Consider the following 57,671-nt stretch of genomic DNA (forward strand, 5'->3'; position numbering starts at 1 on the left):
GTTCGTCGTGAATCTTGGTCCGCAAGTGCCATCGGCCGCTGAAGAAAGTCGCCTCCACGGCGAACTATCGGATCCCCCAGGATCTCGCGGCCCTCTCCTGCAGGTTTCAGCACTGCGAATGAAGGCCCGCAGATCGCAAACAAAAGTCTTCCCTGAGATGAACTAATCAAGGCGTTGAACCCCATAATGTCGCGAAAATCAGGGTTTATTACATTTTTAGAGTGGTACGGCGTTCGCCTAGAGCCGGGTCGTCAGACTTCCGCGCAACCCAGGCGAGGAACAGGGAGACGGGCATGGGATTTGTGGCGCAGGCCCATCCACGCGCAGAGCAGCTTGTTAGTGGGGCGCGCGCCTCACAAACGTCTGCGCCAGCCGTCGGTTTGGTCCCGGCAACTCGGGTACGTTTTCGGGACAGGAGAAAGAAACCAGTGGCCGTCCTTAAAATCGCCCGGTTATGGCCCTCGTCGAAGCGCCGCCCTGTTCCGCAGGCGGCTGACACCGTCGGGCTCGATGCTTTCTCGCCGGAGGCCGGAAACGCCGTTGCCTCGCCGGTGGCGGCGTTCCCCGTCTCCCAGAAGCCAGCGCCGCCTGCTCCGCGTCCCCGGTCGGGGCGCGGCATCTGGCTGTCGGTCGCGGCCTTCGGTCTGGTGGCTGCAGCGGGCGTCGGCGGCTACTACCTGAAAAAGCACCCCGTCGCGTGGCCGGCCTCTCCCGGTTCGATCACGTTCGAAACCGCTCCGGCGGGCATCGACGTGTCCGTGGCCGGGCGTAACGTCGGCCGCACCCCCGTGACCGTTTCACTGGCGCCTGGATCCTACGACGTCAAGCTGGGTACGGGCGCCAGCGCCCGCGCTTTCGCGCTGACCGTTGCCTCTGGCACCTCGGTGGTGCAGCACTACGAAATGGCGCCGGCGCCGGTGCCGGCTGCGCCCGTCAACGGGTCCCTGCGCGTGCAGACCGAACCGGCGCATCAGGCGATCCTGGTGGATGGCGTCGAGCGCGGCGCGTCTCCGCTCGCGCTCGAAGACGTCGCCGCGGGCGACCATGAGATCGCGATCCGCGCCGAACACGGGGCGATCAAGCGCAGCGTGCATGTCACGGCCGGCCAGACCACCTCGGTGATTCTGACCGCCGCAGCGTCGCCGTCGAATGAAGGGCCAGTCGTCACCGCGGGATGGCTCAGCGTCGCGGCCCCGATCGCGCTCCAGGTTCGGGAGGGCGGCCGGCTGGTCGGATCGACCGACGTCGAGAAGCTCATGATGTCCTCGGGCGATCACACCGTGGAGCTCGCGAACGAGACCTTTGGCTTTCGCGCGCAGCGAACGGTCAAGATCGCCGCCGGCAAGACCGCCGCGTTGAAGATCGACCTGCCCAACGGGACGGTGAGCCTCAATGCCGTTCCCTGGGCCGATGTCTACGTGGACGGCGAGCGCGTGGGGCAGACCCCCATCGGAAATCTGTCGCGGCCGATCGGCCGCCACGAAGTCATCTTCCGTCATCCGACGCTCGGTGAACGCCGGGAGTTCGTCAACATCACCACGCAGCAGCCGGCCAGGCTCGGGGTCGACTTCCGAAAGTAACGGGGTATTCATGCGGCACGCAATTTCGACGACAGCACTCTTGGTGCTCATCGGGACGCTCCCGGCCCGCGCGCAGGAGCCGGAACCGCTGGGCCATATCCGCGACCTCTACTCCAATGCGGCTTACGAGGACGTCCTGTCGGCGCTGTCCGTCGACACGGCGCCGCCGCCTCCCGAACTCGGGCAGTACCGGGTATTTTCCCTGATTGCGCTGGGACGTGCCCCCGAGGCGGAGAAGGCCGCCGAGACGGTCATCATCGCCAATCCGCGCTTCCAGGCCGATCCCGACGCGTCGCCCCGCGTGCTGGACCTGTTCGCCAAGGTGCGCCGGCGGATCGCGCCGGAGCTGCTGAAGTCGATGTACGTGAATGCGAAGAGCGCGCTCGACCGCAAGGATCGCGACGTCGCCATCCACGGCTTCGCCGAGATCGTGGCGGTCGCCGACGACCCCGATCTGAAGGACGACGCCGTGGTCGGTGAGCTTCGCCTGCTGGCGTCGGGCTTTCTCGAATTGAGCCGGGCGATGCCGGCCCCTGTCGCCGCGCCGGCTGGCGAGAAGCCGTCATCGCCGGCGGCGCCGGCTCCTGCATCGACGTCCCCTGCGTCGACGTCCCCCGCGTCGCTTCCGGCATCCGTGCAGAAGGTCACCATGCCGATTCCGATCACGGAGGTGATGCCGCGCTGGGTGCCGCCCGAGGCGTATGCACGTCTCGAATTCCGCGGGCGCATCATCCTCCGGATCGACGCCGACGGACGGGTCGTGTCGTCGGAGATGCTGGCGCCGACGACCCCGATGTACGACGCACAGCTGGTGGTGGCGAGCAAGCAGTGGCGCTACAAGCCCGCCTTGAGCAATGGCGCACCCGTCGCCTCCGAACGCGTCGTCGAAATCGTGCTGAAACCGCGTTGAGCCTGGTTGTTGACGAACCTCCGCTGACAGACCCGCCGGCAGCCCGTTCCGCCCGTTCCAGCGAACGGGTGGGCGGGCGGCGTTTTAATCTTCGGACCATGAAGAAGTTCTTTCGGTCAATCGCCATATTCGCCTACGAACTCCTGACTGGCCCATTCTGAGCAGTTCAGTCGCCGACAAAAGTTTGGCGTATAGGCGACTTTAGTCTTCCCAACCACGTTACGCCTGCGCCAGCGCCGTCCGGCGGAAGCCTTCTCAGTCAGTTGACGATCGCGTAAATATAGCTAGAAAAGGCACTTGCGAGGGAGACTAAGGGCTCCGAAAGCCGTGGCGATGCCTTTGCACAATGGCTGATGTTTCCAAGACTGCGATGTTGCCCAAAGTGCTCACACACGTGTTCGAGCGGGCCCGGACGAGGCTCGGGCTAGAGGTCTACGTTCTGGACTCCGCCCTGAACCCGATCTATCCGGCCACCGACGGCGATGTGCTCGCCGAGGTCGCGGAGGACAGCAGGCTCCGGGACGCTTTGCTGGGGGCCTTCGGGACCGGCGCTCCCATCCGCGTCAGGATGTCGGGGTCGGAGTTCGAGGCGGTTCCCATGCGGCTCGGCGCAGGGCAGCGCAGTCTGGCGCTGGTCGGTTTGGTCGGTGAACGTGCGCAGCGGCGCCCCTTCCTTGAGTTCTGGGTCGAACTGGTCAAGAGCGTCTGGGAATCGAGCTCCACCGCCGCCGAATCGCTGGATCAGGAACGGGCACGGTCGCGGCGGCTCGTCGCCATGCTCCGGTTTCTGCGCCACATCGTCGAAACCGGATCCGAGACGGAACTGGCGCACGCCATCGTGCAGGCCGCGGCCGTGTGGTTCGATGTCGACGCCCGCATTTATCAGCGCGACCTGCTCGGCGATTTTGTGTTGTTCGCCTCGCTGCCGGGTGCGGCGGTGGACGATGCGACGCGCCGCCTCAGTTCGTTGTGGGTGCCGTCGGCGCCCGAGCTGCGGCGCGTGTCGTCTCCCACGCCGTGGACGCTGCCGACGGGAGCGGACTTGATGCTCCTGCCGCTTGGCAGCGGCGAGACCTCGGATTGGGTGCTGGCCCTCATCGGTTCGGCGCCCGAAGATGAAATCGGTCATCTGCCGGCCGTCGGCTGCATCGCCGGCGCGCACCTCGAGTCGCTGCGCGCCTTGCGCCGCGACCGCGCCAGGGCGCGGCTGGGCGAGGTGATGCAGGCGCCCGGCTCTTCATCCGACGCCGCGCTGACCGCTGCGGTGCGCGAGATCGCCGCGCTGACGCATGCGGCCGCTGGCGCGCTGACGGTCAACCGGCGCGGCCGGCTGCGCCGGCTCGTCACGATTGGGTCGATGCCCGTCGAGGGGATCGCCGCCAGCAGCCGGGAATGGTTGTTCTCCGCGGATCAGGTCGTGTGCGTGTGGCCGCTGGCCGACGGCATCACCGGCACGCTGGAGCTTCGTCCGGCCGCCGACCAGCCGTTCACCTCCGACGCGGCGATGCTGACGCGGGTGGGCGTCGAAGTGCTCCAGAGCTGGATGCGCGGCGCCGAGGCCTCGCACACCGAAGCGGCGGGCGACGCCCCCGGCTGCGAGGCCGCTTCCTCGGCGTTTCTCAAGCGGATCGACGAAGAGCTCGAACGTGCACGGCGCTTCGACCTGCGCTTTTCGCTGGTGCTGGTGGACCTGCCGCGGCAGGGCATGCGCGGCGACACGCCGCAGCGCGTGCAGGACGCGTTGCGCCTGGAGTTGCGCGGCTCGGATGTGCTCGGGCGGGTCGAAGGTTACCGCGTCATCGCGCTGCTGACGCACACCGACGCCACCGGCTCGACGCGGGTCGTCGAGCGGCTGCGGCGCCGGCTGGCCGAGAGCGCGACGCGCGCCGATCTGGCGGGTTTGACGGTCGGACATGCGGTGTTTTCGCCGGAGTGCCGCACTGCGGAGGCGCTGGTGTCCCGCGCCGTCCGCGATGCGGAGCCGGTCGCGGTGTAAGGCCACGCGTGCGGCGGGCGCGCGTGTGGACTCTGATGCAGGAGATGGGTGTGAGACGCAGACTTGGCGACCGGCGGGGACGACCGCGATTCGACATCGTCGGCGATCTATGGGGCAACCTCGAGGTGTTTCTGCGCCTGCCGCTGAGGAACGTCGGTCCCGGCGGCGCGCTACTGCACTCGCATGCCTCGCTGCCGCCTGACTCCGTACACCGGCTGACGCTCAGTTTCGACGGGCGTGATTTCACCGCCGACGCCAAGGTGCGGCACGTGAGCGGAATCACCGGGGCCGACGGTGAGCGGGGGTTTCTCATCGGTGTCGAGTTCGTGACGATGCACCCGGTCCTCGCGGCGCAGCTCGCCCAACTGGCGGGCTCCGCCGACGGCCAGGCGATGGAGGCGTGACGCGATGAGCGGCGATCAGCAGCAGGATATCGAGCGGCGGCGACAGCCGCGCTGGGACTTGAACGAGCAGATCGGCTGTCGTCTCGAGATTCGCACCCGCGTGCGGCTCGTCGACATCAGCGCGACGGGCGCCCTGTTGTCCGCCGACGTGACGCTTCCGGTGGGCGCGTCGGGGCATTTGCGCGCCGCGATCGGGCCGGCGTTCACGCCGGCGGTCGAGGTGAAACGGCTGGCGGCGACCGCGCAGCGGCCGGCGCTGGCCATGGGCACCATTTTCACGAACATGGACGAGCGGAGTCGTCGGAGTCTCGAGGAATTCCTGAAGAAAGCCAACACATGAGCACCACAGCAGTCGCCGCGGAACCGGGTAGAGGGGCCAGCATGAGACGCGACGGAACCGAGCAGTTGATCGGCAGCAGCGCCATCATTGCCGAACTGTCGCAGGAGATCTCGCGCATCGCCCGCTCCAACGCCAAGGTCCTCGTCACGGGCGAGAGCGGCGTTGGCAAGGAGCTCGTCGCCAACGCCATCCACGAGCGCAGTCCGCGCGCCAACCGTGCGATGGTGGCGGTCAACTGCGCCGGGCTGCCGGAGACGCTCCTCGAGTCGGAGCTTTTCGGTCACGTCAAGGGCAGCTTCACCGGCGCCTACCGCGACAAACAGGGCAAGCTCGAAATCGCCGACGGCGGGACGATCTTCCTCGACGAAATCGGCGAGATGACCCTGCGCATGCAAGGACTGCTGCTCCGATTCATGGAGACCGGCGAGCTGCAGAAGGTCGGCGCCGATCGCGTGCAGGGGCGCGTCAACGTCCGGGTCATCGCAGCGACCAACCGCAACCTGCGCGACATGATCACCGAGGGCACGTTCCGGGAGGATCTGTTCTATCGCCTCAACGTCATTCACCTGACCGTGCCGGCGCTGCGCGAGCGCCGCGAAGACATCCCGGCGCTCATCGACTACTTCATGGGCCGCTTCACGCGCGGGCAGGGGCACACCGTGCGGGCGATCTCGCCGGAGGCCAACAAGCTGCTGTGCGACTATTCGTGGCCCGGCAACGTGCGCGAGCTCGAGAACGTGATCGAGCGGCTGGTGGTGACGGGGCGGACGGAAACCGCGCGTGAAGACGATCTGCCGATGGAGATCCGCAGCCAGCATGCCATCGGGCTGCGTCCAAAGCGCGAGCGCCGCCGCACCGTCGCCGACGATCTCTACAAGAAGCTGGTCGAGGAGCGCGAATCGTTCTGGACCGCCGTCTACCCGCTCTACATGCAGCGCGAGATCACGCGCGGCAACGTCCGCGATCTGGTGCGCAAGGGGCTGGAGGACGCGCGCGGCAACTACAAGATCGTCGCCAAGCTGTTCAACATGGAGCCGCGCGACTACAAGCGGTTCCTGAATTTTCTCCGCAAGCACGACTGTCAGCTGCCGTTCAAGGAGTACCGGCAATAGCCATGACGGCCGTCCGGGGACAGCGATAGGCGCGCGTCCCCGATCCGGGCACAGAAGGGATACCAGGCAACACCATGCAATTCCATCGAACAACCGCCGCCGTCGTCGGCCTCACGGCGTTGATGGGTTTACCGGCAGGCGCGCAACAGGCCGCCTCGAAACCCTCGTCGACATCCGAAACGGCGGCCTCCGCGGCAGCGTCCGCGCCGCTGCCCGAGGGCTACCTGATCGGCGCGGAGGATGTGCTCTCGATTGTGTTCTGGCAGGAGAAGAGCATGTCGGCGGACGTCATCGTCCGCCCCGACGGCAAGATTTCGCTGCCCCTGCTGAACGACGTGCAGGCGGTTGGCCTGACGCCCGATCAGCTGCGATCCGAGCTGGTGAAGGCGGCGGCCAAATTCATCGCGGATCCCAATGCGACGGTCGTCGTCAAGGAGATTCACAGCCGCAAGGTGTTCATCACCGGCAATGTGACGAAGCCAGGCACCTTCCCGTTGACTGGCGAGATGAACGTGCTCCAGTTGATCGCCCTGGCGGGCGGCCTTCAGGAGTACGGGGACTCGAAGAACATCGTCATCATGCGGAACGAGGGCGGCCGTCAGCAGTCGTTCAAATTCAACTACAAGGACGTTATCAAACAGAAGCACGTCGAACAGAACATCTCGTTGAAGCCGGGCGACACCGTCATCGTCCCATAGCCGCCATAGGTTGATCGTGAATCATAGCCTCGCTCCGACTGTTGTGCTGCTGCTGGTGTGCGGCGCGGCTGTCGCGGATGCGCAAAGCCAGTCGGGACGCCCGTACAAGGCGCTGTTCGGGGGAGCGACCAACGATCCCACCGTCCAGCAGAGCCTCGACGTGACCGCCTCCGTCTCGGAGGGCTACGACGACAACGTGCTGGCGGACCTCGGCGCCAGCAGCGCCGCCGGGCCGGCCTTCAGCGGCGTTTACACCGCTCTCGTGCCGGCGATGAACTATGACTGGGTCGGGCACGCGGTGCAGATCAGCGCGACCGCGAGTTCCAGCTTCAAGTACTTCCAGCCGGAACACCAGTTCATCGGCACGTCGCATTTCGGGGCGGTCGGCCTGTCCGCGGGGTCACAGGCGACGCGTTTCTCGTTCAACCAGAGCTTCAGCTATTCGCCGGCCTACTACTACGGCTTGTTTCCGACACTGACGACCGCCTCGGACGTCGGCTACGTCGTGGGGGCAGACAGCGACTACGCGGTTGGCGCGAAGCCGATACTCGCTTACGACACGTCCGCCAACTTCAGCCAGCGCTTGAGCGCCCGCTCGACCGTCACCGCCGTCGGCACCTTCCTCTACTCGGATCTGTCGCGGGTGCCCAACAGCCGGAATCTGTCGTCCTACAGCGCCGGCGGGCGATATGCGTACGGGCTGAGCCGCTACGCAAACGTCCACTTCGGTTACGTCTATCGAGAGGGACAGTACTACTACGCCGCCGGCTCGCAGCCGGCTGTCTCACACGACATCGACATCGGCGTCGACTATCACAAGCCGTTGTCGTTCTCGCGCCGGACGCATTTCGACTTCAGCGTAGGGTCATCGCTGCTCAATACGCCGAGCTTCGACCTCGTGCAGACGCATGGTTTTCAATACGTCGTTCTCGGGAACGCGAGTCTGACGCATGACATCGCCCGCACGTGGCGCGCCCGTCTGGTGTACGACCGGGGGATCGGATTCGTTCAGGGGCTTGCCGGCCCCGTCGTGTCCGACGCCGTCAAGACTTCTGTCGATGGGTTTCTCAGCCGGCGCATGGATATGCACGTCACCGCGGGGTTTCAGGACGGCAACGTCGGCAATGCGCACCAGCCGCGTTCCTCGGTCAGGAGCTACAGCGGCTCGGCGCGGCTGCAGTTCGCGCTCGACCGGACTTGGGCGCTCTTCAGCGAATACACCTACTACAGCTACACCCTGGGGGCCGCCGTCATTGGCACGGGAGGCATTCCCCAGGCACTCGATCGCAACAATGTCCGCGTCGGCCTGACCGTGTGGGCGCCGCTGGTAAGAAAATAAGATGCTACCTGGAAAACAGTACAAGCCGGAAGACATCCTCGGACTGCTCCGTCAGCGACTGTGGCTGATCGCGCTGCCCCTGGTCGTGTGTGCGATCGCGACCTTCGCGGTCGCGCGCAAGATCCCCAAGAAATACCAGTCTCAGACCTTGATTCTCGTCATTCCGCAGCGCGTTCCAGAGAGCTACGTGCGGTCGACTGTGACGGCGCGGATCGAGGATCGGCTGTCGTCGCTCCGCGAGCAGATTCTGAGCCGCACCCGCCTGGAACACGTCGTCCAGGACTTCAACCTCTATCCCGAGAAGCGCCGCCGCTCGACGATGGAAGACGTCATCGAGGGGATGCGGGGCGACATCGACGTGAAGGTCGAGCGCAGCGACGCCTTCCGGGTGAGCTACATCAGCGACGATCCGCGCACCGCCCAGAAGGTCACCGAGCGGCTGGCGTCGCTGTTCATCGAGGAAAACCTGCGCGACCGCGAAGTGCAGGCCGAAGGCACGAGTCAGTTCCTCGATTCTGCGCTCGAGGAGGCGCGGCGGCAGTTGATCGACCACGAGCACAAACTCGAAGACTACAAGCGCCAGCATGCCGGTGAACTGCCGACGCAGGTCCAGTCGAACATGCAAGCCATCCAGAGTGCCCAGCTGCAGCTGCAGGCGCTCACCGAGTCGATCAACCGCGACCGCGATCGCCGGCTCGTGCTCGAACGCCAGGTTGCCGACCTGCAGGTCGCCCAGGATCCGATGCCGCTGGTCGCGATCGGTGCCGCCCCGGCGGCGGTCGCGCCGAGCACGGCGCAACAGTTGGATGCGGCGCAGGCGCGGTTGCAGGCGCTCGAGCTGCACTACACCGCCGAACATCCGGACGTGAAGGCGATGAAGGTGGTCGTCGCCGATCTCGAGGCCAAGCTTCGCGCCGAGTCGCCGGCTCCGTCGCCGTCACCGGCCGGCCAACCGGCTCCGGTGAGACCGGCCACCGCGGCGGAGACGCTGCGTCAGAACCGCGTGCGGGACCTGACATCGGAGATGAGGAATCTGGACGGCCAGGTCGACCGCAAGCAGGCCGACGCGAAGCAGGTCGAGGCGGTCATCGCGGGCTACCAGGCGAAAGTGGACGCGGTGCCGACCCGGGAATCGCAGCTGACCGAGCTGACGCGCGACTACGCGACGCTGCAGAACACCTACACCACCCTGCTGGCGAAGCGCGAGGACTCCAAGCTTGCCGCGAATCTCGAGAAGAACCAGATCGGCGAGCAGTTCAAGGTACTGGATCCGGCGCGCGCACCGGAGCGGGCGTATAGCCCGAACGTGTTGCTGATCAGCGCGGCGGGATCGGCATTCGGACTCGTGCTGGGAGTAGGCTGCGCGGCATTCCTCGAGTATCGCGATACGACGTTCAAATCGGTCGAGGAGATCCGGCAGTTGATCGATCTGCCGGTGCTGGCGCTCATTCCCGTCATGACGTCGGCGCGCGAGCGTCGGGCCGTCAGGCGGCGCCGCATCTCGATTGGCGTCATTTCGGGGCTGATCGTGGTGGGATCGGCGCTGGCCGTTGTCTTCTGGAAGCTCCAGGTCGGTTGAGGGCGCGCATGTACCTTGAACATTACGGCCTGACCGAGCTGCCCTTCGAGCTGACGCCGAACCCGCAGTTCCTCTTCATGACGGCGCAGCACCGTGAGGCGCTCGCCAACCTGCAATACGGCCTGTCGAAGGCGAAAGCGGTGACGTTGCTGGTCGGCGAGGCCGGCATGGGCAAGACGACGCTGTTGAAGGCGGCGCTCGGATCGGAATTGTGCGCGGGCGTCCGCGCCGTCCACCTGACGAATCCCGGCCTGTCGCGCGAGGAGTTCGTCGAGACGCTCGCGCGCGCCTTCCAGTTGAGCGACGAGGCTCGCTCGTCCAAGGCGACCCTGCTGGCCGAGCTGGAGACCCAGCTGCTCGAACGGCGCGGCCGCGGCGAGATTGCGGCGCTGGTCGTCGACGAGGCGCAGCGCCTGAGTGAAGAGCTGCTCGAGGAAGTCCGGTTGCTCGCGAATATCGAGACGGCTACCGAGAAGCTCCTGCCGCTGGTGCTCTCGGGCCAGCCGGAACTCGCGGAGCGGCTCAACTCGACGCGGCTCCGGCAGCTGAAGCAGCGCGTCGCGTTGCGCTGCGAGCTCCGGCCCCTCGAGCTCGCGGACACGGCGGCCTACATCGCGACCAGGATTCGGCGGGCCGGAGGCGAGGCCTCCCGGCTCTTTACCAGGGAAGCCGTCGTGCTGATCCACGAGATCTCCGGCGGTATCCCGCGCACCATCAGCGTCGTGTGCGACAACGCCCTGCTGGGCGGCTTCGCGGCGGGACGGCATCCGGTCGGCACCGACCTCATCAAGGAAGTGGCGAGGGACTTCGATCTCAAGGTGGCGCGTGAGCCGATCGAGGAGCCCGTGCCCCAGGCGCGGCCGGCCGAACGCCCGGCCGGGACCGAACTTCCGAACGTGACGATTGAGTCCAGTACGCCAACCAGTCTGATTTCCTCGGTCGCGGCGCGTAAGAAGGAAGCGGAGCAGTCGCGGACACCACCTGACGAGCCCGGTCGCCGGCGCTCGTTCTCGATATTCGGCATTCGGTGAGCACTAGGCACATGAGGGTTGCATGAGTCGCGTAGAAGAAGCATTGCGTCGGGCCGGAACGGCCAGCGCGCCGGAGCGTCAAGCGGATCTGTCGGCGGACGTACGCGGATTCGAGCAGTTTCCGCACGAGAGAGCGGACGGTCCGCGGGCACCCCGCCACGAGCCCGCGGTCGCCGTGGCCAGGAACACGCCACCCGCGACGATTCTGTCGCCGCGTTCGCTGGCGCCGGAGGCGTTTGGCGGGATCTCCCAGGACGTCGAGGGCAAGATCGTCATCGACGGCGAGGTCGCGGAGACGTCGATCGAGCAGTACAACCGGCTCGCCACCTCGTTGCATCTGATTCAGACGCACACCGGGCTGCGGACGCTGATGATTTCCAGCGCGCTGCCGCGCGACGGCAAGACCTTGACCGCCGCGAATCTGGCCTTGACGCTGAGCGAGTCCTACAAGCGCCACGTGCTGCTCATCGACGCCGACTTGCGGCGCCCGTCGGTCCACGAAGTGTTCCGCGTTCCCAACGCGTCGGGGCTGGCCGACTGCCTCCGCGGCGACGGCGCGATCTCGGTTCCCTTCATTCAGGTCTCACCGTACCTGACGATCCTGCCGTCCGGCCCGACCGACGAGACGCCGATGGCCGGCCTCGCGTCGGCGCGTCTGCAGGCGCTCTTGAAGAACGTCAAGACCCGGTTTGACTGGGTCATCGTCGACACGCCTCCGGTCGGCATCATCTCCGACGCGAGCATTCTGGCGAGTCAGCTCGACGGCGTCCTGCTGGTCATTGGCGCCGGTGCGACGCCCTACGAGGCGGTCAAACGTGCCGTCACGGAGTTCGGCAAGGATCGGATCGTCGGCGTGGTGCTGAACCGGGTGTCGGCCCAGACGATTCACGACAAGTCCTACGCGCAGCACTACGGGCGGCGGCAGGCGGGCGGAGACGTCCGATGAAAGCGCTGTCCGCCAGCATCAGCCGTCGAGCGATCGCTCTCGTCATGTGCGAGACGCTCCTCATCGTGCTGGCGGTGTCGCTGGGCGCGGCGATTCGCATCCAGTCCGACGCGTGGGATCTGCTCTTTCAACAGGGTGGCATCGGCAAGGCCTTGTTGATCGCGTTCGTCTGTCAGGTGTGCCTGTATTACGCGGACCTCTACGAGCTGAGGGCGGGCAAGGATCGCCGCGAGCTCTTCATCGGTATCGTGCAGGCGCTGAGCGCGACCTCGTTCGTGCTGGCCGCGATTTACTTCTGGTGGCCGCGGCTGGTGATCGGCCGGGGCGTGTTCGCCGTCTCGTCGGCGCTGGTGCTCCTGACCGTCTCGGGCTGGCGGTTCGCCTTCGAGTGGCTCACGCGTCAGGTGGCGCCGCGCGAGCGGCTCCTGGTGGTCGGCACCGGAACCGCGGCCGTCAACCTGGCCCGCGAGCTCTTCGCCCGGCGCCAGGAACTCGGGGTGGAGATCGTCGGGTTCGTCGATCCCGATCCGGCCCGCCTGGGCCAGCCGCTGATCAACCCCGGCGTCATCGGGACGATCGAAGACATCCCGTCGATCGTACGGGCCAGGCAAGTGGACCGGGTCGTGGTGAACCTGGCCGATGCCCGCGGCAAGCTGCCGATGGACAAGCTCCTCGAGATGAAGCTCGATGGCGTGACCTTCGATCACCTGGCGTCGGTGTACGAGGAACTGACCGGCAAGATCGCGGTCGAGAATCTTCGACCGAGCTGGCTGATTTTCTCGTCGGGGTTCCGCAAGAGCCGTCTGCTGGAGAGCGCCAAGCGTTTTCTCGACATCGCGGTGTCACTGACCGGGCTGCTGCTGGCCGCTCCATTGCTCGCGCTCGCGGCGCTGGCGGTTCGTCTGTCGTCGCCAGGTCCCGTCCTCTACCGGCAGGAACGCGTCGGGCGGCACGGCCGGGTCTTCACCGTGGTCAAGTTCCGCTCGATGCGACAGGACGCCGAGGCCGGCACTGGCGCAGTCTGGGCGCGGCAGAACGACGACCGCGTCACGCCGATTGGCCGTTTCATGCGCCGCACGCGCATCGACGAGATCCCGCAGATCTGGAACGTGCTGCGCGGTGACATGAGCTTCGTCGGTCCGCGCCCGGAGCGACCGGAGTTCGTCGAGCAGCTGCGGCAGCAGATCCCCTTCTACGTCCAGCGCCACGTCGTCAGGCCAGGCCTGACCGGCTGGGCACAGGTGCGCTACTCCTACGGCGCCAGCGTCGAGGACGCGCTCGAGAAGCTCCAGTACGATCTCTTCTACATCAAGCACCTGTCGATTGCGCTCGACCTGTTCATCATCTTTTCGACGATCAAGACGGTCATCCTGCGGCGGGGCGCCTGACGTGTCGGATTCGGCCTCCGGCAGGCGCGTGTTGAACGCGATGACCATCGACGTGGAGGATTACTTCCACGTCAGCGTGTTCGACGGGCTCGTGCCTCGACAGGCGTGGGACACGATGGAGAGCCGCGTCGTCGACAATACCGAGCGCATGCTCGATCTGTTCGAGGAGCACGATCTCCGCGCGACCTTTTTCGTGCTGGGATGGGTGGCGGAGCGCCATCGTTCTCTGGTCCGGAGGATTGCCTCGCTCGGGCACGAGATTGCCTCGCACGGCTACGCGCATCGACTCGTCTATGACCAGACGCCGGTCGCGTTCCGTGACGACGTGCGGCGCTCCAAGGCGCTGCTGGAGGACGCCACAGGCCGGGTGGTCGCAGGATACCGCGCCCCGAGCTACTCGATCACGCCTCGATCGTTGTGGGCGCTGGACATCCTCATCGAGGAAGGCTACAGCTACGACTCCAGCATCTTTCCGATCAGGCACGATCGGTACGGCATCCCGCCATCGGCTCGGCACCCATATGTGATCAGGCGGCCGGGCGGCGCACTGATCGAAGCGCCGGGTTCGACGACGCAGATGGGACCGCTCAACCTGCCGATCGGCGGGGGAGGGTACTTCCGCATCCTGCCGTATGCATGGACACGCTGGGGCATCGACCGCGTGAACGCGGTGGAGCAGCGCGCTGCCATTTTCTACCTGCATCCCTGGGAGATCGATCCGGAGCAGCCCCGCCTTCACGCCGGATTGCTCGGATCCTTCCGCCACTACCGAAACCTCGACCAGACGGCATCGCGGCTTCGCCGCCTGCTCGCCGAGTTCCGGTTTGCGCCGCTGGCGACGGTCTTGAACGAGACATCGAGTCTCGGCGATCAGCTGCCGCTCGCGGCGGCACTCCCGTACGTGTGGTGAAGGCACGGGCGTGGCGATTCCAGGGGGCATGAACGCATTCGTGACGGCGCTGGTCGCCTTGGCCGCGGCGCTCTCCGTCGGGGCGGCCGGCGCGTGGATCGTGGTCCGCCGCAAGCACATCGACAGGTGGCTGTTCGCATACCTGCGGCAAGTGGCGTGGCCCGCTGCCGCGCCGAGCGGCACGATCGACATCCTGGTCTGCGTGGCGGATCACTACGAACCGGCGTGGCTCGGCGCCTCGCTGGACGTGCAGCGGCGCCGGGTCGACGAGTGGGTCGAGAAGCTGCCGGCGCTCTGCGACCGCCACCGCGACTCGGACGGTTGCGGCTATCGCCACAGCTTCTTCTTTCCGGCGGAGGAGTACCAGCCCGACCATCTCGACAAGCTGGCGCACCTCTGCCGGCAGGGCTTCGGCGACGTCGAGGTTCATCTCCATCACGATCGGGACACTGCGGAGAACCTTCGTCGCTCGCTGCTCCAGTTCACGTCGACGTTGCACGAACGTCACGGGCTGCTTCGAAAAAGCGACGAGACCGGACAGATCGAGTACGCGTTCATCCACGGCAACTGGGCGCTCGACAACTCGATGCCCGACGGGTCGGGCTGCGGCGTGAACGACGAGATCACCGTGCTTCGCGACACCGGTTGCTATCTCGACATGACCTTCCCGTCGGCCCCGAGTCCGAATCAACCGCCGACGATCAACAGTATCTACTACGCCACCGATGATCCGCGGCGGCCGAACTCACACGCCGTCGGAGTGCCGGTCCGCGCCGGCGCCGCGCCGGTCGGCGATCTCATGCTGATCCAGGGACCGCTGACGCTCAACTGGCGTTCGCGGGTGAAAGGCATCGCGCCGCGGATCGAAAACGGGGAGCTCACCGGAGACAATCCGCCGACACCGGAGCGGGCCGACCTGTGGATTCGCCAGGGGATTCACGTCGCCAACCAGCCGAACTGGGTGTTCGTGAAGCTTCACACCCACGGCGCGCAGGAGTCCAATGCGGGCGTAATGTTCGGAGCCGAGTTCGACCGCACCCTGTCGCATCTGGAGCGCCGCTACAATGACGGTGTCCGCTACCGCCTGCACTATGTGACGGCGCGCGAGATGTACCTGATCGCCAAGGCGGCCGAGGCGGGTTGCACCGGCAATGCCGGCCGTTTTCGGAACGACATCAGCAGTGCCGCCTCGATCGCGTCCGTAACACCGGTGCTCGTGGGATGACGTCGTGGGTATCGCGCTAATACTTATCTATTTCGTCGATCTATACATAAGGCCGCAGGATTGGGTCTCGCTGACCCTCAACTGGCCGATGGACTGGATCGTCTTCTCGATCCTGCTGTTCTTCGTCCCACTCAAGGTCAGTCGACTGCCGACCGTGCTCAAGTCGCACCTGCTGTGGATGCTGGTGCTTTGGCTGGCGGTGGTGGCACTGTCGAATCTCGTCCACTTTGACACCGCGACGGCGAGCGATCGGTTTGTCTACTACGCGAAGCTGGTCGTCGTCTTCTTCAGTCTCCTGCTCTACCTGGAGACCGATTTCGACGTTCGCGGCGTCGTCTGGCTGCAGATCCTCTTGTCGGCCATTCTGGCGATCCAATGCATGGACCAGGTCCGCACCGGCATCGGTTGGGCGGGACAGCCGCTCGGATGGGATGACGGTTTCGGTGGCCGCGCAAAATGGGTCGGCCTCTGGGACGGCATGGGCGTGTTGTCGCTTCTCTTTGTCGTGGCATTCCCTTTCCTGATTCAGTTTTTTCTGGGCGCTTGGGGCATCGGGTACAAGGCCATCTCGCTCGTCCTGATGGGGATCCTGTTCGAGGGAATCGCGCTGACGCAGTCGCGCGGAGGCTACATCGCGCTGGTTATCGTCGTCATCCTCAGCATCATGTTTCGCTTTCGCGCGAAGAAGGCCGTGATACCCCTGGCGATGGCGGTCGTGTGCCTGATGACCTTTGCTCCGGCGCGAGCGGGAGAACTCGACGATTCAAATGGGAGTAAGTCTGCGTCACACCGCATCGAGCTTTGGAGCGCGGGGCTGACGATGGTGAAGGAGAATCCCGTCTTCGGCGTGGGAAAATCGCAGTTTTCCCACTATGCCGGGGAGATCGCAGGCCTTCATTTGATGGCCCACAACACTTTTATCGAAAATGCAGCTGAAACGGGGTTAGTTGGTCTGTGGGTCTATGTGGGACTGGTGTATCTCGTAGCCAAGGGAGCCCACGAGGTCTTGAGAAAGGCGGCCTCCCCGCGCCAGGCGTCGATGGCGAGAGCGATGCTCGTCAGCATTTACGGCTATGTCGCCGCGTCGATGTTCGTCAGCACCGACTTCGACCTGTTTTACGTTCAGTTGGGGGTGGTGGCGGCCTTCTGTCAATCGGCCGGCTGCAGTCCGAAGTTGACGAAGAGAGACGCGGTGCGAATCGCCGCGATCTGCGTCACCTTTATCGTCACCATGTACGTGTACACGGCGCTCCACTTCGGCGGATGATACCCTCGCGCTCCGTCGCCGTGGTCTGCCATTTTCCGCCGCCGCCAGGTGGCATGCCCGCCCAAGCCGTTGCTCTTTGCGAGGGCCTTGCGTCGGAGGGATGGCGCGTCGTTCGCATCCGCACCAACCTCGGCGAGAATCGCGCTGCCCAATGGCTTGACGGCATACGGGGTATTCGCACGATCGTGCGGGCCCCGGTGTTCGTGTGGCGGCTCACTGCGAACATGCTTCGGGTCCGCATCGTGCACATCTTGACGGGGTCGTGGCTGTCGTTTTTCCTCTTTGCGCTGCCGGCAATCTGCCTGGGTCGCGCCGCGCGGCGGAAAGTGGTGCTGCACTACCACGGTGGCGATGCGGAGAGGTTCTTCGAGGCCTGGCCAAACGTCGTGCGCTACGCGCTGCGTCGCTGCGACGATGTCGTGATTCCTTCGGGGCATCTTCAGCCGGCGTTCGCGGCGGCTGGAGCAGGGGCGATCGCCATTCCCAACATCTGTGCGACCAGCCGCTTTGCCTACGATGTGGATCGCCCTCTCTCGCGCACCTGCATCGTCGCGCGCCACCTCGAACCGATATACAACGTCGAGACCGTGATTCGCGCGTTCGCGCTCATCAAGGTCAAACACCCTGACGCGATGCTGGCGATCGCCGGCGGCGGCTCGGAAGAACAACGGCTACGCGAGCTGGCCGTAGCACTTGGTCTCGACGCCGCGGTGCGTTTCTACGGCTATATCCCCAACGAGCGCATGCCTGCACTCTACGGCGAATGCGGTGTGTTCCTCAACGCCTCCCGCGTTGACAACGCCCCCGTCGCCATTCTGGAGGCGTTTGCGGCCGGGAATCCGGTCGTCAGCTCGAATGTGGGAGGAATTCCGCACATGGTGGTCGATGGGGTCACCGGGTTTCTGATGTCGCCGGACGACCATCGCACGATGGCCGACCGCACATGCCAGTTGCTCGAAGACGCAGGCCTTGCGCGTGGCGTCCGTGCCATGGCGCGACAGGCGGCAGCGGCCCATGAGTGGCCGTCCGTTTACCGCCAGCTGATGGACCTGCCCAGCTACGCGTCAGCGCTCGCGCGCCCGCTCAACGGTTGACGACGTTCGATACGAAGAAGCGAAACTTTCCGCTTGGGTCCGGAGGGATGTCGTCGACGACCTTGACGTCGACGCTGCATTCGTCGCCAAACGCCTGCTGAAACACGCCCCGGATCTTGGGGGCGACGTCGGGCTCGAACGCACTGCCAGGGACGATCAGCAGATCGAAAGCATTGGCGGTCTGCTGAATCGCCCTGAACTTCGTGACCGCTGGCCTGGTGATGGTCGCGAAGTCGCGCATGATGTAGTCGAAAACTTCCGAATGCAGCACCCTGCCGGAGGGCGTGGTGATGATGTCCGAAACCCGGCCTTTCACGGACAGAATGACTGGCAATGGCCGCCCGCAGGCGCAAGGCTCGTCGGTGACGTGAATGACGTCCCCGAGGGCGTAGCGCAGGAACGGCATCGAACGTCGATGGAGGTGAGTGACGTACGCCTGTCCGCAGCGCCCTCGATCGACACTGTGGAAGGGCGGCCCCACTTCGACCAGGTACGTATGAGCGCCAATGTGCAGCTTCTGCTCGCGACACTCGAAGGCGAGATCGCCGAGCTCGGCGCAGCCGTACTCGTCGGCGACTGGCGCACCAAGGCCTTCCGCCAGCGTTTGCCGCTGGGATGGGAACAGCATCTCGGTGGTGCAGACGACCACTTTGAGGTTCAGGTCGGCCACCGGCAGGCGTTCCTGAAGCGCAAAGCGAGCGAAGGTGACCAGAGCCGAGGTATAGCCATAGAGATACTCAATCCGTCGCGTCACCAACTGTTGCCAGAACCGCCGCATGGCCGCCGGCGACAGATCCGCCACGTTCAGGAACGTGTTGCAGTTGTTCAGCGCGAAGCCGAGGCGCTTGGTCGCCACTCCGCGGCGACTCGCCAGTGGCGCAAGCCAAACCACCGCGCCGCGACTTCCAGGGGAAATTCCCCACCACTCCATGTAGCGCCATTTGACCGCGCGACGCCAGCCATTCTCCGACTGCTCTTCATAGACGATGAGCGGCGTGCCCGTTGACCCGCTGGTAGGAAACTGTTTCAGGCGGCCGGTGAACTCGCGCGAAATCAGATCGGTACGGTGGCTGCGCACCTGATCCTTGGTGAGCGGTGGCAGTTGGCTCAAATCCGGCGTCGTCAATCGGGTGGCCCGGTCGTAACCCGTGTCGACGAAGAGCCGCTGATAGTACGGAACGTTGTCGGCGCAGTAGCTTAGGAGGGCGTTCAGTTTCTCTGTCTGAAATTGCGCCAAGCCCTGCGCAGACAGCTGTTCCAAGGCACGGACTTGCTCGAGGGCGGCGAAGGTGTCGCGGCCCTGAATGCGGTCGACGAGAGGGTAGACGAGATGCTCAAATACAGCAGCGCGAGAAATCATCGGGTTCGGTGCTCGAGCCAACGGCGCTGGGAGCGTCCGGCCGATGCTCTCGAATGCGGACCGGAGCTCAGGCCCTGGAGCGGCGACGATAGCCGCGCACGAGGAAACTCGCGCCAGTCGCCATCAGCAGAAGAGTTGAAGGCTCTGGTACCGTTGGCAAACTCACCGACTCCTCGAAGAGTGGTGAACCCGTGTAAGGCTGACCCCCGACAGGATCTCCGTAGTAGCCAGCGACGACGGCCCAACTGACCTGCTCCGGCAGCTGCATCGAGGTGAGATGGACGCGAAACCCGTCGAGCAACTGTTGGTCGGGGAGCGCCGTGGCGCCAGGCGGATAGCTCTCCGCACGCCATGCGACATTGTATTGAAGGGAGGAGCCGCCCAGGTCTGCGAAATTGAAATAGTCCAACTCCGGTGACGTGCACCCTGGACCGTGGCACAGCATCCCCGGATCGTTGAACCACGGATTCGGCGTCCCCACCACCGTCTCTGACGAAGGGAGTACCAAGCCAAAGAAATTCAGCCGCATGCCGCCGCCGACGTCGTTGGTCAGCAAGAAGTCCAGAGTCCAGTCTCCTGCCGTTCCGCTCGTGGTGACGGCGACGATGGGTCCCGCCGCTGCCGAACCCGTCATCCAAAGAGAGAGAACCGCGCTGAAGACGCCAATCCGCCATGGGCCCGTGCGCATGCTGAACAACCTCTCTGTCTGCGTTGCGTGCTCGATGTAGCACACTGCAGAATGCAGACCGAGGCAGACCCGCTAAATCCTTGAGTAATTTGGAAAACGGGTAGCATCGACACGCGATTCGAGCGTGTGTTTCGGAGAGAAAAGTCGCCGTATTGGACACCATTTTGGAGCCCTCCGGTGACCTCTTCGTCCGGCCTCTAAGTGGGGACTCTAGGCGTGGAAGCCTGGGGCGAATGTCGTACATGGACGGCATTCGCCCTGGCACGCGCCTCAGGCTCGCGTTCCGTGGTGCTGCGTCGACAGGCGAGTTACGGCTATCGGATGATGCGGATGTTGCTGGGCGCAGCCGGCGCGGTCGATCCTGGGCCGCCACCGAACTGTGTCGGTGTCGGGTTGCCCAGATATGACCACACGTAGTTGGTGAAGCTGCTGTTCGCGCAGAAGCCTCTCGTAATGCTCACGTCGCTGCAGAGCTCTTTCTTGATGCGCGCGTCGTTCGGCCAAGGCCACAACGCCGTGGAGGTCAGCGAATTGTACCCAGCATCGCCGTAAAACGCGCCGTCGTTGCCGTAGCGCGTGACGATGTTGGCGCCATAATCCTCGCCGTTGAGTCCCGTGCCGGACAACGCAGAACCGGATTCAATCCGGGTGATGTACTTTTGCGAGGCTGTCGCGCCATCCGACGTCGGCGTGGAAGTCTTGCATCCCGAACTGCAGGACTTGTCCGAGTAGGACGGAGACCAGGTGCCAGCCAAATCTACATAGGAGGGAGTGTAGACGCTCGACGTCACTCCGATACCGCCAGATCCACTCGAGTGCTGAACGAGTGCGTTGGCGAGCACGCCACCGCTGGCAAGGCCCGAGGCGAGATAGAGACCGGCAGTCGGATTGCTCCGCACGCCACACGTCACGTGCTGGAGGTCGACTTGTCCGGATTTGTAGAGCGCCATGCACCAGCCGCCGACGTCCCAGGCGACGACGTTGCGGAAAGTCGAACCAGGCGTCAGTTCCGTTGTATCCGGATCCATCGTGAATCCGGCATCCTCGGAGTGCAAGGACATGACGCCCAGCCACTCGTTCTGCCCGTGAAGGCCGCCGGCGAAATTGCCATGCTGCGCCTGCGCGAAGTCCGCGTACGACGTGCCGCCGCCCAGGACGCGATCGACGACCATGACATTCTGCATACTGGTGTTGGCGCTGGCGTAGACGGTAATGCCGATGTTCGGATTGCCGCTGCCCGTGCAGCCAGAGGAATTGCAACCATCGCCCCGCACGATGACTCGGCGCCATACGTTGTAGCGTCCGCCGAAGTTCACCGCGATCCCGCGGGACTGTCCAGCAATCCAGGTGTCTTCCACCAGCAGGTGGTCCGTGGAGGGCCAGCTGTCATCACTGATGCCCAGCCCCAGACCCAACGCATCGGCATTGGCAGTCGTGTAGAATCCGCTGTTCTTGATGTAAATGTAGCTGGCGTTCCTCACCAAGCCGGTCAGGTCGCCGCTGCGCCAGGAAATGCCTTGGAGTTTGATGAACTGCTGGCGGCCGCTGCTTCGACCGATGTAGAGGGGCACCGTGATGAGAACGTTCCCCTCGTTCTTGGCTCGAACGACCGTCATCGCGGTCTTCGATGCGCCGCTCGGCGCCTGGCCGGAATTTGGATAGTTAGACGTGTCGTAGTTGTATCCGCCGGTGCCCGCCGCAACTGAGTAGGTGCCGTCTAGAAGTACTAGTTCGTCGCTAGCTTTCATGGCGCCGAACGCCTTCGCAAAGGTCTTCCAGGGTGCAGCCTCCGTCAAACCCGAGGCTGAATTGTTCCCACTCGGGGACAGATAGTAGGTCGTGGCAAAGGCAGGAGCACCGGTCGCGACGAGACTGGCCGTCACAAGCGCCACGCGAAGGCATCCCCACACGAATCTCGACATCAATTCAACCTCGATTTCGAGTCAGCAAGACCCATGCCGCCGAAACTGACGACACCGGCGGCGCGATCTATCAATGCGGACGGGACGAAGCACGGCAAGCGTCGCTACGAAATTGTAAGCCAAAAAACAGTTTTTTGCCGAGCCCTACCCGATCCATCCGATGCTTCCCGCGCCTGCCCGTAGCGGCTCGACCAATGCGTCGAGCCGGGCCGACAGCCGAATTCGCCGACTTTTTACACGGTGCTCTCAGACGACGCGTGACGCCGTCAGCTGCGGCAGCGCTGCCAGCACCTCATCCCAATCACGCGCGGAAAAACCGGCCGGCTCGGGCGTTCGCATGCGAATCGCCAGATGGTGCACCCACATCATCAACGTCAGCGGTGCGATTGCCTCCGCGTCGATTCCCAGCGATGCGCGATAGCGTTCAATAGCCTGACGCTCCAACGGCCGATACGCGCCCTGCAACAGCGTGCGACGGAATATCGAGGCGGATGAGGCGACGGTTGACGAGCCGCTGCGAGTCCTTTCGATAGTCAGAATGTTGTAGAGCAGATCGAGACAGGGTAGACCCGCGATATCCCCCAGGTCCCAGTCGAACACGGCGCAGATGCGCGGGTGAGGCGATGCATCGAAGAACATGTTGTCGAGCGTGAAGTCTCCGTGCGACAAGACCAGCGGGAGCGTTCGCCCATCGAAGAACCGTATCAAAAAGTCGCGAAGTTGCCGCAACGTGCTCGCGTTATCGGCGGTCTGCAGAAACCGAAGTGCCGACTCGAGAGGCGCGATGACCAGCCTTTCCATCCTCGGTGCGTCCATTGGCGCGGCGACGGCGGTCTTCGTGTGCAACGCGGTGATCCACTCGAACGCCTGCGTCTGCAGCGACGCACCCGTCCGCTCCTCCCGCAGCTCGCGCCTGGATACCGCACGCCCGTGGACCGCCCCCTCCACGAAGTAAGGGCACTCACCGGCACGTCCGGCCTCTTCGGCTTGCGGAATGGCCGTCGGGCTCACGAGTTGTCGCTCGTTGAGAAGCCGAAGCATCCGGTGATTCACCAGCATTCTCTCGGTGGCAAGAGGGTGGAATGGCATTTTCACGAACGAGCTGACCGACCGCGTACGATCGCGCACCTGCAGCGTGAGGCCACCCGGGTTCGAAAAGACATAGCGCTCAACCTGGAGCATCGTGCGGGGCACACCACGGCGGGCTGCAAGATCGGCCAGCACCTGCTCGAACTGCGACGCGCCAGGGATTCCGGTGCGACCGACGATGGCCAGCGCGGGCGAGAGCAGCGGCGCGGCAAGGCTGGCGGCGATCTGTCGCGGCCGAGCCGTCCGTATTCGAAGCGGCACGATTTCAGCGGCGCTGACAGGGGCGCCAAGATACCGGAAGTAGGTTCGGCTATTGGACACGGAACGCAGAGCGCGGTGAGACCGCACCAGCGCGAGGATGCCGCCGAGGGTCAATCGCGGCCGCAGCAGCGACGCGAACAGCAGCGCGTCAGGCCTCAGCCACTCACTCAAGGCACGCGCGAGATCCGGTGTGATGTCGTCGCAGGAGACCTGGCACAGGGCCGCCGCGTCGCATGAGGCCGGTGGGAGCGGAGCCGCATGCAAGCCGTCCGTCGTGTAAGACGTGATGTTCGTCAGTCCGAGCCACTCGGCGCGTGCGCGAACGATGTCGGCCAGATCCTGATCGGTGAAGATGGCGTGAACGCGCGCGTACTGGCGGGCCAGGGTCACGACCGACGTTCCCCACCCGCGATCGACAAGAACGATTGAGCCACCGCTGCCGGCCGGCAGCAGGCCTTTCCACGAAACGTGACGCGAACTCAGGCTCCACCGAATCCAGTAGGTCGCAGCCTCATCAAACGGGCGCAAGTACTGCTCGAGCCCTTCCACCCAACCCAGCGCGCGCACGGCGCCGGCGAGTCCGGCCGCGGTGGGTTGGTGGTCCTTCTGCAGATCGCTAGGCAACGAGTTGAGCTTCGAGCCCGGCGTCAGGCCGATTGGCGTCGCGCGCTGCCGCGCACGAGCACGCCATACGCACAGCGCAGGACAAGTTTGCCGGTGTAGCCCGACCAGCCACAGTAGGCGGGAAGCGCGTAGCGAAAGGCCTCCCGGTAATCGCGACGATCGAGATACCCCTCCACGGCTTGCCGCCACGCGAGTTGAGTGACGTGCCGCTTCAGCGTTGGCCAGGCGAGTCTCGCCCCGGCCTCCGTGTCACCGAGCTGGCGGTCCATCTTCTCGACCAACTGCAGCCGGCCCTCGAGCTGGCCGACGACATTCTTGGTCGAGTTCGATAGATGTAAGCGGTAGAGATAGACCGTCTCATCGAGGTGGACGTATTTGTGCCCCGCAATCAGCATGCGCACCAGGAGGTCCTTGTCTTCAACGGTGCGCAGGCGCTCATCGTACAGCCCAACGGATTCCGCCGCCGATCGTCGAAAGAGCGACTCGCCGTGGCCGACGATATTGTTGACGATCGTCCGGGCAATGATCTCGTCCTGCGTCAGCTGGTTGAAGTTCGGCAGCGTTCGTCGGCCCGGGCGTCGGCTCCCGTCGGGATTGAGAACGTCATGATTGGCATGCACCAGTGCCACATCGCGATGATGGTCGAGGTACGGCACCTGGAGCTCGAGCTTCCGGGCGTACCACATGTCGTCCGAGTCAAGAATCGCCAGGTAGTCGGAATCCGACGCCCGAATCGCGGCGTTGCGGGCTGCCGCCGGACCGCCGTTCGGGATGCGCAAGCTGATTACGCGGCCGTCAGCAACCGTCCGAACCAGATCGTTGAGAGCGGCGGCGGCTTCGGCGCTCGAACCATCGTCGACCAGGATCAGTTTCCAATCACCGAAGGTCTGCGCCTGCACGCTTTCGATCGCCTGCCTGACCCACTCGATCGGCGTATTGTGGAACGGCGTGAGGATGTCGACTCTGGCCATGCGCTACTTGACCGCCTCCGCTTCCGAATGCGTCTGACAGTGCGTCCGGCAGTCATCGGCGAATACGCGTAGCGATTCCGAATCGCGCCGCAGGTCCATGGGGCGGAGCCGATTGAAGGCCCGGCCTCGAAAGAAGACGGTCCGCAGCGTCATGAAGTGCACGTAGCCAACTCTGAGATGCGCCGCCACCGAACGGTCGTTTCCGTACTCGATCGCGCTGAGAAGAATAGTACGGCCGCGAGGCCTGAGTATGGCCTCCAGCAAATGGACCTGCAACAGGCGCCACACGCCCAGCCGACGATGCGACTCGCGCACGTAGACGTCGTAGCTGTATGCGCCCGAGTCCGGGATGCCGACCACGAAACGGCACTCGTCCATCTCGAATAGCGGCCGAGTAGCAAACCAGTTGTAACCGACGATCTCGCCGTGGTCTGCGGCGATCAGGCACTCGTCTCCGGCGGCCAGCCGCGCCTGCCAGCGGCCGCGCGTGAGGGGCGTCGATGACGATCCTGCGGAGGCGAAATCGTCTTCCGTGGCCAATCGAATCTCCAACCCAGGTCGGGCGGCGTCGCCGGAAGGGGGCCGACCGAGTGCCATGAAGTAGTGCCGGCCGAGGCGCAGCCGGTCGCGCGTCAAGGCGGACACGCAGCGCTGGGCGATATAGAAGGGGGGCTGGCCCACGACTCGCAGAAACTTGCGCACCGCGGCGCCCAGTTCGAGCCGGCGGATGAGGACTCCGAATTCCTGTTCGATAGCAGGGTCTTCGGAACCGGTCGCGACCTGTGCCACCGCCGACTCAGACGGCGTTTTCATCGTCACGCTCACTCGGTGTCCGGGATTCACCCCTGGTCCACGACGCGCGGACGGTTCTCAGCGTCTCCAGCATCCGCAGTTTTGCGGAGGGGCGCCGCAGCGTGATCCAGTGCAGTTCCCGGCTGACCTCTGAGAACGTCCGCTTGTACTGCACGTCGCCAGCCATCAGGTCGAACTCGCCAAACCCGTGCTCGAGGCAGTACTGGATCGCCCGGTGCACCGTAATCAGCCCCGGGCGAAGATTGTTGTCGGTACCCAATTCGAAACCGCACAAATAGAAGTAGACCTTGCGATCGAGTACGAGATTACAGATGACGCCGATGACGCGATCGCCGACGGACAACCGCATCATCTGAACCCTGCCGTCGCGCAGGTGCCGCTCGACGAGCGTCCGGTTGAACTGGACGAATCGCGCCGAGCTGAAAACGCCGGCCTCTCCCTTCGCCACCCAGCGCGACTGGTGAAGGGCCGCCAGCTGATCGAGCATCCGGAGCGCCGTGTCCGCCTGTTCGGCCACCTCGAAAGTCAAGGCGCCGAGCTGCTGGTACGCGGTGGTCGTCCGCTTGACGTTGCGACGGCTGTTGCGCGACAGCACCGCCTCGACCGAGCGGCCGGCATCGCGAATGGGATCGAGGCTGACGTAAAAGCTGCGATCGATACGACCGGTTCTGGAGAGATCCTGAAAAACGTCGAGAAGGGCGTCGATCGACCCGCTGCGATTGCATCCGTTGAGGATCAGTTCGTCCCAGCCGGCGCTCTGGAGATGACGCCCAAGCGCCTGCGCGACGACCTGTTCACAGGCGTCCAGGCAGAGAAGATCGTTGAACTCGATGTAGGTCTCGTCCCGTTCGTCTTCGCCGGACGTGTTGAGATACACCCGGCGCACGGGCACGAAGGCGACCTTTTCGTCCCGATAGACCAGGAGACATGCTCCGATCACGCGTTCCCCGTCGCTGATCGTGACGATCTCAGGGTTCAATTGCTCGCCGAAAACCGCCAACCACGTGTCGATCCACTCGACGCTCGTGAAGAACGATCGATAAGGCGAGGCGAGGAAGAGCGCGCGCCACGATTCCCGCACGTCTTCCCACTTCGTCCAGGCCGTACTCTGCGTCGATACCATTCGCGGGTCCATAGCTTTAGACACTCGACATCACCGGGCGTACTGCTCGGCGTCCGACGCCGAGGTAACGGTCGCCACCACGAGAACGCGCTCACCCGGCGATCGCCACGGCCGGCGATTTCACGACAGGCGTGGTGTGGCGCAGGCGGTCCTTCAGCCGAAGGAAAGGGCGTTCAATGAAATGAAACGATATCGCGGCAAAGGCCACAGTGACCACCAGGGCGAAGGCGAGTTGCACCACCAGTGGAAACTGGGACGTGACGCGTGCCGACGTGAACAGCGTCAGCTGCTGCCAGAGATAGACAGAATAGGAGATGCGGCCCAGATATCGGACGGGCGACCATTCCGTCCATGACCAGATGCCGGCGCCGCTGAGCATGATCAATTGCAGCAGAAGCACCACGATGAAGCACTCCTGGATCGGGTAGCCGACGGTATAGCGGTACATCAATTGTGGCACCGGCATTGCGACACTGATGTAGAGAAGCACGGCCGTCGCGACGAGGTAGATTGGCCGCCGTGCCAGGCGCATCGCGAATCCCTCGAGCAGGCCTCGCTTGGCGCACACCGCGGTCAAACAGCCAATCAGCAACTGATCGGCGCGGGTATCGAAGGCGTGATAGAGGTAGCTGTCGGAGACACCCGCCAGGCACAGCCCGGCACGGTAGATCCAGATGCAGACAATCGCGACGATCAACGCCTGTGTCATGCGCCGTAGATCACGTCGGAACATCCAGAGACCGATGGGCCACAGCAGGTAGAACTGCTCCTCGATCGCCAGCGACCACGTGTGACCCAGGAAATGATCGCCGTGGTTCGGCACCAGCGCCAGATAGTAGTTGGTGACGTAGGCCAACGAACTCCACGTCAGGCCCCAGTCCATCGGGTGATCGCGAACCACGTAAATGATCGTGCCGACCGCCCAGTAGAAATAGAAGGCCGGAAAGATGCGAAGGCCGCGCCGCAGGTAGAAATCCTTGAACGAGATGGTCCCGGTGCCCTCGTACTCGCGGAGCAGCAGCCACGTAATCAAAAAGCCGCTGAGCACGAAGAAGATGGTGACCCCCGTCGCGCCAGGGACGGCGTCGAGCCCGAAGTGGTAAAGGACGACCAGGGACACCGCGACGGCGCGCGCCGCATCGAGGCCCGGAATCGAGGATCGCGACAGGCGACTCGCCAGTGAGGGGCGCTGCGCCGAAACCGACGAGCCGAGCGTGTCAGGAGCAGGCATGACTTCTCCAGTCTAGGACCACAGCCGCCGATGATAGGGCGCCAGCGCGGTTTGAAGCCGGAAACGCGGCCAGTGCAAATCGAGGTCGACCGAAACGCGCTTGAGATCGTAGCGCGGCGATTGCCCAGGCACGTTGAGGCCGCCGTAATAGGAAAACGCGGCGCGATACCCCGATTGTGCGAGCGCGCGGTGCGTGTCGCGGTTGAAAGCGTCCACGCTGCCGACCGGATATGCCAGGACATCGATCGCCGTCTTCAAGTGATCCGACAGCAACGCCCGCGACAGCGACAGTTCGCGAACCTGCTCTGCAAAACTCAGCTTCGACAGCAGCGGATGGGAGTGCGTATGAGAACCGAAGTCCATGCCACCGGCGAGCATTTCCGCCGCTTCGTCCCAGTCGAGGAACAATCGATCGGTCGACTCGCTCGGGGGACTCACGTTGCAGCGTTCGAACAACTCCAGCAGGAATCGAGAAGAATCCTGCGTCTGCGGCGACTTATAGAGACGGATCGTCGAGCGGATGGCGGCGAGACGATTGCCGGCCAGCGAGAAGTCGACGGCAACCGGATAGCGAAGGGTCAAGTTGGCGGCGGTCGATTGTTTGATGGCCGTCGCGATCTGATCCCACCAGGGCAGCCGCGTTGAGCCGACCATGGAACTGACGAGAAAGAAGGTCGCCGGCGCACCTTCGGCGCGGAGTATCGGGAAGGCGATGGTGTAGCAGTCGCGATAACCGTCATCGAACGTCAGCAGCACCGCCGTGCCGCGGTGCGACAGCGTTCCCTCGGCGATGGCGATCGCTTCGTCGAGCGTGACGACGTCGAAGCGTTTGTTCAGATGCCGCACCTGACGGGAAAAATCGTCGGCAAAGGCCGAGACGACGTCGCCGTCGTGCTCGCATTCGTCGGCGGCGTTTTGCGCCAGGCGATGGTAGTTGAGGACCAGCAGCCGTCTGGGCGTCGGGCAGGACTCCGCGAGCCGGGTCAGGAGCAGCCGTTCGGCGAGCCGTGCGGCGCGATCGCGTTTGGACGACAAGGGCACATCGGGCGACCTCGTCTGGGAGAAGGTGGGCATCACGCCTTATCGCTCCGCCTTCCTCCACAGCGGAGACTGGCCCGACCGGAAATAGCGGACGAATCCGTAGAGGGCCGCGGCGTTCATGACCGAGAAATACAACGGAAAGTACAGCACGCCGCCGATCGACTGCCGGCGGAGAAGGTAGCCGAAGCCGGCCGCCGCATAGAAGGCGGCCTGGGCCACGAAGATGAGCGTATACGGCTGCCTCGCCGCCAACGCGCCGCTCGTCGCGAACGCGCCCAACAGGAAGAACGGCGCCAGCCATCGCAGCAGCTTGTGCGAGGCGAATTCGAGCCCGAACCACGTCGGCCAGGGAACGAAGAACTGCCGGAACCGCGACACGATCTGGTAGCCGGCCGATGCGTAGCGCACCTTCAAATGAAACTCGTCGAAGAGGTTCTTCGACGCGTACTCCGCCGAGGTCGCCTGCGGCTCGTAGACGACGCGGTAGCCCGCGTCGATCATCTGGAGCGTCAGATACATGTCGTCATGGACGATCGACGAAGGCAGCCCGCCGAAGAGGGTGCGCCGCATGGCGAAGATCTCGCCGTCCGCCGTCACGATGGATCCGACGGCGCTCTCCCAGCATTTCAGGGACGATTCGTAGCCCCAATACGCCGTCTCCCCCTGCGTCGCCGCGCGCTGGCGATCTTCGAGCACGATCTTGCGCCCCGACACGCCGCCGACCTTCGGATCGGCGAAGTGCCGGATCATGGTGAGGACGGCGTCGCGCGAGTAGTCGGTGTTGGCGTCCGAGAAGAGCAGGACCTCTCCGGTGCAGGCGCCGACGGCGCGGTCGAGCGCCGCCGACTTGCCGCGCCGCTCGGGTTGGTGCATCAGCGCCACACCGCGGTCCGCGTATTCGGCGACGATGTCCGCCGTGCGATCCGTCGAGCCGTCGGCCGCGACGATGATCTGGAGCAGCTCGCGCGAGTAGTCGAGGGCGAGGGTGTTCTCCAGCTTCTGCCGGATCGCCTTCTCTTCGTTACACGCCGCGATGACCAGACTGACCCGCGGCCGATACGCGGGATCGGCCTTGTCGGGGTTTGGCCGCACCCTGGCGAGCAGGAACATCAACACCGGGTAACCGATGTAGCTGTAGCCGATCAGGACGACCGATACCCAGAAAACCGTGGTCAGCGCCACTACCGTCATGCCGCCCCCAGTGCGATGTCAGCCGGCGACGCCGTGCCCAGATGCGCCGCCGCGAGTGATTCGACCCGTATCGCCACGGCATCCCAGGTGTGATCGGCCAAGGCCTGCCGCCGCGCCGCCAGGCCCATGCGAGTACGCAGGGCCGGATCGGCGACCAGTTCGCCGATCGCCGCGGTCAGGTCGCCGCCGTTGCGCTGATTCACGATCCAGCCGTTTTCGCCAGGCCTGATCACGTCCCGCACCGGCGCGACGTCAGGCCCGATGATCGCCTTTCCGAGCGCCATGAATTCGAAGAGCACGATCGGCGAGCCGAATTCGTTGGAGTCGGGCAGGACGCAGATGTCCATCGCGTCGAGGTAGCTCGGCACCTCGGCCCTCGGCACGGGGCCGGTGAGCGTGGTGAACGGCTCGAGCCCGGCGCGAGCGATCGCCTCGCGGAGCTCGTGCGCCACCGGACCGTCGCCGACGAGCAGCAGCCGGACGTCGCCGTGCGTCTGCCGCAACGTCCCCAGCGCCGCGACGAGCCGATCGAGCCGATCCCACCGATCGAACCAGCCGGCAAACCCGACGACAGTCGCATCGCCGAGGCCGAGCCTGGCGCGCACGGCCCGTCCATCCGCGTGCTGGAAACGCGCCGGGTCGATGGCGTTCGGCACGACGTGCACGTGGCCCGGCCGGCCGCCCCGCTGCAGGACCTCCCGCTGCAGGAAGCTCGACACGGTGATGATTTCGTCGGCCCGCGAGAATGTCTGGCGCTCGAACCAGCGGGAGAGCCGGAGCAGCTTCTGCGCTCTCGCGCGTTGGATGCCGGTGACCTCGTTGACCTCGAGGATGACCGGACGGCCGTACCATTTGGCGACCCAGACGCCGGCCGACATGAAGAACGCGTACCGTTCGTAATACACCCTCGGCTCGCGGCCGCGAAGCCGCCGCGGGAGCGTCACCAGGGCGTAAGCGTTGTACGCGATCTCCGCCAGCTCGAAGACGAACTGCGGGCACGAGCAACTGAGCCACTTCCACAGCCGGCTGATGCCTGATGGCCGCGCGATTCCCTTCATGTCCTTGTCGAGCGGCACGTCGGCGGCGGGCGCCAGCGGATCGACGCCGGGAGGAGAGACCAGCGTGACGGCGTGGCCGCCGCGCAGCAGCGCCCGCACCACGCTGGTGATGTGGACGCCTTCGCCTCCCCGGCCGGCCGTGCGGTGATGGTAGATGAACTGCATCACGCCCAGCACATTCTGGAGACGGGCACGAACGTCAGGCCTTCCCGGCGGGCAGCCTGGAGCACCTCGGGCAGCGCTTCGAGCGCGGCCTGGTTGTGGCCGTGGTACAGGATGATGTCGCCGGCGACCAGCCGTCCGTTCGCGGCCACCCGCGTGATGTCGTCAGCGGTTTCCGCGCGGAAGTCCTTGTAGTCGACGCTCCACAGGACGACGGTGCTGCCGGTCAGCCATGCGAGAACCGTGGAGGCGGTGCACAGCGTGCCGCGCGGCGGACGGAACAACCGGCCCGCCGCCGACGAATGCGCGCGCTCGACGGCGCGACGGCCGCGCTCGATCTCCGATCGGGCTTCGCGCAGGGTCAGCGCCCCGAAGTGGGGATGCGAATACGAGTGGTTGGCGATCTGATGACCATCGTTGACGATCCTCCGGACCAGGCCGTCGTGCCGATCGACCTTCTCGCCGATCAGGAAGAAGGTGGCCCGGACGTCGTGGCGCTTGAGGATCTCGAGCAGCTTCGGCGTGAACTCGGGATCGGGTCCATCGTCGAGCGTGAGCGCCACCTCGTGCCGGCTCACCGGTCCGCGCCAGGTCATCATCGCGCGCGGCGTCACGCGCATCAGCGCCGACCGGACGGCGGCGGCCCAGCCGCGTACGCGATCCTGGTGATACAGGGCTCGGTACCGGGCCGCCATGCTCGCGAGGCTGAACGAGCCGCGAACTTGCTTCGCGCCGGATTCACCGAGTCGCGCACGGAGAGTGGGGTCCGAGAGCACACGAATCAGGGCGGCGGACAACGCCAGGGAATCGTTCGGCGCGACGAGCACGCCGGATTCGCCGTTCACGATCACTTCCGGCACTCCGCCCACCGCTGTCGCGACGACCGGGATGCCAGTCGCCATCGCTTCGAGCATCGCGAGCGGTATGCCTTCGGTTCGGGAAGGCAGCACGAACAGATCGAAGTCTCGAACGAATCGTTCGACCGACTGCTGATGGCCGGCGAACTCGACGCGGGATTCCAGCCGCAGTTCGCGCACCCTCGCGTGCAGGGATTCGCGCTCGGGACCATCGCCGACGATCACGAGGCGGCAGTTGGGAATCGCGCGCTGGACGGTGGAGAAAGCGTCGATCAGCGAATCGATCGCCTTCTCGGGTGCGAGTCTCGCGACGGTGCCGATGACGAGTCCCGCACCCGCGGTTCGGCGTTCGCCATCTTCGGCGCCGGTGCGTACCCGGAACCGCTCGACGTCGATGCCGTTGGCGATGGTGCGCAATCCGCGCCCGCGGTAGTGTCGCGCCACGATCTGCTCGGTCATGCGAGACACCGCGACGACCGAGTGAAAGGCGGGCCCCGCCAGTCTGAATTTCAGACGGTGACGCCAGCCTTTGGTTTCGAGCATCGTGTCATGCTGCGTATGGACTCGTACCGGAGTGCCGGCGAGGCGGGCGGCCCACCCGGCATAGAGCATGGGATCGACGCCGTGCGTGTGCAGGACGTCGATCTTGTCGGCGAGCAAGAGCCGCCGCAGCCGCGGAATCAGCCCGAGACCGAGCCCCGCGCGGCGGCCGACGAGCTTCACCGCGATCCCTTCACTCTCGAGGGCGGGCGCCAGGCGTCCCTTCTCGTCCAGGCAATAGACGAACACACGGGCGCCCATCCGCGCCGTCGCGACTGAGAGGTCGCAGACGAGCCGTTCGAGGCCACCTGGTTGGAGGCTCAGGACCACGTGAGCGACGGTCGCCCCTGATCGCATCTGCGTGGTTCCGGTATCGCTCGTCATTGCCCGCGCGTCTATTTCAATGGGCGGCCGGACATCCGGCGCGTCTAGGATCTTTTGCACCTGCTGCTCGTGAAACCCATGGTTGTGCAAGCCGACCGCCAGAGGATGGCCTCGATCGACGTTTTTCGGCAAGCGACGTGTAATCAGTCAGTTACGTCTGTTATTGGTCAGGACTATAATCTCGAATCGCGACGACGGCGTCGTGGTCAGCGAGGTAGTCTCCACGTCAGGTGTCTTTTATCTGGGTGACCAGAGACAAATGTCCGCAATTCAAGGATTACATATCCGTCGTCCTGCGGACGGAGCGTCGACTCGCGGCGCTCTCGAAGTCACCCGATGACGCGACTTTTAGCGTCGTTCTGCTGGATAAATGCGGGTTGCTGGTCGCAGTTGCCCGCATTTTCGCGGACTTTTCGGCTTGGTCAGGGGGAGCACCGTGGCTAATTCCTTGCTCTCAACGGGTCAATCCAGATGAGTAGCGATCTCAAGAGGTTCGGCCGCAAGACGTCTACGTATACGCTCGGCAATTTCATCTATCGCGGCGCGTCCTTCGTGCTCGTGCCGCTGTATATGCGGACCCTGACGCCGGCGGATTTCGGAATCCTGGAGTTGATCACCACGATCGGCTACCTGGTTCAGACGCTGATCAGCGCCGGCGTGGCCCACGCGGCGCTGCGCTACTACTACGAATACGAAGACGAGCGCGATCGGCATGCGGTCATCAGTTCGGCTCTCATCGGGACGTTCCTCTACGTTTCAGCCGCGGCGCTCATCTTCGCGCTCAACGCGGGAAATCTTTCGCGATGGCTGTTTCATTCGGATGCGTATGCGCTGCCGTTCAGGCTCGTCGCCCTGCTGATGGTGCTCGAGACCACGCGCGAGATCAACATGGCCTTCGTCCGGGCCAAGGAGCGCGCCGGGTTCTTCATCGTGGTGTCGCTGCTGCAGCTCACCGTACAGATCAGCGCCACCGTCTGGACGGTCGTGTACCTGAAGCTGGGCTTCGTCGGCATCCTCTGGGGCACGGTGGCGGCGACAGCGTGCGTCTGGCTGTTGCTGACGCTCTTCACCGCCCGTCACTGCGGCCTGCGGTTCGAGCCTTCCCGGCTTCGGCCCTTGTTCGGCTACGCGGCGCCGTTAATGCTGTCGGCGATGGGATGGTCGACGTTCCAATATCTCGATCGATTCGTGTTGAACGCCTTTGCGAGTTTGACGGCACTCGGCCTGTTCTCGGTGGCGCTGAAGGTCGGGAGCGTCATCCCGATCCTGGTGGTGACGCCATTCACCAACAGCTACGGGCCCTTCCGCTTCTCGATCATGAAGCGTCCGGACGCCGAGCACCTGTACGCGCGGACGATGACCTACTATGTGGCGGGCGCTGGCCTGGTTACCGTTGCGCTGGCGGGATTGAGCCATGAACTGATCCGAATTGCGGCCACACCCGAGTACTGGGGAGCCGCCCAACTGATACCGTTCGCCGTCATCCCGGGATTCTTCGGCGGCATTCAGTACTGTTTGCAGACCGGTCCGCTGGTGCGAAAAGAGACCAAGTGCCTCTTCTACATTGCCATCGCCACCGGCGCCGTCAATATCGTGCTCGTGCTGGCACTGGTGCCGACGCTCGGAGCGATCGGCGCCGCCCTTGCGGCAGTTGGCTCGGGCATCTACGGGATCTCGCACACCTACGTCGTGTCGCAGCGCTTCTATCCGATTGCCTACGAATTCAAGAAGCTCGCGCGCATCGTCGGCCTCGGCGTGGGGCTTGTGGCACTGGCATTCCTGATCCCGCTCAACAATCTCTGGCTCGCCATCGCCGTCAAGAGCGCGATTGTCGCGTGCTACCCGCTCGGTCTCTTCGTGCTCGGCGTGTTCACCGCCGACGAACGGCGGGCCATCGCCGATGCGTGGGAGCAGGTGGTGGCGCGCCTTCGCGGCGAGCGCGTTCCGAGCGCCACGGCGGCGTCCGTATCGCCGGGCAACTGAGATGGAGCAGGTGACGCACGGCGACGGCGCCCGCGTGTCGATCGGTCTCCCCGTGTACAACGGTGAGCGGTTCCTCGATCGGGCGCTGACCTGTCTGCGGTCACAGACGTTTCGCGAGTTCGAGCTGGTGATTTCCGACAACGGATCGACCGACGAAACCGCGGCCATTTGTGCCAGGCACGCCGCCGAGGACGGGCGCATCCGTTACCTGCGGGAAGAGACAAATCGCGGCGCTTCGTGGAATTTCAACAACGTCGTCCGCGGTTCTACCGCCGACTACTTCATGTGGGCCGCGCACGACGATCTCTGGCACGAGACTTACGTCGCGCGATGCGTCGAGCTTCTCGACGCGCGACCGGACATCGTCCACTGCTATGCCGGCGGCGTCTCGATCGACGAACACGATCGCCCGTTGCGCAATCTCAGGTTTGGCCCGGACTTGACCTGCGATTCGCAAAGTGAACGCCTACGGCGCTATTTCAGCAATCCCACCGCGTTTCACTCGCTATTCGGCTTGATCAGACGGTCTGCCCTCGGCTTCACCGACCTGATGCCGAACTGCTTCGCCGGCGACGTCATTTTTCTCGCGCAACTGTCGCTGGTCGGGCGCGCGACCTACGTCGACGACAGGCTCTTCTACAATCGCGATTTCGACGGGCGGGCGACCCGCGTGCTCACCGAGTCGGAAGCCGCCGCCTGGTACGATCCCGCGAATGCCGCCAGGACGCCGTCGTCGCGATTCACCCAGCTTCGCCTGGTCGGCCGAGCCATCCGACGCGTGCCGATGTCCATGGCCGAGCGCGTCCGATGCGCGCTGACGCTCTTGCGGTGGGCGAACTGGAATCGGCGGTTCCTGCTCACGGAAGCCATGGCCACCCTGCGTCCGTCCAGACCGTAATGGGCCGGACGCGTTCCTTCAGAGACATATGCCCTTTGGCGTAACGAAACGGCGGGGTGTGCTGCGCCTCCGCGTTGGGGAAGTCGTCGTGGTCCGATCCGCCGAGGAGATCCTGGCGACGCTCGACGCCGACGGCAGGCTCGACGGCATGCCCTTCATGCCGGAGATGCTGCCCTTCTGCGGCCAGGAATTCACGGTGCTCAAGCGCGCGCACAAGGCGTGCGACACCATCACCCGCGGCATCTGGCGCCTGCGCCGTGTCGACGATGCCGTGCACCTGTCGACGCGGTGCGACGGCGCCGCGCACGGCGGCTGCGAGGCGGCCTGCATGCTCTTTTGGAAGGAAGCGTGGCTGAAACGGGCCGCCTCGAAAGACGACGCGCCGCCGCCAGACCGGACGCCGGCCTGCAGCGCCGCGACGCTGGTCGAGCGCACGCAGGTGGTCGGCACCGACGCGGATGGCAAGGGCCCGACCTATGCCTGCCAGGCAACCGAGCTCCTGAACGCCTCGCATCCGATGTCACTCTGGGATGTCCGCGCCTATGTCGCGGACATCTGGTCCGGCAACGCCACGCTGTGGCAGACGTTGAAGGCGTGCTCGATCTATGCGCTGAACACGCTCCAGCAGAAACGGAAAGGTCGGTCGTTTCCGCACTTTCAGGGCAGTCTCCAGCAGACGCCGCGCGAGCGGCTCGATCTGCAGGCAGGCGAGTTGATCCAGGTCAAGACGTTGCGTGAGATTGAAGCCACGCTCGACGTCAAGGACAAGAATCGCGGCCTGTCGTTCGATGCCGAAATGGTGCCGTATTGCGGCAGCCAGGTTCGCGTCCAGCAGCGCGTGGCGAAGATCATCAACGAGGCCTCGGGGAAAATGATGAGGTTGCCGGGCGATTGCATCATGCTCGAGGGCGCCATCTGCGAGTCGCGCTACCACCTGATGTGTCCGCGCGGCATCTTTCCGTATTGGCGTGAAGTCTGGCTGTCGCGTCCCGCTCCCACCGGTGAAGCCGGGGCGGCGCCGCCAGCCGCCACGCCGTCTCGGCCTATCGAGTCCTAGCGCGACGTTCAGATCGTGATGACGATGCGCTTCCGATACATCCAGTAGCAGGTCAGCCAGAGCAGGGCCGAAACCACCGCGTACTCGCCGAGCCATGGCAACCAGCTGAGATGCCGGCCGACGCCGCGCCACAGGCTCTCGGCGAAGAGATGCAGCATCAGGTACATGGCGAGTGAATTCGTGCCGACGACGACCAGCGGAAACGCCCAGGCTCTCGCGCCCCAGACCTCGATCGTGCTGACGAACGCGGCCAGGATCAGGAAGACGCAGCCGCCGCTCAGCAGAGTGTAGGACGGCGTCCAGATCGACTTCACAATCGGGCAGAGCGTCCATCCCATCAGCAGGCCGGCGCCGATCAGTGCGGCGCCCCATGCGACAAGCCACCGGCAGGCGGCAGCGGCGGACTCGGCGCGGAGCCGCTGGCCCGCCATGACGCCGAATGTCAGCGTGGCGATCGACGGCACGAAGTTCAGCGTCGCCAGGCCGGCCTTGTCATAGTCGAACGGCGAGGACCGCGGAAACAGGTTCCGCAACGATCGCTCGACGTCGGCGCCGAGGTTGCCGAACCGATTCCAGTGCGCGAAGAAGCCCCCGTACTGGTGCCAGCCGGCTGGAACGCCCGACGGCAGCGCGCCGGCTACCGGGTGAAGGGCGAAGGCCGCCCAATCGAGTCCGAGGATCGCCGCGACGAAAAGCACCTGGGTGCCGACCGGCCATCCTTCGGCGAGGCAAGCGAACGGATAGCTCAGCCCGATCTGCGGCAGAACATCGTCGGCGAAATTGAAGTCGGTCGAGGTCAGCCGCCGCGACAGGATGATGACGCCAAGGACGAGGAAGAGCAGCGTACGCCGCAGGATTCTGGTCCAGATCACCAGCGATGTATCTCCGCGGGCGCGCCGCGATGCGAGCGAGAACGGGATCGCCACGCCGACCAGGAGCATGAACGAGGGCTGGATCAGGTCCCAGAATGTGAGGCCCTGCCAGGGCACATGTCGGAACTGCGCGCCCACGGCTTGCCAGAAACGGCTGTGGGGAAAGTAATCGACGCCGAGCGCGTTGAGAAAGCCCTCGCCCATGAGGGCGACCATCACGAATCCGCGGTACGCGTCGAGTGACGCCAGCCGTGGGCTCGCCGGCCGCGGAGAAGCGCTCGCCTCGGTGGCGTACGGGGCCGCGATTGCGGCCGCAGGCGACAGGGCCAGGTTGCCGTACGCAGGCGAGCTGGTCACGCGCCTACGACAATCTTTCTCCCGTAGAACGCCTCGGCATAGGCGTCGGGGGCCCGGCATTCCATCCCGCGCAGCCGCATCAGCCCGAAGAACGTTTCGTCGGCGAACCAGTGCTTGCCGCGCTGGGTGCCAAAGACCTCGTGCAGTCCTCGGACCTTCTGGCGCGCAATCGCCCGCGTCAACGGGACGAAGCAGTTGGGCGTGCCGAGATCGCCGTCGTATTTCGGGATTTCGTACTCGAGGATGCAGTGATCCCGGAAAGTGTTCCAGCAGAGATCGGAGAGCACGCGATGATCCTGATGGCGATCGTCGCGGTAGTGGGTGAAGACGATGTCGGGAGAACATTGCGCCTTCATCTGCTCGAAGATCGCCTTGACGTCGGCGACGGCCGATGGAAGGAAGCCGTCCTGGAAGCGGTGAACCGTCACTTCCGCCGAACGCGCGCGTCGAAGGAATCGCCGCGCGCCGCGGCGGGCCTCGCGCTCGCGCGCGTCGTTGGCCGAGAACACCACCCACCGCACGTCGACTCGCCGCCGGGCCGCGAGCTGAAGAATCGTCCCGCCGCAGCCGATCTCGATGTCATCGGAATGGGCGCCGACGCAGAGGATCGTGAGCGGCGACCGGTCACCGGCCGCCAGACGGAAGTGCTGCATGGGTCCGGCGACTCAGACGATGGCCGCTTCGACCGGACTCGCGGCGGCGTTCTTCCAGACTTCCCACGGGGCGCTGCCCTTGGAGAAAATCTCCTCGAGCTGCGTGCGATCCTTGAAGGTGTCCATCGACTGCCAGAAGCCGTCGTAGGCATAGGCCGCCAGCCGGCCGGCTCGCACGAGCCGGTGGAACGGCTCACGCACGAGTTCCTCTCCGGGGTTGATGTAATCGAAAATCTCGCGCTTCAGGATGAAGAAGCCGCCGTTGATGCGAACCGGCGTCTGGGTGATGTCCTCGATCGACGTGACCATGCCCGAGCTGTTCGACGAGACGAGGTGGTAGCTGAGGTTGGGCTTGACGCTGACGAAGCTGGCGACGGCGTCGGTCGCCTGGAAGTGCTCCATCTGACTCGCGAACGGCAGGTCGGCCAGCCCGTCGCTGTAGTTGGCCAGAAAGAGCCGGTCGCTGCCGACGAGGGGCTCGACCGCCTTGAGCCGCTGGCCGATGTTGGAGGTCAGGCCCGTGTCGACGAACGTGATCTTCCAGTCGCCGATGTCGCTGGCCAGGAGGTCGATCTTCCTGCCGCCTTCGGACAGCACGAAATCGTTCGAGAGCGTCTCCGTGTAGTTCAGGAAATAATTCTTGATGACGTCGCCACGATAGCCCAGGCACAGGATGAACTCCTTGTGGCCATGGTGGGCGTAGTACTTCATCAGATGCCACAGGATCGGCCGATAGCCGATGGTCACCATGGGCTTCGGGAGGTTGTCGCCAGCCTCGCGAATCCGCATGCCCATGCCGCCGCAGAACAATACGACTTTCATACGTCCTCTACCGCGCCTTCGATGCCTAGAGTGCCGCCACCGAACTTTGCCACCGCAGCGAGCCGTCGAGACGGCCGTCGCGCATATGCGCCTCGATGCGCTTCAGACGGACGAAGCCGCCGAAGCTGTCGGCGGTGAGGCCGTTTCGCACGAAGCTCCCGTACATCTCCTCGACGCCCTTTCGGACCGTCCACTCCGTCTTGAACCCGGGAAGACGCCGGTGCAGCTTCTCGCAGCTGACGCGGTAGCAGCGCGGATCCGGACCGCCCCCCTCGAGGTATTCGATCGTGCAATTCGGCACGACCGACTTCACGATGTCGGCGACGTCGCGAATCTGATAGTTCTCCTCGGAGCTGCCGACGTTGAAGGCCTGGTTGTGGACGGCTTCCCGCGGCGACTCGAGCACGGCGAGAAACGCCCGCGAAATGTCGCGGATGTGCACGAGCGGGCGCCAGGGCGTGCCGTCGCTCTGAATGACGACCTTGCCGGTCGTGTAGGCAACGCCGACGAAGTTGTTGACGACGATGTCGGCGCGCAGCCGCGGCGAGGCGCCGTAGGCCGTGGCGTTCCGCAGATAGACCGGGCTGAAGGCCTCGTCCGCCAGCTTCGCCACGTCGGCCTCGACCAGCACCTTGGAACGGCCGTACGCGGTAATCGGGTTGAACGCTGCCGTTTCGTCGAGCAGGTCGTCCCCGGCGGCGCCGTACAGGCTGCACGAGGAGGCGAACAGGTAACGGGAGACGCCGGCCTCTTTCGCGGCGCGGGCCAGGCTGACACTGCCGAGGTGATTGATGTCGTAGGTGCAGGACTCGTCCAGACAGCCGAGCGGATCGTTGGACAGCGCGGCCAGGTGGATGACGGCGTCGAATCCCCGAAGGTCGGACGCCGTGACGTCTCGGATGTCCTTGCGGATGGCTGGAACCGGGCGCGGTCCCGGGCCGAAGTCGGCGCCTTCGTACAAATAGGTGTCGAGGCCGGTGACCTGGTGCCCGGCCTGTGCGAGGACGTCGGTCATGACCGACCCGATGTAGCCGTGATGTCCGGTGACGAGTACCTTCATAGCGGATGCTTCGCCTCTGCCTTGTTCAAGATAAGTGTTGATGGGCGCCTGCGACGGCTGGCGACCTGTCTCGGATTGAGCAAAGAGTCCGCCAGCCAGGCCGACTCGTGCCGGTCGATTTTGGCGGGGTTTTTCGCGATGTTTTCAGCGTTTCGCGGTCTGGCCCGCGCGCAGAATAGAAAAGTCGCCGAAACGAATGACTAAAATCTCCTCAGAGTGCAACTCAAGTCGTCTTTTCAAACCCATGACGAAGCCGCCGGTCGGACCCCGATCCCCTGAACCCGGCTCGCTCGCGGAAAAACCCACCATTCCCACGCCCCTCGGCCAGCCGGCCCCCTGCCAGGCCCTTGGCGAGGGCTTTGCTGTCGTGGCCGGGTCAAACTCCATCCCGCAAATCAGCGGCACATTTTGGCGCCGGTATCAATAGTGACCGGCGCGGACGGCGGACGTTCATGATATTCACCGAAACGAAACTGAAAGGCGCGTTCCTCATCGATCTCAGTCGACGCGAGGATGAGCGCGGATTCTTCGCCCGGGCCTTCTGCCAGAACGAGTTCGCCGAACACGGACTGAAGTCGGTGATCGCCCAGGCCAATATCGGGTTCAATCGCCGCAAGGGCACCCTGCGCGGCATGCACTTCCAGTATCCGCCGGCCGCGGAAACGAAGCTGGTTCGCGCGAGCCGTGGCGCCGTTCTGGACATCATCGTGGATCTCCGGCCGGAATCGCCCACCTACCTGCAGCACGTCTCGGTCGAACTCTCAGCCGACAACCATCGCGGCATCTACATCCCCGAGCGGTTCGGCCACGGCTATCAGGCCCTCGAGGACGACACGGAAACGACGTATCAGGTCGGAGAGTTCTACACGCCTGGATCAGAGGGCGGGCTGCGGTACGACGACCCGGCGCTCGGGCTCGAGTGGCCGCTGCCGATCTCGGTCATGTCGGAGAAGGATCGCCAGTGGAGTCTCATGGCGGAGGCGGCGCAGGACCTCCGGGCGCGCATGACGCTGCCGGTCGAATCGAGGGTGAGATGATCATCGTAGACAAGGCACTGCAGGCGCGGGAAGCGGCGGGCGCTCCGATCCGCGTGGCGATGACCGGCGCCGGCTTCATGGGCCACGGACTCGCCAACCAGATCGTCAAGAGCGTGCCGGGCATGCGGATGGTGGCGATCTACAACCGACGCAGCGCCAGGGCGCTCGATGCCTTCGAGTACGCGGGGCTGAAGGCGATCGAAGCCTCGACCCAGGCAGCCGTCGATCGCGCCATCGAGGAAGGCAAGCCGGTCGTAACCGAAGACGCGATGCTGCTCGCCCGATCGCCGCACGTCGACGTACTGGTCGAAACCACTGGTTCGGTCGAGTTCGGCGCGCGGGTCATCCTCGAGGCGTTCAAGCACGGCAAGCACGTCGTCCTGCTCAACGCGGAAATCGACGCCACGATCGGGCCGATTCTCCAGGTCTACGCCGAGAAGCACGGGGTCGTATTGTCGGCGTGCGAGGGAGACGAACCGGGCGTCCAGATCAATCTGTATCGATGGGTCCGCGGCCTCGGGCTGCTGCCCCGCGTGATCGGCAACGTCAAGGGACTGCAGGATCCGTATCGCACGCCGGAAACCCAGAAGGCGTTCGCCGAGAAGTGGGGCCAGAATCCGGCCATGGTGACCAGCTTCGCCGACGGCTCCAAGATCAGCTTCGAGCAGGCGATCGCGGCGAACGCGACCGGGTTCGTGGTCCAGTCGAGGGGGATGTCGCGAGGTCGTGAGTACCGCGGCGACGTCATGTCGATTGGCAGCTTGTACGACATCGACGAACTGCGCGCGCTCGGCGGCATTGTCGACTACGTCGTCGGCACGCCGCTCACCAAGGTCTACGTCCTCGCGGAGCACACGGATCCCAAACAGCAGCACTACCTGAACTTGTACAAGATGGGGCCGGGCCCCTTGTACTCGTTCTTCATTCCCTATCATCTGGTCCATTTCGAAGTGCCCAACGCGATCGCCAGGGCCGTGCTGTTCAACGACTCCGTAGCCAAGCCGCTTGGCGGACCGGTCGTCGAGGTGTGCGCGGTGGCGAAGCGCGACTTGAAGGCGGGCGAGACGCTCGACGACTACGGCGAGTTCATGACCTACGGCGAGGCGGTCAACTCGGACGAGATGCGGCGCGAGCGTTACCTGCCCGAAGGGCTCGTCGAGGGCTGCCGCCTGCGCCGCGACATCGCGAAGGACGCCGTGATCGGGTATGACGACGTCGAGCTGCCGGCCGGACGACTGGCCGACCAGCTGCGTGCGGAGCAATATGCGCACTTTCCGGCGGCAGCGCCGGTGGCTGCCGTCGGCGTCGGTTCATAGCCCGCAACGGCAGCCGGGCGAGACCCCGAGGGACGGTGAAGTCCAGGGACGCGGTGTGGAGGATGTTCGGACGTGAACTGGAAGGTGCACAAGTTCGGTGGCTCGAGCGTGGCCGACGCCGCCTGCATGGAGCGAGTCGCGAAGATCCTCGAAGAGGATTCCTCTCCGTGCGTCGCGGCCGTCCTCTCGGCATGCCGCGGAATCACCGATGCGTTGCTGGCGCTGATTACGAATGCCGAGAGCCGTCATGATGGCGACGCCGATCGAGTGGACGCCATCAAGCAGCGGCACGTTGGTATCGCCAGGGCGCTGCTCGAGGAGCCCATCCTCGCCGAGTATCTGGCCGAACTCAGCGCCGACTGTCAGGACATCGCGAGTATTCTCCACACCGTCCGGCTGACTCGGGCCGCCGCTCCTCCGGTTCGGGACCTGGTCGCCGGCTTCGGCGAAATCTGGTCGACGCGGCTGTTCACGCGCTACCTGAGAGCGCGCGGCCGTCGCGCCGGCGACGTCCGGTGGATCGATGCGCGCGACGTCATCGAGGTCGATGCGGCGCCACTCGGTCCGAGCGTGCGCTGGCCGGAGTCGCGCGCGAACGCCGATCGGGTGATGTCGAGCCCTGGCCCCGCCACGCTCATCGTGACAGGGTTCATCGCCAGAAACGCAGACGGCGTCCAGACGACACTTGGACGGGATGGCAGCGACTTTTCGGCGTCGATCGTCGGCGCCCTCCTGGACGCCTCGGAAATCGTGATCTGGACGGACGTCGACGGGATTCTGAGCGCGGATCCTCGTCGGGTCGCCGACGCCACGGTCATCGAGTCGCTCTCGTACCAGGAGGCGATGGAGCTCGCGTACTTCGGCGCCAAGGTGCTGCACCCGAAGACCATGGCGCCAGCCGTGAAGCGCGGCATTCCCATCTGGATCCGGAACACCTTCGCGCCTCACAATCCGGGAACCCTGATCTGCGCCAAACCGGCCTCGTCCCGGGCGGTGAAGGGCATTACCACCATCGATCAGGTCGCGCTCATCAACCTGGAAGGCACCGGCATGATCGGTGTCCCAGGAACGGCGCAGCGACTCTTCGGCGCGCTCCGCGAACATGGCATCTCGGTATCGCTCATCTCTCAGGGAAGCTCGGAACACTCGATTTGCTTCGCGCTCGCGCAGGCCGACGCCGACCGCGCGGCGGCGATCGTCCGCGCCGCGTTCGAACGGGAACTGGGACAGGGGCAGATTCAGCAGGTCGAAGTGGCGGAGGAGTGCAGCATCCTGGCCGTGGTCGGCGACGGGATGGCGGGAACGCCCGGCATTGCGGCGACGCTCTTCGAGGCGCTGGGCAGCGCCGGTGTCAACGTTCGGGCCATCGCGCAAGGCGCGTCCGAACGCAACATTTCCGTGGTCATCGATCGGGCCCAGGCGCCGCGCGCGCTGGGCGCGGTTCATTCGAGCTTCTACCTTTCGCCGCACACGATCTCACTCGGTGTGATCGGTCCGGGATCGGTTGGCGGCGCGTTGATCGACCAGCTGGCCTCGCAAGCCGGCCGGCTCAGGCGCGAGTTTCATCTCGACCTTCGTTTGCGCGGCGTGATGACGTCAGCCAGGATGGTGCTGGCCGACCCGTCGGTGCCGGTGGCCGACTGGCGGACGGCGCTCGACGGCGGTGTCGCTTCGGATCTCGACCGCTTCGTGGCGCACGTCGATGCCCCCCACCTGCCGCATGCGATCATCGTCGACTGCACCGCCAGCGCTGAGATCGCCCGACACTATCCGGCGTGGCTTGCCGCCGGTATTCACGTGATCACCCCGAACAAACGAGCCGGCAGCTCGGATTTCGCATCCTACCGAGCCATCGGCGAGGCGCGCCGTGCCGGGCGGTCTCATTTCATGTACGAAGCCACCGTCGGCGCCGGGCTGCCAATCATCCAGACCGTACGCGACCTCAGGGAGACCGGCGATCGCATCCTGACGATCGAGGGCATTCTCTCGGGAACGCTGTCGTATCTCTTCAACGTGTGGGATGGCCGGCAGCCATTTTCATCAGTGGTGCGCGATGCCCAGGCTCGCGGCTTCACCGAACCCGACCCGAGAGACGACCTGTCCGGCCTGGATGTCGCGCGTAAGCTGGTGATTCTGGCCCGCGAAATCGGCCTCTCTCTCGAACTCGGCGACGTCGATCTGCACGGTCTCGTGCCCTCGACCCTCGAGCGCGTCGCGCCGGAGGCCTTTATCGACGGGCTTGCCGATACCGACGCACAGATGCGGGAGCGGTTCGCGGCGGCGCAGGCCGCTGATCGCGTGCTTCGATACGTGGGACGACTGGACGTGGAGGCCGGGCGCGCAACCGTCGGCCTGATGGAACTGGATCGCTCACACCTGTTTGCCAACATCAGCCGCACCGACAACGTCGTCAGCTTCACGACCAGCCGCTACGACACGAACCCGTTGGTAGTGCGTGGGCCTGGCGCAGGCCCGGCCGTCACGGCCGGTGGCGTGTTTGCTGATCTGTTACGCGTCTGCGCGTATCTCGGCGCGCAGGTGTGACGGCGCCGATCAGCGGAGCGCCATGAGGCGCTCGTGGTCGAGCGTACAGGTCGTTTCACCCGACGCGCTGATGAATGCGACCACGACGTCTTTGTCTGGCGCGAAGGCGCCAGGCGCAAACGAGAAGAAGCCCCTGGCGAGCTGCCGGGTCGAGCCGTCGGGCATCTTGGCAGCGATGGGGCCGACCGTGGAAGTCGTCGGCCGTACCACGGCACTTCCGCGTCGAATCTCGAGGCGCGAAATCGCTTCGGCGTGCGGCGAACTGTCGGCCGGAAACACGTATATCCCGACGCCCCACCTGTTGACGTCGCCCGGTGCGATCTGCCGGCCGCTCCGGCCGCTTTTCGCCGATTCGAACGCGGCCGACGCCACCCGCGAGAACGGCGTCGCGACGCGCGCGTCGTAGCGGCCGTCGCTCGACGGACAGAGCTGGTACGGCGCAACCGCACAGGCCGCTCCGGACCGCCCGCAGGCTGTGGCCTGTTGCAGTGTGTCGGGTGTCAGCGCAGGGATGATGCCGGCCGGATTCGGAAGGGCCGTCTGCGCGATGGCCGTCGCCCAACCCAGTGCCCACGCCAGGCCGCCGATCATCGCGAGATGTGTGCGCACGCCTGGTTACTGGAACAAGCCGTAGATCGTGAGTCGCGTCGCCGATGCGACGTAGACCCTGCCGTTGGCGACGAGGGGCGCGCTGAATTTGACCGCTTCGTCGAGCACATCGCGACTCCCAGCCTGATCGGAATGATACAGCTCGTTTCCAAGGTTCGACGCGTCGTAGGCGTGCAGCGCGCCCGATGCCGTGCCGCGCCGCTCGATCGCCCACAGAATGCCGTTGACGTTGCCGGCTGCCGAAACCGCCAGGGTGCCGCCCGGGTAGGCGAAGATTTCGGATGCGCGCGAGGTCGGCGAGGTCGACAACCGCCCGTTCGTCAAGGCGAACGCCTGCAGGTTGTCGGATACGGGGCTGAAGTAGACGACCCCGTTGTAGTAGATGGGCGCGCTGTAGTTTCCCGGCTCTGGCGTTCCGAACGGGAAGATATTCGCGAGCGACTGCACAATCTGGCTGTCGTCGGCCGCATGGTAGTGGCCCATGTTGTCACGATCGATGACGTCGATGGTGCCGTTCTTCCCGGCGCTCACCAGCAGGTGTGGGTGGGTGCCCGACTGATCCGGCAGAAGAGTGATGCCACCCGCCCCGAGGTCGGCGTTGGCCCCGTCGAGCGTGCCTTCGTTGTGAGGCGTGAAGTAGTCGAGGAAGGCGCCGGCCGGACCGAGCTTGATGTAGCTGTCGCCGAAATTCGTCCCCCCGCTATTGCCGTCGAAGGTGCCGTTGCCGGTGACCAGGAAGACGCTGCCGTTCGCGTCAGCCGCAAGGCCGGAGTTGGCCAGCCAGATACCTCCGCCTTCGGCGTCGGGCGAGACGCAATAGGCAAACGTCTGCTGCAGCGTCGCGGCGTTGTAGCCCAGGACCCATCCGTGGTACGGCTGAATGTCTCCGTGGCTGCCGAAGGCCACGTAGACCACGCCGTTGTTCAGCAGCAGCGCCGGACGCTGGTTTTCGTGCAACGCGTCGAACGCGACACGGCCTCCGGCACTTCCAGTACCCGTTCCGGGAACCGAAGCCTGAATGACGACCGGGCCGCCGAACTTTTCTGCGCCTGTCGTGACATCGAGCGCGTGGAGTCTCTGGACGAAAGTCTTGTTGGAGCCGATCGTCTCAGCCGTCTTGGCAACCACGTAAAGCGTGCCGGTCGCGGCATCGATGACCGGAGTCCCGGTAATGCCGATTTCCGGTGCGATGTCGCAACACTCATTGACATCGGCCGGGCTGACGGTGGTCACGCCAGCCGCAGGATTCACGAAACTGACCTGCCAGAGCGGATTCGTGTCGTTCCCGTCCGCGTCAAAGGCGTAGACGGAATCGTGCTCTGTCGCCACGTAGACGACGTTACGAACGCCGATACCCGGGACGGTGACAGCCGGCACGTAGAGCGGCGAGGCCATCGAGATGCCGTCGATCGCGTATGACCGGAGCTTTCCGAATCGGCTCGAGTTGACGTTGGCGGGAGCCAGGACCGTTTCGTTCAGATTGGCGCCCGTGCGACCGTTGTCGTTGTGGAAAGTGAAGGTTCCCGTGTAGTTGACGACGAAGACCGTCGCGCTGCCGGACAAAGACTGGTCGGTCGTCGTAGCCGACACGGTGTGGGAGCCGGTGGTCGACGGCGCCGTATACAGTCCATCGGCCGTGATGGTGCCGGATGCGGACGTGCCCCCAGCGACTCCGTCAACCGACCAGACGTATGTGCTGGAGCCGTTGCTGATCGCGCTGAACTGTACGGGACGGTTCGGGGTCAGCGTGACCGTGGCAGGGGACAGGAGCACCGAAACCCCTTGGCCCGACAGCGTGATCACCTGCGGTGCGCCGGCGGCATCGTCCTGGATCGTCAGGATTCCCGACCGGGCGCCGGCGGCCGCCGGCGTGAACGTGACCGTGACCGAGCAGGACGATCCGGCGGCGAGCGCCGTACCGCACGTCGTCGTGCGGCTGAACTCCGCAGCCTGGCTGCCGGTGGTGGAGATGGCGGTGAAGTTCAGCGGCGCCGTTCCAACGTTCGTGACGGTCAGGTCCGACGTTGGCGCGGGGACGCCAATGGCCTGCTGACCGAAGTCGATCGACGAGTTGCTCAACACGACGACCGGGACGGAGGCGCCCACGGGCGAGCTCATGTCGGACTGAATCTGTGCAGGCGTCCTCGCGACGTTGTAGACCCGCACCTCGTCGATGAGCCCCTGGAAGTACTGACCGTAAATGCTGTCGCCACCGATCTCCAGTGGGCTGGTGGACGACGCCAGTGGGCCGCTCAGGCTGGACGCTGCGACCTGGACGCCGTTGACGTACAAACGAACCGTCGTCCCATCGTAGGTTTCGGCGAGATGAGTCCAGGTGTTCGGGGACAGCACCGCTGGTGCGTAGGTGTTGCTGTTGCCGGAGCTCGCGAGCGTGACACCGGCACCGGGCCTGCCTCCGCTGTCTGTCGTGGCTTCCAGATAGTAGTTGTCGTTCCCCTTGTAGACGACGTCGCGCCAGGCGCTGCTGACCGCGGTTGGATTGACCCAGGCTTCCAGCGTCAACGCGGTGCTGAGGTGCAGTGACGGGCTGTCGGGCACGACGACGCGCGCGCTTCCGCTGAACGACAGTGCACCGCCAAACTTGCCGGCGGTGGACCACGTTGCGGAGCCGATGGTGGCGGTGTTGCCCGTGCCGGAGGAATCGAGGGCCGTGCTGCCCGAACCGTCATTGAAGGAGTAAGCGGCGACCAGTTCAGGAACCGTCGCGGTCGTCGTGACCGCCGCCATATTCGAGTACGGCCCGAGGTTGCCAGCGGCGTCTGTGGCGAGGGCGACGTAGTTGTAGGTGGTGTTGGGCGTCAGGCCCGTATCGGTGAACGTTGTACCAGTGGGTGTCGCCAGCTTGATGAACGTCGTGCAGCCCACGCCCTGGCACCGCTCGATGCGATAGCCGGTGACGCCGACGTTATCGGTGGCCGCGCTCCAGTTGAGCGACACCTGTGTACCGCTCAACGCGGTCGCCGTCAGCGGTCCCGGAGCGGAGGGTGGCTCGCTGTCGAGTGCCTGGGAGGTGACGGCGCTCGCCGTGTTGGAGTAGACGCTGAGATTGCCGGCCTGGTCGCCCGCCCGGATTCGGTAGCTGTAGCTGGTATTCGCCGACAATCCCGTGTCGTTCAGTCCGAGCGCACCGGACGTCGTGCCGATTTCGGTGAAGGTCGTGCACCCGCTGCCGGCGCACCGTTCAACGCGATAGGCCGTGACACCCACGTTGTCAACCGACGCCGTCCACGTCACGTTCACCTGCGAAGTGGACGCCGTCGTCGCTGTCGCATTCCCCGGGGCCGTCGGGGGCTGCGAGTCGACCGCGACGCCTCCAGCTTTGAACGCCGCCAGCTGCATCACCCACGCCCCGCCCGTCAACGTGGCGGCGGCGCTGTACGTGCCGACGGTCGTGACGATGCGGTCTTCGAGGATGTCGCCGTCGGGGTTGGTGACGACCCGGTTTGTGAAGCCGCTGCCCGCCGCAGTCGTGCCTTGAGCCACCAGGTTGGCTCCGACGAGCAGTTCGCTGCTGCTCCGGGTCGTCAGAGTGCCGCTGTTGCTCGGCGTGGTACTGCCCGTTGCCGCCGCAACCGCGTCGAGTGGCGCGACGGCATCGAGCCCGCGGTATTCCGCAATCCGAATATCGGGGTGACTGGCGCCCCGCGAGAACGTCACGGTGACGGTATTCCCGTTGGCCGGCGCCGACGCGATGTTGGGCGCGTAGTAGATGCTCTGCGTTCCGAGTCCGCTTCGGACGGTCGGTCCGACGGCTTTCGTATAGATGTTTCCTCGCGAGTCGGCAACGGACTGGACCTGAGCGACGGCGTCGTTCCAGCCGACGACGACGACGCTCAGATCGCCCGCAGTCTGGGCAGCCGGAAATGCAACATTGACGGACGCCACCGTCGACTGCGGCGTCGCATAGGCCATCTGCACAAAACCGATCGGAGCGGCGGCAGGCGTCGTCGCGCTGACCACCGCGGAGTATCCACTCTGATTGTTCGCGAGATCCGTGGCCCTGATCCGGTAGCTGTAGCTCGTGCCGCCGGCGACCGTCGTGTCGCTATAGGGGCTTGCTGTGGCGGTGGCAATCTGTACGAAAGCAGCGCACCCCGAACCAGTGCAGCGCTCGATCTGGTAAGCGGTGACGCCGACGTTGTCGGTGGAGGCGGTCCACGTCAGATTCATCTGGCTGGCCGAGATCGCGGTCGCGGTGAGCGAGGTCGGTGCTGTCGGCGGGGCGGTGTCTGCGGGCGCCGGCGTTGTCGCAGCGGCGATATTCGAATACGCACTCAGGTTGTTCGCCGCGTCGGAGGCGCGGACGCGATACTGATACGTCGTGCTGGCGGCGACCGTCGTGTCGCTGTAGCCGGGTGCCGTGGCGGTGCCGACTTGCGCGTACGTCGAACAGCCGGTGCCCTGGCATCGTTCGATCACGTAACTCGAAACACCGACGTTGTCAGTCGAGCCGGTCCACGCGAGCGTGATCTGACTGGTCGAAGACGCGGTGGCGGTCAATGCCGACGGCGCAGAGGGAGGAGCCGTGTCAGGTGCCGGCGGCGTCGTCACGCTGGCACTATTCGAATACCCACTCAGGTTGTTCGCCGCGTCGGAGGCGCGGACACGATACTGATACGTCGTGCCGGCGACGACGGTCGTGTCGCTGTAGTTGACTGCCGTCGCCGTGCCGACCTGCGCGAAGGTCGAGCAGCCGGCGCCCTGGCACCGTTCGACCAGATAGCGCGACACGCCGACGTTGTCGGTCGAGGCGGTCCACGCGAGATTGATCTGACTGGTCGAGAGAGCGGCGGTCAATGCCGACGGCGCAGAGGGAGGAGCCGTGTCGGGTGCCGTCGGCGTCGTCACGCTGGCGACATTCGAATACCCACTGAGGTTGTTCGCCGAATCGGAGGCGCGGACCCGATACTGATAGGTCGTGCTGGCAGCGACGGTCGCATCGCTGTAGGTCGGCGCCGTTGACGTGCCAACCTGCGCGAACGTCGAGCAGCCGGCGCCCTGGCAACGTTCAATCAGGTATTGCGAGACCGCGACGTTGTCGGTCGAGGCTGTCCACGCCAACCCCACCTGAGTGGCGGACGGGCTGCTGGCCGTCAAGCCCGCCGGAGTGCTGGGAGGCTGGGTGTCGGCGGAGCCCGACGAGGGGCGGAAGGCCACCACCTGCATGACCCAGGCGCCGCCGGTGAGCCTGGCGGTCGCGCTGTAGCTTCCGACGGTCGATGCCGTGCGATCCTCGAGAATGTCGCCGTCTGGAGTCGTGACGATGCGCGACGCGTAGCCCGTCCCGGCGCCGAGGGTTCCCTGTGCGACCAGATTTGCGCCCACGAGCAGGTCATTCGCGTATCTGGTCGTCACGGAGCCGCTGCTGGCGGTCGTGCCGGTGCCCTGGGCCCCGACGGCGACATCGAGAGGAGCGGTCGGGTCGAGTCCCCGGTATTCCGCGATGCGAACGTCGGCGAACTGCGCGGCGGGCGTGAAGACCACCGTCACGACGTTGGTGCCGGCCGCGGCAGCCGTGATGTTCCTGGCGTAGTAGATGCTCTGAGTGCCCAGGCCGCTGCTCACCGTCGGGCCGACCGCACGTGCATACACGTTTCCACGGGTGTCCGTGACCGATTGCACTTGTGCAGTCGTATCGTTCCACCCGACGACCACCACGTTGAGATTTCCCGCGGCTTGACCCGCCGTGAATCGCACGGCCACCGACGTCTGGGCAGATTGCGGTGTCGCCGCCGCGATCTGAACGAATCCAACGGCGGCCTGCGCCGACGCGCGGCCGTCCGGGAGGAGATTGGTAAACCAGGCGACTAGGCAGAGGAGGAAGGAAAAAACACAGAAATGTAGTCGGGGCCGCACGGAGCCCGAGTATACGCGGAATATTACGAATGTGTACCCGGTCGGCGATGCGCGGACGAGCGCCAGGCCTGTCCTGGCGCCCGCCGATCGGCCATTCTCTCGAGGAGCGTCGGCCTACTGCAGAAGACCGTAGACCGTCAGACGGCCCTCCGATGACACGAACACCTTCCCGTTGACCACCAGCGGGATGCTGAACTTGGCCGCCACATCCAACGCATCGCGGGCAGCGGCCTGGTCGCTGTTGTAGATCTCGAATGCCACGTTGCTGGCGTCATACGCTCGCAAGGTGCCCGTCGCAGTCCCGTTCTTCTGCACGGCCCAGAGGATGCCGTTCTGAGTCCCGTTGGCCGAAACCGCGAGTGCCGCGCCCGGGTAGCCGAATGTCTCCGGCGTCGTCGAGGTGGGCGACGTCGTGAGCAGCCCGCTGGACAGCTTGAACATCTGCACCACGTCGGCGACCGGAGCGAAGTACACCGCGCCGTTGAAATAGACCGGCGAGCTGTAGTTGCCGGGCAGTGGCGTCCCGAACGGGAAGACGTTGTTCAGGCGCTGCACGTTCTGGTCGGGCGTATGGAAGTGGCCCATCGAATCGCGATCGACCATGTAGACGGTGCCATCCTTGCCGGCGCTGACCAGTTCGTGCGGATGCGCGCCAGGCTGATCGGGCAACAGGATCATCCCCCCGGCGTCCAGATCCAGATTGTTCGCGTCGATCGTGCCTTCGTCATGCGGTGTGAAGTAGTCGAGCACGCCACCGACGGGGTTGAACTTGAGGAACGTATTGGCGTAGTCGATGCCGCTCGTGTCGAGATCGAACGTTCCGTTGCCGGTAGCAAAGAAGAAGTTGCCCGAGGAGTCGATGGCGAGGCCGCCGCCGCTCTGCCAGATTCCGCCGCCGGTGCCGTTCGGCGTCGCGACGAACGTCAAGACCTTCTGCAGCGTCGTGGCGCTGTACCCAAGCAGCCACCCGTGGTAGGGGGGAATGTCGCCGTGGCTTCCGAAGCCGAAGTAAACCACGCCGTTATACAGGAGCAGGCCCGTTCGCTGGTTCTCCCGGAGCGGATCGAACGCAAGCGTGCCGCCGGTGGATCCGGTGCCGTTCCCGGGAACGCTGCCCTGAATCACCACGGGGCCGCCGAACTTCTCGGCGCCCGTCGCGATATTCAGGGCGTGCAGCCGCTGAACGTAGGTCGAGGACCCCTCCTTCGTCTTCGCGACGACGTAGAGCGTACCCGACGCCTGGTCGATGACTGGCGTACCGGTGATGCCGATCTCCGGCTTGATGTCACAGCATTCGCCGGTGTCGCCGTTGGGAACGCTCGTCACGCCCGAGCTGAGGAAGCTCACCTTCCACAGAGGACTCGTGCCGGTACTGTCCGCGTCGAAAGCGTAGACGCTGTCGTGCTCGGTCGCGACGTAGACCACGTTGCGAACGCCGACGGCCGGAATGTTGACGTTCGCGACATACAGCGGCGAGGCGTGGGAGATGCCGTCGATGCTGTAGGACGTCAGCTTCCCGAACGTCGTCGAGTTGACGTTGCCCGGCGTCAGCACCGTTTCGTTGACGTTCTGGCCCGTCCGGGCGTTGTCGTTGTGGTGCGTGAAGACCCCCGGATGCGCGGTGACGTACACCGTTGCCGTTGCCGACCTCGCCCCGTCGGTGGTCGTCACGGTCACCAGGTGTCTGCCGCCGGCGGAAGGCGGCGTGTAGAGGCCAGCCGTCGACACGATTCCCGTAGCGCCGCTGCCGCCAGCCAGGCCATCCACCGACCAGACGACACTGCCGGATCCCGGACCGTTTGCTGCGAACTGCTGCCCGTGCGCCGGAGTCACCACGGCGGTCTGCGGCGCGATCGAGAAGCCTACGCCCGTGCCGCTCACCGGGAGCGCGTGCGGGTTGCCGGGAGCGTTGTCGGCAACGCTCAGCGTCGCACTCCGCAGACCGGCGGCCGCCGGCGTCATGGTGACACTGATCGTGCAGCTCCCCTGAGGGGCGATGGCGCCGACGCAGTTGCTCGTCTGGCCGAATTCCGCCGCCTGGACGCCGGTGATCGAGAGTCCCGTCACGTTGAGCGTGGCCGAGCCCACGTTCGTCAATGTCACCGGAACGGCGGCGCTCTGCACGCCGATGGGCTGATTGCCCAGGTCCAGGGCGGCGGGTGAGAACAACACGGCCGGCGAGGATCCGCCCGTGGCGGTTGCCATGTCCGCCTGGATCTGTCCGGTCGAGAGCGCCGCGTTATAGACGCGTACCTCGTCGATCATCCCCTGGAAGAACTGCCCGTAGAGGCCGTCGCCGCCGATCTGCAGGGGATTCGCCGACGTCGTGATCGCACCGGTTCTGGCCTGGCTGCCGACCTGGATGCCGTTGACGTAGAACCGCAGCGTTGTCCCGTCGTAGGTGGCCGCCAGGAACGACCAGGTGTTCACGGCCAGCGCCGCGCCGCCGAACGCCTCGGTGGCCGATCCGGCGATCGTGACACCAATCGCCGGACGTCCGCCAGGAGTCGCCCCCTCCAGATAGTAGTTGTCGTTGGCCTTGTAGACGATGTCCTTCCAGTCAGAGGCCGCGACACTCGGGTTGACCCATGCCTCGATCGACATCCCCGTCGTGAGGTGCAGCGACGGCGCGTCGGGAATGGTGACGACCGCGCTCGACCCGTTGAAGGTCAGCGCCTTGCCGAACTTGCCGGTCGCCGCCCACGCGGCGTTCGCGATCGTCCCGTTGTTCCCGTGGCCCGACAAGTCGGTGACGGTTGTTCCCGTGCCTTCATCGAAGGAGTAGGCGGCCACCAGTTGCGGGTTCGTGCCGAGGGTCGTCGCGCCGGCGACGTTCGAATAAGGACCAACGTTGCCGGCGGCATCTTCCGCACGGACGATGTAGCTGTAACTGGTGCTGACGCTCAGACTGGTATCGCTGAAGCTGGTCCCCGTGATCGTGGTGCCGAGCTTGTTGAATGCCGTGCAACCCTGTCCCTGGCACCGTTCCAGCCGATAGCCGGTCACGCCGACGTTGTCAGTGGCCGCCCCCCAAGAGACGTCGATCTGCGTGCCACTGACCGCATTCGCGGCGAGGACACCCGGTGCCGACGGCGGAACGACGTCTGGAGCCGGCGTCGTGACCGTCGCGATGTTCGAGTACGGACTGAGGTTACCAGCCGCATCGCCGGCTCGGACGCGATACGAGTAGGTGAGGCTGGCCGTCACCGTCGTGTCGTTGAACGCTGCCATTCCACTCGACACGCCGATTTCCGCGAATGTCGCGCAGCCAGCCCCCTGGCACCGCTCCACTCGGTAGCCGATGACGCCGACGTTGTCGGTGGAGGACGTCCAGGCAAGGTCGGCCTCCGTGCCAGCGGGAGCCGTGGCGGTCAGGCCGGACGGCGCCGAAGGCGGCTGGGTGTCGGGAACCGCGGCTCCCGCCTTGAAGGCCACCATCTGCATGATCCACGTGCCGGAGTACAGCGGCGCGGTCGCCGAATAGCTGCCGGCCGTGGTGACGATGCGATCCTCGAGGATGTCGCCGTCGGGGTTCGTGATGACGCGATTGGTGAACGACGTCCCGGCGCCGGTCGTTCCGGAGGCGACGAGATTCGCGCCGACGAGCAGATCCGCAGGATTGGTCGTCGTCACCGTGCCGCTGGAACTCGACGTGCCGCTTCCCGAAGCCGCGGCGACCACATCCACGGGGTTCACCGACGAAATCCCCGAGTACTCGGCAATCCGGATGTCCGCGTACGGCACCGCCGAATCGAAGGCCACCGTGACGGTGTTCGCGTTGGCCGCCGCCGGCGTGATGCCGGCCGCGTAGTAGATGCTCTGCGTTCCGAATCCTCCGACGCTCGTCGGGCCGACGGCGCTGACGTACACGTTGCCGCGCGTGTCGGTGACCGACGTCACCTGTCCCGACGAACTGTTCCAGCCGACGACGACGACGTTGAGATTGCCGCCCGTCTGCGCCAGCGTGAACGCGAGGCTCACGTTCGCTTGCGCGGATTGCGGTACCGCCGAATTTGCCTGGATGAACGCGATCGTCGGGGTCGCCTGCGTCGTCGCGCCCGCGGCTGCCGAGTAGGGGCCGAGATTGCCGGCGGCGTCGCTCGCCCGTACTCGATAGTTGTAGAACGTCGCACCGGCGAGGGCAGTGTCGCCATACGAGGTGGTGGCGGAGGTGCCGACCTGCGCGAAGGTCGAGCATCCGGCTCCCTGGCATCGCTCGACGAGGTAGCTCGTGACGCCGACGTTGTCGGTGGCGGCCGTCCAGCTCAGATTGATCTGGCTATTCGAGACCGCCGTCGCCGCCGGCGTTCCCGGTGCAGTGGGCGCCTGCGTGTCGGGAGCCCCCTGGGTCGTCGCGCTGGCGACGTTCGAATATGCGCTCAGGTTGCCCGCCGCGTCGGTCGCCCGTACACGATAGCTGTAGGCCGTCGACACCGCGAGGCCGCCGTCGTCGATCGTCGTGCCGGCGGCCGTGCCCACCTGTGCGAAACTCGAGCAGCTCGCACCGCTGCAGCGCTCGACGAAATAGTTTGTCACGCCGACGTTGTCGGTTGACGCGGTCCACGAAACCCTGATCTGGCTGCTCGAGAGGGCGGCGGCCGTGGCGCTGGACGGGGCGGTAGGCGCGGTCGTATCCGCCAGAACGATGGCGGTGGTGGTGGCCACGTTTGAATAGGGGCTGAGGTTCACGGCCGCGTCTTCGGCTCTGACCCGGTAGCTGTAGATGGTTCCACCCGACACGGTCGAATCGGAGTAGCCCAGGGTCGTGGAGGTGGCGATCTGCGCGAACCCGCTGCAGGCGGCTCCCGAGCAGCGCTCGATTCGATATCGAACCACCCCGACGTTGTCGGTGGACGCGGACCAGGACAACGAAACCGGGCCGGTCGCGAGGGCCGACGCGGCGAGGTTCGAGGGAGCGGTAGGTGGCTGCGTGTCTGTCGACACCGGTGCGCCGCGAAGCGCCACCATCTGCATGATCCACGAGCCGCCGGTAAGGGTTGCGGTCGCGCTGTTGCTGCCGGCCGCCGTGACCACGCGATCCTCCAGGATGTCGAGGTCCGCGGTGATCACGCGGCTGGTGAAACCCGTGCCGGCTGCGGTCGTGCCCTGCGCGACCAGGTTCGCGCCGACGAGCAGATCGCTGGCATACGTGGTCACGATGGCGCCGCTGCTGCTGGTCTTTCCCGTGCCGACGGCTCCGACCGCCCCGTCGAGGGGCGTGGCATTGTCGATGCCGTGATATTCGGCAATGCGAAGGTCGACGTACTGCGCGGCTGCGTTGAACGTGACGGTGACCGTATTCGTGTTGGCGGCGGCCGCCGCAATGTTGACCGCGTAGTAGATGCTCTGCGTCCCGAGGCCCGTTTGCTTCGTCGGCCCGACGGCCTTGACGTAGGTATTGCCGGCCGTATCGGTGAGGGTCGCCACCGTCGCGGTCGTATCGTTCCAGCCG

Annotated in this window: 41 protein-coding genes (1 of these 41 cut by a window edge); 22 read left to right on the plus strand and 19 right to left on the minus strand. The window is 65.2% G+C overall.

Annotated features, from left to right (window positions below; genetic code table 11):
• The first annotated feature begins 293 nt into the window (after positions 1 to 293).
• The 16 genes from VGI12_15965 to VGI12_16040 all read left to right on the plus strand — a co-directional run bounded on the left by VGI12_15965 (position 294) and on the right by VGI12_16040 (position 17,819).
• Entirely contained in the window at positions 294 to 1,580 is a 1,287-nt protein-coding gene (locus tag VGI12_15965) for a PEGA domain-containing protein (protein ID HEY2434172.1), read from the plus strand.
• 10 nt (positions 1,581 to 1,590) lie between these two features.
• Positions 1,591 to 2,490 (plus strand): energy transducer TonB, encoded by a 900-nt coding sequence (locus VGI12_15970; protein HEY2434173.1) that lies wholly within the window; start codon positions 1,591 to 1,593, stop codon positions 2,488 to 2,490.
• A 370-nt stretch (positions 2,491 to 2,860) separates the two neighbouring features.
• Positions 2,861 to 4,486, plus strand: coding sequence for a hypothetical protein (locus VGI12_15975; GenBank protein HEY2434174.1), 1,626 nt, complete (start codon positions 2,861 to 2,863; stop codon positions 4,484 to 4,486).
• A 50-nt stretch (positions 4,487 to 4,536) separates the two neighbouring features.
• Complete coding sequence (locus VGI12_15980; protein ID HEY2434175.1) at positions 4,537 to 4,890, plus strand: hypothetical protein; 354 nt, start codon at positions 4,537 to 4,539, stop codon at positions 4,888 to 4,890.
• Positions 4,891 to 4,894: 4 nt separating this feature from the next.
• Positions 4,895 to 5,230, plus strand: coding sequence for a PilZ domain-containing protein (locus tag VGI12_15985; protein ID HEY2434176.1), 336 nt, complete (start codon positions 4,895 to 4,897; stop codon positions 5,228 to 5,230).
• A gap of 41 nt (positions 5,231 to 5,271) precedes the next feature.
• Positions 5,272 to 6,342, plus strand: a complete 1,071-nt coding sequence (locus VGI12_15990) for a sigma 54-interacting transcriptional regulator (GenBank protein ID HEY2434177.1) — start codon at positions 5,272 to 5,274, stop codon at positions 6,340 to 6,342.
• A 74-nt stretch (positions 6,343 to 6,416) separates the two neighbouring features.
• Positions 6,417 to 7,040, plus strand: coding sequence for a polysaccharide biosynthesis/export family protein (locus VGI12_15995; GenBank protein ID HEY2434178.1), 624 nt, complete (start codon positions 6,417 to 6,419; stop codon positions 7,038 to 7,040).
• Positions 7,041 to 7,056: 16 nt separating this feature from the next.
• Positions 7,057 to 8,379 (plus strand): hypothetical protein, encoded by a 1,323-nt coding sequence (locus tag VGI12_16000; protein ID HEY2434179.1) that lies wholly within the window; start codon positions 7,057 to 7,059, stop codon positions 8,377 to 8,379.
• 1 nt (position 8,380) lies between these two features.
• The gene (locus tag VGI12_16005; protein ID HEY2434180.1) at positions 8,381 to 9,958 is read left to right on the plus strand and encodes an XrtA system polysaccharide chain length determinant; all 1,578 of its coding nucleotides are present in this window, start codon (positions 8,381 to 8,383) and stop codon (positions 9,956 to 9,958) included.
• A gap of 8 nt (positions 9,959 to 9,966) precedes the next feature.
• Positions 9,967 to 10,989: an AAA family ATPase gene (locus tag VGI12_16010; GenBank protein ID HEY2434181.1), complete on the plus strand. Its 1,023-nt coding sequence runs from the start codon at positions 9,967 to 9,969 to the stop codon at positions 10,987 to 10,989.
• A gap of 22 nt (positions 10,990 to 11,011) precedes the next feature.
• Positions 11,012 to 11,935 (plus strand): CpsD/CapB family tyrosine-protein kinase, encoded by a 924-nt coding sequence (locus tag VGI12_16015; protein ID HEY2434182.1) that lies wholly within the window; start codon positions 11,012 to 11,014, stop codon positions 11,933 to 11,935.
• Positions 11,932 to 13,323, plus strand: coding sequence for a TIGR03013 family XrtA/PEP-CTERM system glycosyltransferase (locus VGI12_16020; GenBank protein HEY2434183.1), 1,392 nt, complete (start codon positions 11,932 to 11,934; stop codon positions 13,321 to 13,323). The genes VGI12_16015 and VGI12_16020 overlap by 4 nt, the downstream gene beginning before the upstream one ends.
• A 1-nt stretch (position 13,324) precedes the next feature.
• Positions 13,325 to 14,233 carry an XrtA system polysaccharide deacetylase gene (locus tag VGI12_16025; GenBank protein HEY2434184.1) on the plus strand — a complete coding sequence of 303 codons (909 nt, stop codon included), beginning with the start codon at positions 13,325 to 13,327 and terminating at the stop codon, positions 14,231 to 14,233.
• 10 nt (positions 14,234 to 14,243) lie between these two features.
• On the plus strand, positions 14,244 to 15,458 hold the full coding sequence (locus VGI12_16030) for a hypothetical protein (GenBank protein HEY2434185.1): 1,215 nt from the start codon (positions 14,244 to 14,246) through the stop codon (positions 15,456 to 15,458).
• A gap of 4 nt (positions 15,459 to 15,462) precedes the next feature.
• Positions 15,463 to 16,725: an O-antigen ligase family protein gene (locus tag VGI12_16035; protein ID HEY2434186.1), complete on the plus strand. Its 1,263-nt coding sequence runs from the start codon at positions 15,463 to 15,465 to the stop codon at positions 16,723 to 16,725.
• Between the two features lie 53 nt (positions 16,726 to 16,778).
• Positions 16,779 to 17,819 (plus strand): glycosyltransferase family 4 protein, encoded by a 1,041-nt coding sequence (locus VGI12_16040; GenBank protein HEY2434187.1) that lies wholly within the window; start codon positions 16,779 to 16,781, stop codon positions 17,817 to 17,819.
• On the opposite strand, the gene VGI12_16045 is transcribed toward VGI12_16040, so the two are convergent.
• The 12 genes from VGI12_16045 to VGI12_16100 form a co-directional block, all read right to left on the minus strand.
• Positions 17,809 to 19,179: a hypothetical protein gene (locus VGI12_16045; protein HEY2434188.1), complete on the minus strand. Its 1,371-nt coding sequence runs from the start codon at positions 19,177 to 19,179 to the stop codon at positions 17,809 to 17,811. The two genes, VGI12_16040 and VGI12_16045, sit on opposite strands and share 11 nt — an antisense overlap.
• Positions 19,180 to 19,246: 67 nt before the next feature.
• The gene (locus VGI12_16050; GenBank protein HEY2434189.1) at positions 19,247 to 19,912 is read right to left on the minus strand and encodes a PEP-CTERM sorting domain-containing protein; all 666 of its coding nucleotides are present in this window, start codon (positions 19,910 to 19,912) and stop codon (positions 19,247 to 19,249) included.
• 269 nt (positions 19,913 to 20,181) lie between these two features.
• A complete protein-coding gene (locus VGI12_16055; GenBank protein HEY2434190.1) occupies positions 20,182 to 21,759 on the minus strand; it encodes a hypothetical protein in 1,578 nt (525 codons plus the stop codon).
• Between the two features lie 276 nt (positions 21,760 to 22,035).
• Complete coding sequence (locus tag VGI12_16060) at positions 22,036 to 23,763, minus strand: phosphotransferase (protein ID HEY2434191.1); 1,728 nt, start codon at positions 23,761 to 23,763, stop codon at positions 22,036 to 22,038.
• Between the two features lie 23 nt (positions 23,764 to 23,786).
• A complete protein-coding gene (locus VGI12_16065) occupies positions 23,787 to 24,734 on the minus strand; it encodes a glycosyltransferase (GenBank protein ID HEY2434192.1) in 948 nt (315 codons plus the stop codon).
• 3 nt (positions 24,735 to 24,737) lie between these two features.
• Positions 24,738 to 25,547, minus strand: coding sequence for a GNAT family N-acetyltransferase (locus VGI12_16070; GenBank protein ID HEY2434193.1), 810 nt, complete (start codon positions 25,545 to 25,547; stop codon positions 24,738 to 24,740).
• Positions 25,531 to 26,670, minus strand: a complete 1,140-nt coding sequence (locus VGI12_16075; GenBank protein HEY2434194.1) for a GNAT family N-acetyltransferase — start codon at positions 26,668 to 26,670, stop codon at positions 25,531 to 25,533. The genes VGI12_16070 and VGI12_16075 overlap by 17 nt, the downstream gene beginning before the upstream one ends.
• 91 nt (positions 26,671 to 26,761) lie before the next feature.
• Positions 26,762 to 27,901 carry an acyltransferase gene (locus VGI12_16080; GenBank protein ID HEY2434195.1) on the minus strand — a complete coding sequence of 380 codons (1,140 nt, stop codon included), beginning with the start codon at positions 27,899 to 27,901 and terminating at the stop codon, positions 26,762 to 26,764.
• Between the two features lie 12 nt (positions 27,902 to 27,913).
• The gene (locus VGI12_16085) at positions 27,914 to 28,975 is read right to left on the minus strand and encodes a polysaccharide deacetylase family protein (GenBank protein HEY2434196.1); all 1,062 of its coding nucleotides are present in this window, start codon (positions 28,973 to 28,975) and stop codon (positions 27,914 to 27,916) included.
• Positions 28,976 to 28,981: 6 nt separating this feature from the next.
• On the minus strand, positions 28,982 to 30,133 hold the full coding sequence (locus VGI12_16090; protein HEY2434197.1) for a glycosyltransferase family 2 protein: 1,152 nt from the start codon (positions 30,131 to 30,133) through the stop codon (positions 28,982 to 28,984).
• The gene (locus VGI12_16095) at positions 30,130 to 31,356 is read right to left on the minus strand and encodes a glycosyltransferase family 4 protein (GenBank protein HEY2434198.1); all 1,227 of its coding nucleotides are present in this window, start codon (positions 31,354 to 31,356) and stop codon (positions 30,130 to 30,132) included. Before VGI12_16095 ends, VGI12_16090 begins: the two co-directional genes overlap by 4 nt.
• The gene (locus tag VGI12_16100; GenBank protein ID HEY2434199.1) at positions 31,356 to 33,134 is read right to left on the minus strand and encodes a glycosyltransferase; all 1,779 of its coding nucleotides are present in this window, start codon (positions 33,132 to 33,134) and stop codon (positions 31,356 to 31,358) included. Before VGI12_16100 ends, VGI12_16095 begins: the two co-directional genes overlap by 1 nt.
• A 471-nt stretch (positions 33,135 to 33,605) precedes the next feature.
• Here VGI12_16100 and VGI12_16105 point away from each other — a divergent pair, with 471 nt between their 5' ends.
• From VGI12_16105 to VGI12_16115, 3 genes are read left to right on the plus strand one after another with little or no spacing between them, the layout of a single operon-like run.
• Positions 33,606 to 35,117 (plus strand): oligosaccharide flippase family protein, encoded by a 1,512-nt coding sequence (locus VGI12_16105; protein ID HEY2434200.1) that lies wholly within the window; start codon positions 33,606 to 33,608, stop codon positions 35,115 to 35,117.
• Between the two features lies 1 nt (position 35,118).
• The gene (locus VGI12_16110) at positions 35,119 to 36,015 is read left to right on the plus strand and encodes a glycosyltransferase family 2 protein (GenBank protein HEY2434201.1); all 897 of its coding nucleotides are present in this window, start codon (positions 35,119 to 35,121) and stop codon (positions 36,013 to 36,015) included.
• 58 nt (positions 36,016 to 36,073) lie between these two features.
• Entirely contained in the window at positions 36,074 to 37,072 is a 999-nt protein-coding gene (locus tag VGI12_16115; protein ID HEY2434202.1) for a hypothetical protein, read from the plus strand.
• 8 nt (positions 37,073 to 37,080) lie between these two features.
• Here VGI12_16115 and VGI12_16120 read toward each other — a convergent pair whose 3' ends face one another.
• From VGI12_16120 to VGI12_16135, 4 genes are read right to left on the minus strand one after another with little or no spacing between them, the layout of a single operon-like run.
• On the minus strand, positions 37,081 to 38,301 hold the full coding sequence (locus tag VGI12_16120; protein HEY2434203.1) for a DUF5009 domain-containing protein: 1,221 nt from the start codon (positions 38,299 to 38,301) through the stop codon (positions 37,081 to 37,083).
• The gene (locus VGI12_16125) at positions 38,298 to 38,954 is read right to left on the minus strand and encodes a PIG-L deacetylase family protein (GenBank protein HEY2434204.1); all 657 of its coding nucleotides are present in this window, start codon (positions 38,952 to 38,954) and stop codon (positions 38,298 to 38,300) included. The genes VGI12_16120 and VGI12_16125 overlap by 4 nt, the downstream gene beginning before the upstream one ends.
• A gap of 12 nt (positions 38,955 to 38,966) precedes the next feature.
• Positions 38,967 to 39,776, minus strand: coding sequence for a sugar phosphate nucleotidyltransferase (locus VGI12_16130; GenBank protein HEY2434205.1), 810 nt, complete (start codon positions 39,774 to 39,776; stop codon positions 38,967 to 38,969).
• A 25-nt stretch (positions 39,777 to 39,801) separates the two neighbouring features.
• Positions 39,802 to 40,836, minus strand: coding sequence for an SDR family oxidoreductase (locus VGI12_16135; protein HEY2434206.1), 1,035 nt, complete (start codon positions 40,834 to 40,836; stop codon positions 39,802 to 39,804).
• Between the two features lie 452 nt (positions 40,837 to 41,288).
• Between VGI12_16135 and rfbC the strand changes: the two genes are divergently transcribed.
• The 3 genes from rfbC (at position 41,289) to thrA (ending at position 45,733) form a co-directional block, all read left to right on the plus strand.
• On the plus strand, positions 41,289 to 41,873 hold the full coding sequence (gene rfbC, locus VGI12_16140) for a dTDP-4-dehydrorhamnose 3,5-epimerase (protein ID HEY2434207.1): 585 nt from the start codon (positions 41,289 to 41,291) through the stop codon (positions 41,871 to 41,873).
• Positions 41,870 to 43,189, plus strand: coding sequence for a Gfo/Idh/MocA family oxidoreductase (locus VGI12_16145; GenBank protein ID HEY2434208.1), 1,320 nt, complete (start codon positions 41,870 to 41,872; stop codon positions 43,187 to 43,189). Before rfbC ends, VGI12_16145 begins: the two co-directional genes overlap by 4 nt.
• A 72-nt stretch (positions 43,190 to 43,261) precedes the next feature.
• The gene (thrA, locus tag VGI12_16150) at positions 43,262 to 45,733 is read left to right on the plus strand and encodes a bifunctional aspartate kinase/homoserine dehydrogenase I (protein HEY2434209.1); all 2,472 of its coding nucleotides are present in this window, start codon (positions 43,262 to 43,264) and stop codon (positions 45,731 to 45,733) included.
• A gap of 9 nt (positions 45,734 to 45,742) precedes the next feature.
• Here the strand turns inward: thrA and VGI12_16155 are convergent, their stop codons facing one another.
• The 3 genes from VGI12_16155 to VGI12_16165 form a co-directional block, all read right to left on the minus strand.
• Positions 45,743 to 46,342 carry a hypothetical protein gene (locus VGI12_16155; GenBank protein HEY2434210.1) on the minus strand — a complete coding sequence of 200 codons (600 nt, stop codon included), beginning with the start codon at positions 46,340 to 46,342 and terminating at the stop codon, positions 45,743 to 45,745.
• A 6-nt stretch (positions 46,343 to 46,348) separates the two neighbouring features.
• A complete protein-coding gene (locus VGI12_16160) occupies positions 46,349 to 51,985 on the minus strand; it encodes a LamG-like jellyroll fold domain-containing protein (protein ID HEY2434211.1) in 5,637 nt (1,878 codons plus the stop codon).
• 348 nt (positions 51,986 to 52,333) lie between these two features.
• On the minus strand, positions 52,334 to 57,671 hold the 3' portion of the coding sequence (locus VGI12_16165; protein HEY2434212.1) for a LamG-like jellyroll fold domain-containing protein. The gene runs 143 nt beyond the window's last position; 5,338 of the gene's 5,481 nt are visible here — the last part of the coding sequence; the start codon falls outside the window, past its right edge — the gene reads right to left on this strand; it ends in the stop codon at positions 52,334 to 52,336.

The sequence above is a fragment of the Vicinamibacterales bacterium genome (genome assembly GCA_036496585.1).
Lineage (GTDB): Bacteria > Acidobacteriota > Vicinamibacteria > Vicinamibacterales > 2-12-FULL-66-21 > JAICSD01.

Excerpts from the sequence above, each read along its gene's own strand:
- VGI12_15965 (HEY2434172.1), top strand. The coding sequence starts at position 294 with ATGGGATTTGTGGCGCAGGCCCATCCACGCGCAGAGCAGCTTGTTAGT.
- VGI12_15970 (HEY2434173.1), top strand. The coding sequence starts at position 1,591 with ATGCGGCACGCAATTTCGACGACAGCACTCTTGGTGCTCATCGGGACG.
- VGI12_15975 (HEY2434174.1), top strand. The coding sequence starts at position 2,861 with ATGTTGCCCAAAGTGCTCACACACGTGTTCGAGCGGGCCCGGACGAGG.
- VGI12_15985 (HEY2434176.1), top strand. The coding sequence starts at position 4,895 with ATGAGCGGCGATCAGCAGCAGGATATCGAGCGGCGGCGACAGCCGCGC.
- VGI12_15990 (HEY2434177.1), top strand. The coding sequence starts at position 5,272 with ATGAGACGCGACGGAACCGAGCAGTTGATCGGCAGCAGCGCCATCATT.
- VGI12_15995 (HEY2434178.1), top strand. The coding sequence starts at position 6,417 with ATGCAATTCCATCGAACAACCGCCGCCGTCGTCGGCCTCACGGCGTTG.
- VGI12_16005 (HEY2434180.1), top strand. The coding sequence starts at position 8,381 with ATGCTACCTGGAAAACAGTACAAGCCGGAAGACATCCTCGGACTGCTC.
- VGI12_16010 (HEY2434181.1), top strand. The coding sequence starts at position 9,967 with ATGTACCTTGAACATTACGGCCTGACCGAGCTGCCCTTCGAGCTGACG.
- VGI12_16015 (HEY2434182.1), top strand. The coding sequence starts at position 11,012 with ATGAGTCGCGTAGAAGAAGCATTGCGTCGGGCCGGAACGGCCAGCGCG.
- VGI12_16020 (HEY2434183.1), top strand. The coding sequence starts at position 11,932 with ATGAAAGCGCTGTCCGCCAGCATCAGCCGTCGAGCGATCGCTCTCGTC.
- VGI12_16040 (HEY2434187.1), top strand. The coding sequence starts at position 16,779 with ATGCCCGCCCAAGCCGTTGCTCTTTGCGAGGGCCTTGCGTCGGAGGGA.
- VGI12_16045 (HEY2434188.1), bottom strand. The coding sequence starts at position 19,179 with ATGATTTCTCGCGCTGCTGTATTTGAGCATCTCGTCTACCCTCTCGTC.
- VGI12_16065 (HEY2434192.1), bottom strand. The coding sequence starts at position 24,734 with ATGGCCAGAGTCGACATCCTCACGCCGTTCCACAATACGCCGATCGAG.
- VGI12_16070 (HEY2434193.1), bottom strand. The coding sequence starts at position 25,547 with ATGAAAACGCCGTCTGAGTCGGCGGTGGCACAGGTCGCGACCGGTTCC.
- VGI12_16075 (HEY2434194.1), bottom strand. The coding sequence starts at position 26,670 with ATGGTATCGACGCAGAGTACGGCCTGGACGAAGTGGGAAGACGTGCGG.
- VGI12_16080 (HEY2434195.1), bottom strand. The coding sequence starts at position 27,901 with ATGCCTGCTCCTGACACGCTCGGCTCGTCGGTTTCGGCGCAGCGCCCC.
- VGI12_16085 (HEY2434196.1), bottom strand. The coding sequence starts at position 28,975 with ATGCCCACCTTCTCCCAGACGAGGTCGCCCGATGTGCCCTTGTCGTCC.
- VGI12_16090 (HEY2434197.1), bottom strand. The coding sequence starts at position 30,133 with ATGACGGTAGTGGCGCTGACCACGGTTTTCTGGGTATCGGTCGTCCTG.
- VGI12_16095 (HEY2434198.1), bottom strand. The coding sequence starts at position 31,356 with ATGCAGTTCATCTACCATCACCGCACGGCCGGCCGGGGAGGCGAAGGC.
- VGI12_16100 (HEY2434199.1), bottom strand. The coding sequence starts at position 33,134 with ATGACGAGCGATACCGGAACCACGCAGATGCGATCAGGGGCGACCGTC.
- VGI12_16105 (HEY2434200.1), top strand. The coding sequence starts at position 33,606 with ATGAGTAGCGATCTCAAGAGGTTCGGCCGCAAGACGTCTACGTATACG.
- VGI12_16110 (HEY2434201.1), top strand. The coding sequence starts at position 35,119 with ATGGAGCAGGTGACGCACGGCGACGGCGCCCGCGTGTCGATCGGTCTC.
- VGI12_16125 (HEY2434204.1), bottom strand. The coding sequence starts at position 38,954 with ATGCAGCACTTCCGTCTGGCGGCCGGTGACCGGTCGCCGCTCACGATC.
- VGI12_16130 (HEY2434205.1), bottom strand. The coding sequence starts at position 39,776 with ATGAAAGTCGTATTGTTCTGCGGCGGCATGGGCATGCGGATTCGCGAG.
- VGI12_16135 (HEY2434206.1), bottom strand. The coding sequence starts at position 40,836 with ATGAAGGTACTCGTCACCGGACATCACGGCTACATCGGGTCGGTCATG.
- rfbC (HEY2434207.1), top strand. The coding sequence starts at position 41,289 with ATGATATTCACCGAAACGAAACTGAAAGGCGCGTTCCTCATCGATCTC.
- VGI12_16145 (HEY2434208.1), top strand. The coding sequence starts at position 41,870 with ATGATCATCGTAGACAAGGCACTGCAGGCGCGGGAAGCGGCGGGCGCT.